The organism is Desertimonas flava (assembly GCF_003426815.1).
In the GTDB taxonomy this organism is placed as follows: Bacteria; Actinomycetota; Acidimicrobiia; order Acidimicrobiales; family Ilumatobacteraceae; genus Desertimonas; species Desertimonas flava.
In genome coordinates this window covers 1-57,671 of the sequence record NZ_QKYK01000031.1, presented here as the reverse complement: position 1 = coordinate 57,671, position 57,671 = coordinate 1, and the positions used below count along the sequence as shown (strand labels likewise).

Genomic DNA, 57,671 nt, shown 5'->3' with positions numbered 1-57,671 from the left:
GGAGTGAGCTATGAGCCGATCTCCGTGACTCGGGGCCTCGATCCAATGTGGATAGATGATTCCGATTTCATGGATGTGATGCGCCAGCGCTACTTCCTTCAGTCGATGTACGTCGACTCGATGGTAGGTAGCTTCCTCGACCGGCTCGAGGCGACCTCGATGCTCGACGACGCCTTGGTGGTCGTGCTCGCCGATCACGGTGTGTCTCTCGACCCTGCGACGGCTCTGCGGGGTCCGGAGGAGGGTGAGGACGAGACCCGCAGTGGAGTCCATCCGATCCCGATGTTCGTGAAGCTCCCCGGACAGCAGGATGGGGTCATCGACGAGCGGCAAGCGCAGAACATCGACGTGCTTCCGACGGTCGCCGACGTACTCGATCTGGACCTGCCATCGGATTGGGTCTTCGACGGACAATCGCTCCTCGAGGAAGATCGAGAAGGGCCTCGTCGATGGTTGAACGGCGAGACGACGTCCGACCCGGACCCGATTGCCTTCGGCATCCGCCTACGGTCAGGCCTACGCGAACTACCGGGCAGGGCCGACTTCATCGGCGTCGGCCCATACGGCGACCTGATCGGACGCTCACTTGACGAGTTCGAAGTCAGCACAGAGACGAAAGGCACCTTGCGCTTGGACCTCCCGTCAGCGTACGACGACATCGATCCGAGCGTGCTCCTGCCGGCGCTCCTGACGGGGTCAACTGAGGATCTGACAGACGACGACTGGCTTGCTATCACTATCGATGGCACGATTGCTGGTGTCGGCCCCGTGTACCGTGGCGAGACCCTGGACGTGCTCCTCGATCCCCAAACCCTGACGGCCGGCCACCACGACGTCCGAGCTTTCGCCGTCGACAGCCAAGGATCGTTGCTGATCGAGGTGTCGCTGCTCCGCTGACGCACAGAGGCGCAAGTCGCTCAGCGCAATCCCTGACGAATAGAGCACACGTCACACTCAATATGGCCAAGGTCACCGGCTTGGCCTCAACCGGTGGTCGCGACATCACAGCCTTGGAGGTGTTGTGATGGGAGCTATTGGGCGTCCGAGGATTCCTCGGTCGAGGGTTGCTGTGGCGTTGTCGGCGGTCGCTCGTGGGGTCCCGCGGCCGGAGGCGGCAGCGATGGCGGGGATCTCGAGAAACACGTTGCAGCGTCGTATCAACGAGGAAGCTGTTGTCGTGTTGAGACAACGCACAGCACGTCCGAACGCGCTCACGCTCGCTGAGCGTGAGGAGATTCGCGTTGGCATCGAGCGTCACGAGACCGACGCGCAGATGGCCCGCCGACTCGGCCGACATCGCGGAACAATCGGCCGCGAGATCGCGGCTGGTGGTGGCCGTGAGCACTACCGGGCCTATGTCGCTCAGGACCAGGCCGACGCACGGGCTGAGCGGCCCAAGCCGTCGTGGATCGAGGATCGGCCGTGGCTGTGGGACGAAGTCGTCACCTTGCTGCGCACGAAGAAGTGGTCGCCCGAACAGATCGCCAAACGGCTCCGCAAGGAGCATCCCGATGAGCCACAGTGGTGGGTGTCGCACGAATCGATCTACCGGGCGATCTTCGTTCAGGCCAAAGGCGAACTGCGTAAGGAACTCGCTGCGTGCCTGCGCACAGGCCGTGAACGCCGTCGGCCCCGCGGCCGGATCGAGAGCAGATCGAAGATCGTCGGGATGGTCAACATCTCTGAGCGTCCCGCCGAGGCCGACGACCGGGCAGTGCCCGGACACTGGGAAGGCGACCTCATCATCGGCGCCAACGGTGCCAGCGCTGTGGCCACCCTGGCCGAACGCACCACCCGCATGGGTCTGCTGATCAAGCTCGACAGCAAGCACGCCGACCACGTCGCCGCCCGCATCGCCGAACACATCCGTCAACTGCCCGCCCAACTCTCCCGATCGTTGACCTGGGACCAAGGCACCGAGATGGCCGCGCATGCCAAGTTCACGATCGACACCGGCGTCCAGGTGTACTTCGCCGACCCCCACAGCCCGTGGCAGCGCGGCACGAACGAGAACTTCAACGGCCTCGCCCGCCAGTTCCTTCCCAAGAGCAGCGACCTGTCGGTCTACAGCCAAGCCGACCTCGACGAGATCGCAGCGCTGCTCAACGGCCGCCCACGCAAGACCCTCGCGTGGGATACTCCAGCAGAACGGTTCAACCACTTTGTCGCGACCGCCGCTTGAATCCGCCCGGGCTATATGACCTCAATACCCGGCCGAAACGCTCACGAACGCGCCCCGACTGTATGTCGGCCGTGGGCGATACCGCTCCCCAGACGACTGAGCACGTCATCCAGAGCCGGGTCGGCGTACGCGCGGAACAGTTCGGTGAGATCGACGGTTCGGTCACCGAGCTCCGGCAGTAAGCGGGCGGCATCGGTGACATCGCGAGCGAAGCCCACGCTCGGGACATTCACAAGCCAGGTCTCGTAGAACGAGCGAATCTTGTGATAGTCGACGGGAAGCAGGATGGCCTTCTTTCCGAGCAGCAGAGCAACCAATCCGCCGTGCAACCGATCACTGATGACGAACTCCACGGGGGCGAGCGCACTCACGAGCTCGGGAATCGTCGACTCGAGTGTCAAATCGGCCAAGCGCGACGGAGATGCGCCGGGCACCGTCGTCGGATCGATGGTGAGGCCGATCGACTCAGCGTCCTGACGCACAATCAGGAACGTGCCCTGACCGTCCGGATACTTCGGCATCGCAGCGTCCAGCGCGAACGCGGCATCGGGAACAAGCACAGATCGGGCGCCCCATCTCGATAGCTCCTGCCACGACGTGGCATCGCGACTCCAGACTGTCACTTGAGGGTGAGCCAATGCCGCCTCGGGAGCGAAGAACGTATTCGGAAACACTAGACAATGACTGTCAGCAGACAACATCGATATGACGGCAGCACGGATCTGCGAATTATTTATATATCGTCCGATGTTGCCCCCGCCTGGAAAGCAGATCAACCCACTAAACCCGCCGACAGCCTCGTGAATGTAGCCTACATCCCCCGCTAGAGCGGCGGCTTCGATACTCCCGTCCGAGATCCAATATTGCAGCCCGCGCTCCTCGAGATACCAGACACATCCATGACTCAGAACAAGGTCACCCGTATTTCCTCCGCGCGGCCGGACGAAGTACGCGTCGACGTCCCGAGGCGGCAGCAGTCCACGGCTCCAGAGCGTTCGCTCCGGGTCCGGCGGAAACAGTGTCGAAGTAGGCGCTGTCATGTGTGCTCTCTCGTAGTGAGCGCACCGGTGTTGCGACCTGACCTGGTTTCCTCGAGTGCGTCGAGCCGCGACAGGACCGCCGCCTCGCTCATTCTGCTCGTCTCCAGCGATTGGGTGATGGCGACCAGTCGTTCGAGGATCTCGCCCACGCGGTACTCGAGAATGGCCAGCCGTTGACGATCTGCATCGTTCACCTGGGCTTGCTCCTCCGATAGAGAACTCTCAACCTCTGCCTCGGCACGTAGGACACGCGCCATTCTCACCAGGCGCGCCAGTTCTGGTGCCCTTCCGTGTACCACGAGAGTGTTCGCCAACGGAGACCCGGCTCGCACCAGCAGAAGCTCGGGACGACCGGCGGGGAGGTCGACGCCGACGAACGTCGGGCTGAAGGAGTCGCGGGTCTGTGCTCCGAGCGACGCGGTCGAGTCAACGATCACCACCGAGCGGTTCGAGAGGCGCGGTGCCCACGAGGACCACCAAGCGCCAACGTCGTCGAGCGGCGCCCCTGCACCGAGCCTCAATATTTCCACCGAGCCGTCGGCGAACTCGTCCGCCGTATCCTCAACCCCGCCGGAAACGAATTCGAGATTGGTCACGTAGCGCGAAATGTCAGATCGATCGACCGTTTCTCCGGTCGTGCTCGAGCCCTCGATCGAGAAAACACGGCAAGGGATAGCACAACGCTCAGCGGTCAACGCGGCTGCAACCGCGAGCGTCTGATCGCCACCGGCGATATCGACGACGACCCGGGGCTGCAATGCAACGACAAGCGCTCGCATGACCTCGCTGCCAGGCCGAGGTTCTCCCAGTACTCCATCGCCTGAGTCATCCAGCACCGCTTCCACCAATGCCGCCCAGGACCCGTCGTCGAGGCCGCTAAAGCCGGACTGCCGCTCGCCGATATCGTCAGGGTCGAGGTTAGGCAACGGAAGCTCCGCCACATCGGACGGAAAGCCGACGACCTGGTTGCCCGCCGGGTCGAGAAGTAGTGTCGGCATCGCCTCGTCATCTGGCTCGGTGCGAAAGATCTGGAAGAACGAGTCGTCTAACGATTCGACGTACGGGGTCTGCACGTAGTCGAAAGCGAACGCAAGTTCCTCCCGCTGACCGCTTGTCGGAGGCGACGTCATTGGATAGTCGAGGCCCGCTAGTTCGAAATCGAATCCGCCCATGCCTTGCGCTTCCAGACCGAGGTACAGGTTCGCCCAGTGCCGGCCTTGGTTGCGGCGAAACATCGACGCGTTCTCGATCATCAGCCGCCCGCCGAGATGGATCTTCACCGCGAAGCGGTAGCGACTCTGCACCGGGATGTGGATCAGTCCCAGGGTCGCGAGATCCTCCTGCTGCATCTGGATGCCCGGCGCCACGACGTCGTGGTAGCCCTGCTGGATCATCGCCGTCGGGCTGCGCTCCAGGAGTCGCCTGGAAGCAACGATCTTCTTGACCTCGGATCGTGTGGGGCGCGTCCAGAACCGTCCTGCGAAGATGTCGCCGCCATCCAGGCTCATGGGCACGGCGTTGCGCCAGGTGGTCGAGAGCAGATCGGTCTCGCTCGACACTGCCGCGAGGCGTTCATCGAGGGCGGCACGATGGGGAAACGGCAGAAACTCGTCACAGTCGAGGAAGAAGAACCACTCCGCTTCGGTCGACTCCGCCAGATGGCGCCAGAAGTGGTTCGCGAGCTCTGCCTGTGGGTATCGAGCCGACTGCAGCCTATAGATCTCCCACCCTCGCCGAGCGCGCGAACGCACCAGCTCGCCTGAGCCATCGGTCGACGAATGGTCGATGATCACGCAGTGATCAAAGAACTCCTGGAGCTGGTCGAGATACGGACCGAGGATTGGCTTCTCGTTCCGCAGCATGGTCACTGCGGCGAGTTCCATCACCCAATCTCGACCTGCGACGGTCGGTGGCTGAGCAGTCGCTTCAGCTGAGCCGACAGCTGCTCCACGCGGGCACGCTCCTCTCTGAGCTCCTTGCTGAGGTTCTCGCAACGACGGTCCACTTCCCGCCGGACGACTTCGTCGAATGACGTCAGGCGTCGCCGGGCACGGACGTACCGATCGTAGACGTCGAGGTACAACTCTTCGTAACGGCCCTGCGCCGCCTCCGCGAGAGGATGCGGCGGGTCGCCATCATCGGGAGCATCGGACGGCTCCGCTCCGAGGACAACTCGCGCTGTGGCCCGGAGGTTTGCGTCGCCCCACATCTGATCAGGCTCGAGATGAGCCCCCTCGGCCCACTCGTTCCATGCGTTGATGAAGACCACGCCCCCCCGCTCCGGGGCACGTTCGTACACAGCTCGCAGCCAGCGTTCGTAGCGATCCGGAGAACTCCCGAGCATGACGAGGGCACCCTGTGAGCGCCGTCGTGGTGTGTTGTCCCAGCTTGGCATCACGCATTCGTGTCTCGTCCAGGGCGGCTGGACGTGGTCGATGAATCTGTTGACCACGTCTTCGTAGTTCATGTAGAGGTGGTTCGGCTGCCATCCCGGCGGTGTGGGGGCGAACGGCACCCATTCGCTGACCCCGTGGGGCAGGAACTGGGCAGCGGCGTCGAACCCGTAGGTCTGCGGCGGATCGAAGTTCCCGTGCGTGTCGAATTTGACGAGATAAGGGTCGGCGACTCCGCGCGCCCTGGCGGCATTCCGCAGCTGCTCGACGAAGTCTGACATCTCCTCGAGGACCTGAGGTCGGTAGACGGCGAACAAGGGCCGCCCGTCGACGTGGATGTAGCGCGGGTCAGCAAATGTCTCTGCCAGCCATTCCACATGGGCAGCGCGTTCTTCCGCGTCGTAGCGCTGCTCCATGAGTATTGACTTCTGCCCTGCATCCCACGCTCGGGTCCAGTTCTCGTTCGCCCAGCAAAGACAGAACGGAAGATCCGGTCGGCCGCTGACTCGAATCTCATCGACGGTCCGGTCGATGAGACGGTGACCGCCAAACCAGTAGTGGTAATACATGAAACCATCGATGCCATGACGCCGAGCGAGGGCAGCTTGCCGCTCGCGGACCTCTGGTACTCGCAGGTCGTAGAAGCCGAGGGCGCCGGGCAGATGCGGTTGGTAGTGCGTCGGTCCTAGTGGCTGCGCTGAGGCAACCTTGGTCCACTCGGTGAACCCCTCCCCCCACCACGCGTCATTCTCGGGCACCGGGTGCATCTGGGGCAGGAAGAAGGCGATGACCTGGATCGGTCGCTCCGTGCTCATACTACTTGCTCGCTTTCGCAGCTATCGGGAGCCCCGCAGCACTCCATAGAGAGCACGGAAAGGTCGCACTATTCGCATCGTTCGAGAATTTAGCAACGCTGCGACATGGATTTCCTGGCGCCGCGCCTGCTCTGACCACGCAGCCACCGACTCCTCTGCTGCCGCGAGCTGCTGGCGGAGCATCGCGTTCTCTCCGATCAGCGCCGGAAGTTGTTCGGACGACTCGTGACGGATCGACTCGATCTCTGCCGACGTCTCGTGACGGATCGACTCGATCTCCGCCTGGGCTCGCAAGCAGTCGCTGTGATAGCGGCGAGCACGTTCCTCGGCGGCGAGAACTCGTCGGGCAAGTCGCGCTACCTCGACGTTTCCGTCATGAGGAACCGCTCGGCAGACGAACTGGTAGGTCTCCGCATCGCGATTCTGAAGCACCGCCTCAACGACTTCATCGGACACCTCCGACCGGTCGAGCGCCAGTTCTGTTGCGAAGACCGGGTACGTCACCCTCTCAAGATCAACCATGACGAAGCCTGCGTCGTCGATCATCTTCTCGAGTGACGTTCGCGTGAAGAAGTGAATGTGGGTCGCGTCGAGCAGGCCCCAGTTGCGGTAGGTGAACTGGCCCTTCAGCAACGACAACGTCACATCGGCGTGAGCAATATTAGGGACAGAGACCACTATGTAGCCACCGGGCGCGAGAACCTCGCGGCAAGCCCGAAGTGTTCCAAGCGGATCACGCAGGTGTTCGAGCACGTCGCCAGCGAGAACCACGTCGAACCGTCGCTCGCCAGCGACCTTCGAGATCGTCGCTGGATCGTCGAGATCGCCGACCACGCACTCGGCGACATCGTCCAGCGCCGCTGCCGCCGCTGGGTCGACCTCGATACCGACAACCTGACAGCCTCGATCGACGAGTGCCCGCGTCACGTGGCCAGCGGCGGGGCCGAGCTCGAGAACAAACTTGTTGTGTTCGACGAACCGCAGCGCGCGACCGTGAGCGTCATCACCTTGCTCGTCGACAGCTGACCAATAGCGGTTGTCGTCTCCACGCACCCGCGAGAGCGTAGCGTTGGAGCCGCCACGTCCCGTTGCAACCGCTCGCACATCAAGATTGCGTTGGATTGCCATCACGTAGGGGCAAGACTGTGGACCGCATGTCCACAGCTGCCGTCACGGTCGACCACGTGTCGAAGAGTTTCCGGCTCTACCACGAGCGCAACCAATACCTAAAGGCTGCCGTGCTGCGCGGGCGGCGCGCCCGCTACGAGGAGTTCTGGGCGCTGAAGGACGTGTCGTTCGAGGTCCCGACCGGCGCCACGTTCGGCATCATCGGCTCCAACGGGTCGGGCAAGAGCACGATGCTCAAGTGCCTCGCCGGCATTCTCTTCCCCGAGCGCGGCTCGGTCAAGGTCAACGGCCGCCTGTCGGCGCTGCTCGAACTGGGTGCCGGGTTCCACCCCGAACTGACGGGCCGCGAGAACGTCTTCCTCAACGGCGCGATCCTCGGCCTTAGCCGCAAGGAGATCCAGCGACGGCTCGACCAGATCGTCGAGTTCGCCGGCCTGGTCGATTTCATCGACACCCCGGTGAAGAACTACTCGTCGGGCATGACGGTCCGTCTCGGCTTCGCCATCGCTGCCAACGTCGACCCCGAAGTGCTGCTGATCGACGAGGTGCTGGCTGTCGGCGACGCGTCCTTCCAGCGCAAGTGCGCCGAGAAGATCGAGGAGTTCCGCTCGAGCGGTCGCACGATCGTCCTCGTCAGCCACGCCACCGGACAGGTCGAGCAACTCTGCGAGCACGCTCTGTGGCTCGAGCGGGGCGATGTTCGCATGCAGGGCCCGTCGATCGAGGTGGTCGCCGCCTACAACGGAGCGAGCTTCGAAGCGCAGCCATCCGACGATCCGGCGGAGCTTGGCCAACGGTGGGGCACGCAGGAGGCCCAAGTGACCTCCGTCGAACTGCTCGACGCCGCAGGCGCCCCGACGAAGCTCTTCGACACGCTCGGGCCGATGCACGTGCGCGTCAACGTCGTGGCTCACCAGCCGATCCGAGATCCCATCGTCGGTCTCCGCATCGACACGTTGCAGGGCGTCCCCCTCTGGGCGACGAACACCCGCCACCAGCGACACACGATCAGCGTGCTCGACGGGTCAGGAGCAATCGACGTCCGGATCCCGTCGCTCGCCCTGATGGAAGGCACCTACTGCCTCACCGTGGCGCTCACCGACCACAGCGAGTCCCACGAGTACGACCACTGGGATCGGCGCATCCGATTCGACGTACGCCAGACCGACATCTACGACAGCGGCGTGGTGTACATGCCGGCGTCGGTCACCTCCGACATCGCCAAGAAGAGCGTGGCCTCGGCGTAGCCGGGCCCGCTCGCTCAGAGTTCTTCGGCGAAGCGGCGCGAGAGTCGGCTGAAGACGGCCCAGCCGATCGCCAACGACACCGCGGCGATGGCGGCGAGTGTCAGCGTCGACCACAGGCCCGGGGCCCGGCCATCGTACATCGTGCGGCGGAACCCTTCGATGAACCGGGCAAAGGGATTGAGGCGGAGGATCTCGCGAGCCGTTTCACTGAGCCGGTCGTCGAGAAGGGAGTCGGGATACACGATCGGCGTGGCGTAGAACCAGATCTGCGTCACGATGGTCCAGAGGTAGGCGGTGTCCCGGAAGTACACGTTCACCGAGGCGAGGAGCAGTGCGATCCCCGCTGCGAAGGCGCCGAGGAGCAGCATCATCAGGATCGTGAACGGCAGCATCGGCAGCAATGGGCTGCCGAAGATCAGCAGCACCACGGCGAGCAGTGCCATCTCGATACCGAACTGCACCAGGCCATGGAGCACTTGGGCGAACACGAGCGATTCCCGGGGGAACGCCACCTTGCGAACGAGCGCGGCATTCCCGATCAACGATCCCATCCCGCCGCCGGTGACCATCAAGAAGAAGTTCCACGGCAGCAGTCCACACAGCACGTACAGCGCGAAGTTCTGGACATCGCTGGGGTTTCCGACCGGCGCCTGTGCACCGAAGAGCGTGCCGAACACATACCCGTAGATGGCAACGGTGGCGAGCGGATTGATCAGCGACCACGACCACCCGAGAAGGGACCGTCGGTACTTGGTGCGCAGCTCGCGGAGCGTGAGGTTCCAGAGCAGCTCGCGAGACGCGACGACTTGTGTGAGGGACATCGCCCGACTCGACCTCAGCTAGGCCCGAAGCCGGAGTCGGCAGGGTCACGACGGGCGACGGCAAACATGCGGTCATGAGGATAGGGGCGCCGGTGGGACACACGGCGGCATGGGTGGAACGACCGTCCCGCGTTCGTCACACGCGCCGCCTCGCAGTCTGGTCGGTCGGCTGGTGTCGGTGAGCGGTATTTCGGACTCTCATCCCCACGTCGCCGCGATGGCTGCCTGAATTGACGGATCAGGTGCCGTCGACGGAGATGGGAGGCGGAGTGCTGGCAGGGGCCACCGTCGTCGTGGCAACGGCGATGGACGACGCCGCCGTTGTGGCCGCGACACTCGTCGTCGTCGACGACGACGTCGACACCGTCGTGGTTGGGGACGAAAGCTCCGGGGGCGGGGACTCCTCGCCCGGGACGCTCGCTGTGGGTTCGTCGAAGCTCGGCTCCGGCGGGGTCGATTCCACTGGAGCTTCTGTTCTCCGCACCAAGCCGACGTCCAGTTGATCGTCGAAGCCCTCGATCCGGATCCGCACCGTGGTCTCAAGACTGTCGCTGCGGACGTCTGCCGGCGACGCGTCCGAGTCCACGGCGTCGTCACCCCCCGCATCACCGATCGTCACGTCGTACCCGGTGGGGATCACCACTTCGATCCAGAACTCACCATCGTCGACCAGCAGCTGGTAGGCGCCGCGCTCGTCGGTCACGGCACTCCCGACGATCGCCCCCTCCGAGTCGACCAGACGAATCATCACATTCCCCACGCCGGGCTCGTCAGCCCCCTGCCTGCCGTCGCCGTCGATGTCCGCCCACACGAGGTCACCGACCGTGGTCCGCGCTTCCGGCGCCGTCTCCTGCGCGACCGGGTCGCCTGGAGTGGACTCCGCTGTAACCGACAGCTGTGGCGTGGGCTCCTCCGGCTCGAGCGCCGCGGTGTGTGCGGCGGAGCCCGACACGGCTGGCACGGCTGGGGTCGTCACGCCCCACCCCGCGCTGTTCCTCGCCGCGAGCCTGAAGTGATACTGCTCGCCGGGGGTCAGGCCATCCACGACGACTGTCCGGTCGGTCGCGGTCCCGGCATACCCGCCGCGCCATGTGACCCCGCCATCGGACGACCACTGGTAGCCGTAGTCGACGATCGGAGCGCCACCCGTGTGCGCTGGAGCCGTCCAGGACAACCGAACCTGACCAGTGCCCGCCGAGGATGCCGAGAGCGAAGGAGCCGACGGCCTCGTGACCGCCGGAACGGCGGCAACGATGTTGCTGATGGTCCCCCATCCGACGCTGTTTCTACCGGCAAGTTTGAATCGGTACGTCTGCCCGGCGGTCAGCCCGCCGATGATCGCCGACCGTTCTGTCGCAGACCCCGCGTAGCCGCCGCGCCACGTTCGACCACCGTCGGACGACCATTGATAGCCGTAGTACTGGATCGCCGGCCCACCGGTGTGCGCCGGCGTCGTCCACGAGAGCTGGACCTGGTTGGGACCGACTGCTCTGACCGCGAGGGTGGGAGCTGATGGCGGCATGGGGCGCGGCGTCGCGGCGACCACCGGGCTGATCGCTCCCCAACCAGCGCTGTTGATCGCCGCCACACGGAACTGCTGCGATTGTCCGTCGGCGAGGCCGCTGATGACGACGGATCTGGCCGTGGGAGGACCGGCATACCCACCTCGCCAGGTCCTTCCTCCGTCGCTCGATCGCTGAAAGCCGTAGTAGAGGATCGGGGCACCGCCGGGGGCGGACGGCGCGGACCAGTTCAGCTGAACCTGGCCAGATCCAACGACGGTCGCGGAGACGCGCGGCGCCGACGGCGGCATCACACGAGGCACGACCGTGACGATGTCGCTGAGCTCCCCCCATCCAGCGCCGTTTCGGGCGGCAACCCTGAAGTGGTACGTGAGTCCGTTCGTCAGCCCACTGATCACGGCGTCTCGCGCCGTCGACCCGCCGGCATGCCCGCCGCGCCACGTTCGGCCACCGTCGCTCGATCGCTGAAAGCCGTAGTCGCCGATCGGCGTGAACCCCGGAAACGAGGGCACCGTCCAGGACAGCCGGATCTGGCCGCTGCTGATCGGAGTCGCCGTGACGTTGAGTGGCGTGGATGGTCGACTGATCTCGTCGAAGTGGGCCGCGGCCTGGTCGACGATGTACTGAGCGAACGCCCACGCTCCGGCGCCTGAGAGGTGGACGCCGTCGGCAAGGACCCAGTCACTCCGGTTGGCGCTGTAGGTCGCCCAGTCCGCGATGCGTAAGCGACCGCCGTACTGGGTTTCCTTGGCGAGGAGGATGCGGTTGTTGTCACGAAACGTCGAGCGATTCGACGAATAGGTCGGCCCGACGTACGTGACATCTGCCGTGCGCATCGTCAACCACACGACGGTCCGGATTCCTTGAGCGGCCGCCTCCGCCATCACCGCGTCGACGGCGCTCGAGAACGTCGAGCCGGAGTCGTCGTAGCCGGTGCCGATGAACACGATGTCGCCGAGCTGGCCGCGGAGCCGCTGCATCGCCTGCACGGTGTTGTCCGGGGCAAAGCCCTCTCGCCCCCGACACGATTGCCCGATCGTTCGGCGACATGACTCCGCGTCGTAGGTGTAGTTGAACCGCCGCAACGGAGACCACGTGCCGCCCCAGCGAACCGCCGCCATCACCGAGTCGCCGATCATTCCCACCCGCGGCGCCCCGGCGGCTCCACTGTACGTGACGGTCGCTGCCGCGACCGGCCTCGACTCGAACGCGACGATGTCGACCACGGTGAGCGCCATGATCGACGCAGTGAGTCCGACGAGCAGGCGTCGGACCGCGGAGCGCTGCCGCCCACATCGTGTGCGGCGACGGTCGGAGATCGCCGCGCATGCGACGGAGCGATCGGCAATCATCCCGTTGGACCGTAACAGGCACCGGATCAGTCCGGCTCGAGCGCGAGCTCTGGAACGCGCGGGCCAGGCGCTCAGCGTTGACACTCAGCTGTCGAGAGCCACCACGAGGGCGTCCTCGCGTCGTCACCCAACCGTGCCCCCCGGGGGCCGTTGAGCAGCTCGTCGCTGCCGCCGCTACGGTGCCGAGGCGTGTCGGTCCGGAAGCTTCTCCTCATTCCGCTCGCTGTTCTTGCCGCGTCGGTCGTCGTGCCAACGGCCGCCTCGGCGGATTCGGTCCACGCGCCTGGACCCGACGAGAATGCCGACCGAGCAACGCCACAAAGTGCGCCGCCCGACTCACGCCCCGCCCGAACGCCAACATCTCAGGTGACAGCGGCCGACGCGAGCATCACCGTATTGGCGGCACAGGCTGTGCCGTACCGACCGTTCATCGACGACTTCAAGTACGACGAACTCGTGCTCGAGGGCCGAGCGGCAGATGTCTGTGCCGGACGACTCCTGACCGGGTCGGGCTGGGCGTTCAATGAGATCGTCAGCCGCTTTGGCGGCACTGCCGGGACGATGTACTACTGCCGCGAACGCTGGGACACAGCCAACAATCCGAACTGCAACGGCCAGATCATCGATCCGGCAACGAACCCCAACTTCACGACCGACTGCTGGAGCAATCATGCGCGGGGTCGAGCTATCGACATCATGGTCGGCAGCTCAGGTGGCAGCTACAACTTCACGAGAGGGCGGAACATCGTCAACTGGCTGCTCGCGCCGGATGCGAACGGCAGCGTGAACGCCAATGCCCGGCGGCTCGGGATCCAGCAGATCCTCTTTTCCGACCGTTGCTGGAACAGCGACGGAGACCGTGGCATCGCGAGCTGGTCAGCAATGCGCGAATGTGGAATCGGACACTTCGATCATGTCCACCTGGACCTCACGATCAACGGCGCCAACGGCAACGTGTCCTATTGGGGCGCGCAGCCCGAGGTCAACGGCAAGCTCGACACACAGGTCTTCTGGGACCAGAACAGCGCCTGGCGCCAAGCGATCTCGTGGTTCAACCTTCGCTCGTACAGCGAGGAGGGCCTTGCCGTGCCGGCCCAGTACGACCGAATTGTCGTCGGCGATCTCGACCGCGACGGACTTCAGGACGAGAGCTTCCTTTGGGACACCGAGAGTGGACAGTGGGCACTTCAAAACTGGACGAACGGCGACTCGTTGACCGCCCGTATCGGACAGTGGTCGAATGTGTACGACGAGATCGTTGTCGGCGACTTCGACGCCGACGGCTTCGTGAACGACATGCTGTTCTGGGACCGGGGCACGACACAGTACTCCGTCTTGTCGTGGTCGAACTATTCACCGGCTCTTCGAGGAGCCGGATCGTTTCCGTCGGCCTGGGATGGGTTGTATCCAGCCGACCTCGATGGCAACGGCCAGTTCAATGACCTACTTCTCTTCGACATACAGACGGGAAAATGGGCCGCGTACAGCTGGGCCGGATTCAAAGCAAGTCAGCGCCGCGTTGACTTCCTACCACGGGGGGGCGAGCGCCTCGTGTTCGGCGACTGGAGCGCTGGTGGAGACTCGGATGAGATGCTCTACTGGGATGTCGATACCGGACAATGGGTGTTGTACGCGTGGGCTAGCTTTCGGCCAAGTTATCAGCGCCTCGGCTCATGGCCGGTATCCATCGACATCGCCGAGCCCGGCGACTACGACTCCGACGGGCGCGTGGACGACTTGTTCCTGTACGACATCGGAACCGGGAGTTGGTCGCTCCACTCGTTCCACCGCAACGTTCCAACTCAACGAGCATCCGGCAGATGGTCCAGCGGATACGACGTGATCTCGGTCGGCATGTTCATGGACTGACGATTTCATGGGATGAAGCTCCTGAGCGTCGGCCCCGGCTGACGGCATCAATCCCTGCGGCGAGCTCTCGCCGAGCGCCAATACTCAGCATCCCTGTGGGTCCGAGAATCGCACCACTTCGAACGCCGGTCGCCCGTTCTCCTCGTACCAGCGTTCGCCCTCGATCACCGTCGTACGCGACTGCCGTGCGATCTCGAGGTAGTCGAGAGAGGAAGGAAACGCGCTGACGACGAGGACCGCCCCAACACCGCACGCATGCCCGCGAACAGCGGCCGAGATGTCGCCGCGCGCATCATGGACGGTGGCGTGATCACCCCCGAGGAACTCGAGTGGCATCAGGTACCCCCAGTCCGGCGTGAGCACTGAGACTTCACTGCCGCCATCATCGAGCCTCACGCCGAGCGCGGTGATGGCGTCCGAGTAGAGGCCGACCCCACCGGTATCGCGAAGATCGCGGCGTAGATGAGTCTGCGCGACGACGCTCGACAACGCGATAGCACCTGCCGTGACCCCGACCGTCACAAGTGCACCACGCCCAGCCTTGCTCAACGCGCCGGATACGAGGTCGCCGGCTCTCATCGCTCGCTGGCGAACGACTCGACCGAGCACGGCGCACGAGGTTGCCAACGCGGCACCCCAGAATGGAACGACCACCGAAAAGTGGTGCCCCTGGAGCCGGTCACCAAATGCGATCGCCCCGAGCACGAACGACGCGATGAGCCCGATCATCGCGTACAGGAGGCGACGCGCGCCGTCTCGACGATCGAGCAGCGAAGCCGCGCAAGTGCCGACCACCAGAAGGCCAACCCCAACCATGAATCGAAGCGTGCCGGCCGTCGTCTCGGCGGAACGCACGGTCATCCGCGACACCCATCCGCCGTTGATCGACCACTTGAGTGAGCGGTACGTGGACATCACCCTGGCGACCAGGCCACCATCGTGCGCTCCTACCTGCAGCTCGTCGGACATGTTGCGCAGGTATTCGACCGCCTCGCCGACTCCCCCGAGTTCGATACCGATCAACGTCACCCCGGCAAAGAACGGCACGTACCCAACCACGCCGCCGAGACCAAACCACACGATGTCTCGGAGTCTGGCCATGCGTCCTCGGGCGTCATACGACCACCAGATGAGGAGAACGATCGCCGGGACGAACAGGAACATGATGAAGTAGGAGAAGCCGGCGAGGCCCACGAGCGCTCCAGCAACGACGATTCGCCGGACAGACGGCGGCGGGCGAACGTCCAGACGGAGCACGACCAGCGCGCCGACGATGAGACTCACGGGGAAGATGCAGCTGTACGCCTGCGTCCGCATCGCCAACACGAACCCAGGGTCAAGCGCGACGAGCAGTCCGGCAAGGCCCCCTGCTACAAGTCCTGCGCGACCTCGCACGCCGCTCGAGACGAACCGGACCAAGAGGGCGATGATCACGGCGCCAATCGAGAATTGCACGAACCGAAACGCGGCGAGATCTATTCCAAATATGAGAAAGAATGGAAGAGCATAGTACAACTGCGTACTGCCGTGATAGACGGACCCCGTGAAGACTGGAAATCTATCAAACAGTGCATTTCCCGGAAGGACCCACCGCGCAGAGCCACTTCCGTTCAGGATCCAATGAGCCAAGTACTCCGGATTGATCGCATCCATATACAAGCCAGGTACGCCCCAGTCCAGAACGAAACCAACGGCAAGAACGGCGATTGGTAGGCCGTACATCACGACCTTCCACCGGCGAGCCCGCGCCGCGCATCTCGGCGAGACGGATGCGAAGATGCCCTCGCGGGTCAGCACGACGGTACCGAGACCGCGGTCGAGGCGATGATGTCGCCTCCGGCGTCCACCAGGAAGAACTCGAGACCGGCGGTGGCCCATGGGCCCGTCATCGCTTGACCAACCGAGGCCGACGTCTCCGCGAACACCGTGCCATCGGCATCCCCCACACGAACGGTCACCGGCACACGAGCCGACGCGTCCAACCGCCACGCGACGACAACCTCCAACCCTTCGCGGTCACAGGCGTCAGCGGTGGGGCTGACCACCAATGACGGGGCACCACCACCAGCGAGATCGCTGCTCGACAAGGGCGACACGCGCACGTCGATCGATGGATTTCCGCCGCACGACGCGAGGACAGCGAGTCCGAGACCGGCGCACCACGGCCGTGCAGCGGAGCCGCGCAGCGGTCTCCACAACGACATCCGGTTCACGCTTCGCGAGCCGAGATGGGCAAGGACCATGGCTGCGGCCAGATGATTCCGTGCTCGTAGACCGGGGCGTCGTGGATCACGATGTCATCGAATCGACATGTTCGCAGATCGTCAACCCAGGTGTTGGAGTAGTTCATCGCCTCGGCGAGTCGCTCCGCGACTCCGTTCCGGTCACGCATACCGATTCCTGCCAGGGCCCGCGGCAGGTGCCGAGGAAGCGAGCCGCAAGTGCTGCATTCGATTATCAGACTGCCCGGTTGGGACGCGTCAATCATTGTCATGTTCGGCGCCGACAGCGTGAGGATCTCGGGCCCGGCTACGTTAACCGGAAGCTGCAGGGCTTGCGGTGACCGCGGCAGAGGAGTGCCCGTCAGTAGCATGGGCACGACCCCGGAGGACGCCTAGTGAGCACGCGCTACGACGCGGAGATCGATCCAACTCGATCCAACAATACCCACGCCAGCCTGGTTCGCCTGGCCGGAGAGAATGGTCGAGTGCTCGAGCTCGGGGCCTCCTCGGGGTACATGACGGCTGTGCTGAAGCGGCGGGGCAATGCCGTCACCGCCGTCGAGTGCGACGAGAACGCGGCCGCCGAGCTCAAGCAGATCGCCGACGTCACCATCGTCGGCGACCTCAACGATCCCGAGGTCCTCGCCGACGTCAAGGGGCCGTTCGATGTCGTGCTCGCCGGGGATGTCCTCGAGCATCTCAACGATCCAGCCCGCCTTCTCCTCGAGGCCGTCGCCAAGCTAGCTCCGGGCGGCGCCGTCGTGTTGTCCGTGCCCAACGTGGCCCACATCGACCTGCGGCTCGCGCTTCTGCAGGGTCGATTCGACTACCAGCCAACCGGATTGCTGGATGCCACGCACGTGCGCTTCTTCACCTATGAATCGCTGTTGACACTCCTCGCCGGCGCCGGGCTGCTCGTCACCGACATCGAACGAATCACCGTCAAAGCCTTCGAGAGCGAGATCACGGTCGATCGCGACGAGTTCACCCAGGAGGTGATCGACACCGCCATGGCAGTTCCCGAAGCCGAGACCTACCAGTTCGTGGTTCGGGCCGTGTGCGATATCGGGGACGCAGATGTCCGCCGAGACTCCGAACGAATCTTGTCGACCGCCCGCAATCGCGCAACCGCTGCGCAGGCCGTCCGGGCGTCGGGCCCGGTGGGCGAGCCCCTCTCCGAGCAACTCTCAACCGCGCGCCGCTACCTCACCGTGGCGGAGAGGGACCGAGACGCCGCACGAGAGGCGCTCGAGCGGGCGAATGAAGATGCGGACGCCATTCGGGCGGACGCAATCGCACTCCGGCAACGCGCGACCGACGCCGAACATGAGCTGGCCGTCACGCGCCAGGAGCTCGTCGCGGCGTGCATCGGTGAGGCCCGGGCACGCGCCGAGCTACAGCGCATCGCCGAGTCCGCACCATCGGACCAGGCGTTACTCGCCGAGATCCTCGAATCTCGAGCGTTTCGCGCTGTGAGTAGGTACCGGCGTGTCGTCAATACCGTGCTTCCGCCTGGTTCTCGCCGCCGGGCGATTCTCAGGCCAGTGGCCAGGGTGGTCCGGCCGTAGCGAAACGAGCGGCCGCTCAGGCCGTTTCGAACCAGATACTGCCGCCAGGGTTCCGCCCCCACAAAGGCAGAGCACCGGTCACGGCCTCGCGATGATGCCCGGCGAGGTACGAGTTGAACCAATTGATCCGCACATGATCGTTCTGGATGAAGAACGCATGGAGGAGGTAGTTCTCGTTCCACGCGCGACCGTCCAACACCCACTCCTTCGGGTACTCGAACGGGAAGAAGATGTCATGCACGTGAACGTGAACCCCCGACCCGAGAGCCGGCAGGATTTCGAGAACGAGCTGATTGACGTCGCTCCCGACCCGGCTCACGTGCGTCGAGTCGATGAAGAGAATGTCACCGGGCCCGAGTTGATCGAAGAGCGTCGGGTCGGCGTCGCGCAACGGCCTGGCCACGATCTCGGCCCGCGTCGAATCGCCCGCTTGAAGCAGCGCGTCGAGCCGGTCCGGATACGGCTCGATGAAGGTCATGCGGGTGTTGCCGCCGAGGAACTGCTCATCGACATCGAGGGCCAGAGCAGACGACCAACCCGAGCCGACCTCGAGAATCCGGCTAGGCGTCAGTGTCCGAAGCATGGAGTAGTAGGCGATGCCGTCGCCGTAGCTGAAGAACGGATTGTCGAATTGGTATCGAAGTCCGTCGGCAGAGCCGGTCTCCGGGTAGGGCAAATCCGAGTAGAGCGCCGCGAAGCGCTCGAGCAGGCCGAGTTGCCGCTCGGGAGCTAGGTCGATACCGGGGAGGCGGCGGTCCGGGCCAAACAACGCAGCGTCCCGTCCGACAAGGTCGTCAAGGTCGGGGATCGGCGAGTAGAAGTGGCCCGCCGGGAACGCCATCCTCACGTTGCCGGTCGGTGCCCCGCCGACACGTTTGACCACATCCTCGAGCTCGATGGCTCGTGCCTTCACTTGCTCGAGCTCGAGCGCGAGCTGGTTGCGCTGGGATCGTAGACGGCCGATTGGCGGGACCAAGGCCACGGCATTGCGGCCTGCGGCGGCCAAACGCTGTTGCATGGAGTTCATTCTGCCCCGCCGCGTATCGTCTCACGCGAGAGTGCCGGCTCGAAACGTCGCGGCCGCCGCGGCTCGACCGCCAGCGTCTCTTCGAGCACGCGGCGAGCCGCCTTGGACGAGAACTTGCGCTCGAGCGTCGCTTGACCCCGTCCCGCCATGGCCATCCATACGTCATCGTCGGTGAGCAATGTGACCACGTGCTCGGCGATCTCGGTCGCGGTGTCCCCACACAGGACGTCGACCCCGTACTCGAAGCCCATCGCCTCGAACGCGACGGATGTGCCGACAACCGGCACCGCGTGTTCGATTGCCTCGGCCACCTTTCCCTTCACGCCCGCCCCGTAGCGCAGCGGAGCGAGCACCACCCGTGCGTTCCGGTACCACGGCGCCAAGTCCGGGGCCCACCCCACGGGATCGACCCCTGGACCGGCCAGCGCCTCCAACTCCTCGGGCAGGTAGGACCCGAGGAGGTGCAGGGTGGCCTCGGGCAGCCGGCTCCGCACCAGCGGCATGATCTCGGTCGCTGCCCATCGAGCGGCGTCGACATTCGGCGGATGCAGGTAGCCACCCACGAAGATCACGTCGCGCCGCCCTTCCATGACCGGCGCGTCGACGATCGGCGAATGAATGTTGGACACGACCCTGACATCAGCCGTGGGCATCACGTCGGCCAGCCAAGTGCGTTCCGTTTCCGACACGACGAACGTCACATCGGCGGCCTCGATCGCCGCCCGTTCCCTCACCCACATCAACTGCGCCTGATCAAGAAGCTCCGCGCTGCGTTCGACATCCGCCTGCCGACTCATCCGGAGAGCGTGAAGGTCGACCGTGTCGTACACCAACGTCGCTTGCGGTGCGTACCGACCCACCGACTCGAGGTAGTTCCACGCCATCGGTGGGCGGCACAGGATCACCGCCTTGAGCCCCGCGCCCGCCTGCTCGAGGAACTGCTGTTGTTCGTGCCGACTTTCCAGCACGGTCACACCCATCTGCTCGAGCTGGGTGCGATAGGGCTCGATCGCCACGAACTCTCCGACGGCGAGATACACCGCGTGACCGAGATCGAGAAGCTCTTCGAGGATCGCCCACATGCGACGAGAGCCCGAGTCCCGGTCGGGTGTCGGCACGACTGGCTCAACGACCAAGATCATGCCGGCCGGCGCTCGATTGCTTCCATCCCAGACGTCGACGCTCGAACGGTGCAGCCGATGGGTGCCGAGGACGTCGCGCCACTTGTTGGCAAAGACGACGCGATTCACCTTCTGGAAGCGCTTCAGACCACCCTCTCCCTCGGCTCCGTTCGATGCACCCTCGAGATGGGTGACGACTGACAGCGGCTGGAGCACGACCCGGTAGCCCGCGTCTCGCACAGCGAAACAGAGATCGGTGTCTTCGTAGTACGCCGGGGAGTACCTGGAATCGAACCCGCCGAGGTCCTCGAACAACGGGCGGCGGACGGCAAGTGCCGCTCCGGAGCAATAGTCGACGTCCCGGCGGGCGCGAGTGGGACCGAAGCCCATCGGCTCACCGCGACCGAAGTTCCAACCGGATCCATCGGCGAAGATGATCCCGCCTGATTCTTGCACGGTCCCGTCGGGGCCGACGAGGAGCGATCCGACCGCTCCGACCGTTGGATCATCCAACACGTCGACGATCCGGTCCAGCCAGCCCTCGTGAACCTCGGTGTCGTTGTTCAGGAAGAACAAGACGTCGCCTCGGGCCACGGCCGCACCGGTGTTGCAGGCCCCGACGAACCCAAGATTGGTCGGCGTCCTCACGGACCGCACGTCGGTGAGTTCGGCCAGTCGAAGGGGAGTCTCGTCACGCGACTGATCGTCGACGACGATCACCTCCCGCGGCGTGACGTCACCTGCAGCAGAGATCGATCGGAGGCACCGCTCCGTCAGGTGCCACTTGCCGTGAACAGGAATCACCACCGACACGAGGGGGCGCTCCACAACCGCTGTTCGGAGGTTGTCGGATGTCACTGCTGAAAGCACCTCTCTGGGATCGTCGTCGGAGTGGCCGGAGCCCTGACGCAACGATGCCCGCCCCGGGAGCCCGGCGGTGAAACAGTGACGCCGAGTTCTCGCGGATCGCTAGCGTAGTCGCGTGCCTGCAGGACGTCGCCGCATCCTGCCCCGCCTCCTCTCAGCTCTGCCTCATCGTCGCGTATGACTCTTCGTTGCTACACCAGCTTCACCGTCGCCTATCTGGCCAAGGCCCGGGTTCTGGCCGAGTCGGTGCGACGTCATCATCCGGAGTGGGAGATGAACGCACTTCTGTGCGAACCGGTCCCTGATTGGTTCCGTCTCGAGGACGAACCGTTCGACGCCGTCGTGAGTCTCGAGGATCTCGACATCCCGGCCCTCGCGGGTTGGGTCTTCATGCATGATGTCGTCGAAACCTGTACCGGAGCGAAGGGGGCCGCTCTCGCACATCTGCTCGCCCGTCCGGACACCGACGCGGTCGTCTACCTCGACCCGGATGTGGAGGTGTTCAGCCGGCTCGATGCAGTCACGGATGCCCTCGACGCGGGCTCGATCGTCCTCACACCGCATCAGCTGCGCCCGGAGAGCAACGATGTCGGAGTGTTCGAGAACGAGGTGACGGCGCTCGTGCACGGCGTCTACAACCTCGGCTTCCTCGCCGTCGCAGCCGACCAGCAGGGGCTCGACTTCGCTGCATGGTGGCGTGATCGTCTGGTCGACTACTGCTTCGACGATCGCATGTCTGGCCTCTTCACCGACCAGCGCTGGTGCGATCTGATCCCGGCGCTGTTCGACCGTCATGTCATCCTGCGCAGCTCGTCATACAACGTCGCGCCGTGGAACGTCGGACAACGCTCGGTGTCGAGAGCCGACGATTCCTTCGTCGTCAACGACCTTCCGCTGGCCTTCTTTCACTTCTCGGGAGTGGACGGTGAAGCGGGACGGGCGATGCTGGAACGTCACGGCGCGGACTCGGCCGTGTACGAGCTCTGGGAGCAGTATTCGACGGCCCTGCTCAAAGCCGGACAAGACGAGATCGGCGGATGGGCGTGGCCCTATGACCGGTTCTCCGACGGCACACCGATCACGGCCCAAATGCGGTCCTGCTACCGGCACATGCCCGAGGTGCGGGCCGCCTTCGCCGACCCCTTCGCGGTCGACGAGTCGGCGCCGACATTTCTCCAATGGTGGCGCTCGGCGGATCGATCCTCATGAGAGGCCTCACCGGAGCTCTCGTCACAAGCTCGTCGAGCGAGCGGGCTGAGACGCTCGCCGACCTCGCGGCCGCGGCGGGCGCAGCCGGCCTGTCACTGCAGGTGGTGTCCATTCCGGAGCTCGAGACCGATCGATGGTCGCAGCCCGAGCTGTTCATCGACGTCGTGATCGCAGCGGACTCCACCGCCCTCTTGGCCGTGCGGGCTGACATCGCCTACCACAACCCCGGCTGCGCATTCGTCCTCGTGGTCGGGGACGAACGTCGCGATCCGACGCCGACGACCTGTCGGGCGATGCGGGAGGCCGACCTGGTCGTGGTGCTCGGCTCGATGGGCAGCGCGTGCTTCGACGAGCCGCTCCGCGCCCCGATCGTCGCTGCCGCGGAGCCACGTCTTCTCGACTGGAATCAGGTCGTGTTGCGGGCGAGCTCGCGCCGCCGCGCAGCAACCCGGCTCCTCAGTCGCCAGCCGTACGGGGAGCAGATCGGGCGTCTCGATGTCCCGACCGCGCACACCGAGCCGAAGGAAGCATGATGGGAAGCCCTCAATCCGCCAGCGACGCCGATCTCGCCGACGCCAACCTCCGAATGGCCGCGATCACAGCGCGCCGCGAAGCAGCCACCCTGCGGAATGCGCTGGCCACCGAGCGGCGTCGCACACGCGACCTTGGAGCGGCGCTGGCTGACACCGCGTCGGAGCGCGACGACGCTGTTCGACAGCTGCACGAGAGCCAACGGCTGCTCGACGAGCTGCGCTGCGAACTCGACGCGACCCTCCGACGACGCAGTGTGCGGGCGGCATCGGCCATCGCCAGACTTCTCCGGCCGCCACGCGCCAACCACAAGTAGCCTCCTCCGGCGTCATGTCGAGAGTCCTCATCACCGGTGGTGCCGGCTTCATCGGATGCCGGCTGAGCGGTGCCCTGTTGAGCATCGGCGATGACGTCGCCGTGCTCGACAACCTGCATCCACAGGTGCATCCGTCGCGCACTGTTCCGGACGATCTGCCGGCCGACGTTCGGTTCGTTCCGGGGGACGTGACGGCCGTCGGCTCGTGGGCGGCCGTGCTCGCCGCTGTCCGGCCGGACGTGATCGTACACCTCGCCGCCGAGACCGGGACCGGCCAGTCGCTCACCGAGCCGACGAGGCACGCCGGTGTCAACGTGGTCGGGACCGCCGCAATGCTCGAAGCACTCGAACACTCCCACCATCGTCCGGCCCACCTCGTCCTCGCGTCGAGCCGGGCCGTGTACGGAGACGGCGCGTGGGCCACCGAGGCCGGGGAGGTCTTCTATCCCGGCCAGCGCCATGCGGCGCAACTCGAGGCCGGGCAGTGGGACCATCGTGCCCCCGACGGCGGACTGGCGCACGCGGTGCCGTCCGTCGCCGGGCGCACGGTGCCCGATCCGACCAACGTGTATGCGGCCACCAAGCTGGCCCAAGAACACCTGCTGAACTCGTGGGCCCAAGCGAGGGGCGTCCACGTCTCGATTCTTCGCCTTCAGAACGTGTACGGCCCCGGGCAATCGGTCACGAATTCGTACACGGGAGTGCTCACGTTCTTCGCGCGGACCGCGCTGACAGGAGGCGTGATCGACGTGTACGAGGATGGCCAGATCGTTCGTGACTTCGTCTTCGTGGACGATGTCGTGGCTGCCGCGGTCGCGGCCGTACAGCTGCCGGCGAACCGGCTCGTCGACATCGGGTCTGGTGATCCCACGACGATCCTTGCTGTCGCCGAACTGGTCGCCACCGCGTGTGGCGCGCCGACCCCGCGAGTGAGCGGCCGGTTCCGCCACGGCGATGTCCGAGCGGCGTCGTGCACGATCGACGCCGCCACGGCCGAACTCAGCTACGTCCCGAAGACGTCGCTGGCCGACGGCATCGCCGCTGTGCTGGAGTGGATGCCCACCTCCTCCGACTTCAGGGCGGCGGGCGGATGAGCGTCGACAGAGCGTCGACCCCCCTCGACGCGCCGAGCACGACCACCACCGCGATCGTGGTCGTGAGCGGACCGGTCGACCACTACGTACCGACACTGCAGGCGCTGCGTGCTGCGTTGCCGAGCGTCCGCCTGCTTCTCGTCGCCGCCGGCGACCCGGTGACCTCCACGATCGCGAACCGATTCGCCGCCGAGATCAGCCAGGCGCCCACGCTCGCCGCCGCCGTCGACGCGCTGCGAGGTGACGGCGGAACGTTCGCCAACCATGTCTTCGTGGTGACGGCTCCGGTCCTGGTGCCTCATGGTGTGCTCGACCGGGCGCTCGAGGCTGTGCAACGCGATCTCAGGATCGCCACCGTCTCCTTCCTGTCCAACAACGCCGGACTCCTGAGCATCCCGGAGCCGAACACCCCGACGTTCCATCTCCTCGCCAGTCACGACCAGCATTCGGTGACCCGCCGGCTCCGTGGCATCGCCCCGGCCGGCGGCGTCGTGTCGATCCCGATCCCCGCTGGGTCGGCACACCTCCTGTCGCGGCACGCGCTGTCCGTGTGCAACGGCTTCCGGCACGACAGCCCCTACTCCCCCAACGGCCTGGTCAGTGAGTTCGCGCTGCGGGCCCAGCGCCGCGGATTCGTCTGCGCCGGCGATGCCGGGACGTTCGTGCTCGCCACCGCCGACCTCGGCGCGACGGCCGTCGACCCGATCGACGACCCGGCAGAGGGGATGGCGTTGCGCGGTGAGCATCCGTTCGTCGACGTGGCGATCGATTGGGCCGTGACCGCACCCGAAGGCCCCGCCGCGCTCGAAGTCCGGGCGGCCGTCGCGAAGGTCACCGGCCTGCGCGTCACCATCGACGGGCGGTGCCTCGGCGACCGGGAGATGGGCACCCAAGTCCAGACCCTCGCCTTGGCTCGGGAGCTCGCCGCACGAGACGACGTGCAACTCGTCACCATCGCCACCAACGGGCCGGTGCCCGGGTACGCGTTCGACGTGTTCAACCGCCCCAAGGTGCGTCATGCGCTCATCGAAGGGGCCGATGTCAGCGGTCTGCCGCAGGCCGACGTGCTCCACCGCCCGTATCAGCCCGACACGTTGCTGCCGATCGACGACTGGCGGCGCCACGCTCGGCGGGTGCTCGTCACACTCCAGGATCTCATCGCCTACGAGGTCGGCGCCTACGCCTCGAGTGCTCAGGCCTGGCTCGACTACCGCGAGGCCCTCCGACTCGGCGCCTCACGGGCCGACGGCGTGATCGTCATCTCGAACGACACGAGAGCCCAGGTCGCTTTCGAGCGCCTCGATGTCGCCCCGGACCGGCTCTTCGTGGTTCCGAACGGCACCGACCACTTGACCGGCGGCGAGGCGGAGTCCGTTCCCGACGAGCTGCTGCGACGCGGCTTCGGCGCCGGTCGCTTCGTCTTCGTGCTGGGAGCGAACTACGCCCACAAGAACCGCGACCTGGCGATCGCCGCGTGGGATGTGGTGAGACGACGGCACCGGGACGTCAGCCTCGTGCTGTGTGGCGCCTCCGTACCGCACGGATCGTCGCGGCTCGCCGAGGCCACGGTGGAGACATCCGACCCGTCGTCGCTCTACGTGCTCCCCGACGTCACCAGTGCCGAACGGAACTGGCTGCTCCGGCACGCCGAGGTCGTGATCTATCCGACGTCTGCGGAAGGATTCGGCCTCGTGCCGTTCGAGGCCGCCCGCTTCGGCACGCCGACGGTGAACGTCGGGTTCGGGCCACTCCGAGAGGTCAACCCCACCGTCGATCAGCCCGGCACGTGGGGCGCCGAGGAGTTCGCGGCGACGATCATCCGCCTCGTCGCCGACCCGGAGGCCGCCGCCAATCGGGTCGCGGAGACCCTCGCCGCGGGGGCCTCCTACACGTGGGCCGGAACAGCAGACGGACTCGTCGCTGCGTACAGGGATATCCTCTCGCGAGCACCTGTCCGCTGACAGTGCGCACGGTTCGCACGGAGCTTCCCACACCATGACCGACCACATCACCGACCGGCTCACGGACGAAGACGTCCCCACCGTCGGAGCGTCCGTCGAGCACGGCGCAGACACCAATCTCGATCGGCTCAACCTCGAACAGGCTCTGCGTGACTTCGAGGTTGCCAACCGTCGGGTCGTCGATCTCGCCCACCGCGTGTCGAGCCTGAACCGCGAGCTCCTCGACACTCGGGCCGAGCTCGCCCAAGCCACGATCGAGCTCGGCGAGGCCCGGCGTTACGTCGACCGCATCCGCGGGTCCCGCCTCTTCCCGCTCGTGCGGGCGATGGCGCAGGCGGCGAGGACACTACGGCGGTGACGTCACCGACCGAACGCGCCCGAGTCCTGTTCTGCATCACGGTCTACAACGGCCGTGACTTCGTTCCCGACGCGATCCGATCCGCAGTGCGCATCGACGTCAGCCGCCACGACGTCGACGTCCTCGTCCTCGACGACCACAGCCCAGAACCGGGGTGGAGCGAGGATCTCGAGGAGCTCTGCACATCGCTCGGCGTGCGGTACTACTGCTCCCCTCGCAACCTCGGCATCCCACGCAACGTCAACCTCGGCCTGCTCGCCGCGTGTGACGAGGGCTACACCCACGTCGTGATCGCCAACAGTGACATCATCGTGCCCGCCAACATCGTCAACGCACTCGTCGACGGGTGCCGGTCCGACCCCCGCGTCGCGTCCGTGACCGCATGGTCGAACAACGCGTCGATGTACTCCATCCCCAACGGCGATCCTGTGGGCCACCTCGGAGCTCAGCAGCGAGTCGACTGGCTCTCTTCCACCCTCGCCGCCGCCAACGGTGACACCGTGGTCGACGTCCCCGCGGGGATCTCGTTCTGCATGATGATTCCGACGTGGGCCGTGCAGGCCGTCGGGTTGATGGATCCGGTGTTCGGTCGCGGGTACTGCGAGGAGACCGACTGGAGCCGCCGCAGCCTCGCGTCGGGCTATCGCTGCACCCTCGCCACCGGGGTCTTCGTCTACCACGCCGGCAGAGGCTCGAACGAGAGCGCCGGACTCCTCCGGCCCGGCGCGACCTCGGTCGACGAGCACGAGCTCATCGTCGACATGCGCTACCCCGACTTCCGCGGCGAGGTCGGTCGATACGGTGCCAGCGGCGAGCTCGAGCGGCTCTTCGATGCGGCAACGGTCACCATCGCCAAGGCCGCGACACGCGAGTTCGGGTACGACATCGAGGTCGGGTACCTCGGTGACGCCCGAACCGGGGAACACAAGCCCGTGGTCCGCATCGCGCCAGGCGAGCTGAGCACGGTGACGGTCGACTATCTGGGATTCACGGCGAGGCTGCCTCTGACGGGCAGCCTCAGCGAAGGCGACCTCGCCGAGCGCATCATCGACTTCGCGGGAGGGATGCCGGGGAGGGTCAATCTGCTCGACCGGGGCCCGCGCACTCAGCACCTGCTCGACGCGCTGGGGGCGTCCAACGCGATCCGTCCCGTTTATCCGCAACGGGTGTGATTCGGTGACGCATCCCGTGGCAGTCGAGACGCCCGAGCACCTCATCGTGGTGCTCCCCGTCTACAACGAGGCGGACTCGATCGCCGCGGTGCTCGCCGAGATCGCCGAAGCGGCGCAACGCCTCGCCATCACGGGCGTCCGCACGTCCTGCATCCTCGTCGACGACGAGTCGCCAGATGGCACGGGTGCCATCGCGGTCGACGCTGCCCAGCGGTATCGCCTCCCCCTGACCACGGTCGTCGGTCAGCGCGCCGGGCTCGGAGATGCGATGCTGCGGGGCCTGGCCGCTGCGCTCCAAGAAGTGCCGACGGCCGTCGTGACCCTGGATGGCGACGGGCAGCACAACCCGGCCGACATTCCCACGCTCTATCGAGCCTTCGTCGCACGCTCCGCGGACATCGCGATCGGCAGCCGATGGACCCGGGGCGGCAGTGCTCCTGGAACAACCCCCGGGCGGGCCGTCGGGTCGATCATCGGCAACTGGGCGTTCCGCCTCGTCACCGGAACGCGAGGCGTGAAGGACGCCACCACCTCCTTTCGGATCTACTCGCCAGCCGCGCTCCGTGTCATCCTCGCCTCGGACTCGCAGCGCTTCAGCGGCTACAGCTTCTTCAGCACCACGATCGCGCTCGCCGAGGCCCACGGGCTCGTGATCACCGAGGTACCAATCGAGTTCCGGCCCCGCTACAGCGGCCAGTCCAAGCTGAACCGTCGGGAGGTGTGGCGCTACTTCTCCACGCTGGGACAGCTCCGAACAGAACGCCGGAAACTCCTCCCCACCCACGACGACCCAGGCCCGTACAGGGCTGCCGACGAGCTGAAACAGCTCTCCGAGGCGACGGCGTGGAACACGTTCGTCGTCGAGAAGTCCGTCGAGGGCATCGAGACTCGTTCGGTCCGGTCGATACTCGAAGTCGGCGCCGGTCGCGGCGGTATCACGGCGCGGCTTCGCGAGCGATTCCCTGACGCCGTCGTCACGGCGATCGAACCCGACGCGGCCAACCATTCCGCGTTGCACGAGGCGTTCGCTGACGATGATCACGTCATCACAGTTCACGGAACCCTCGCCGACTGGTCGGGGGCTCCGGCCGATCTCATTGTGTACTACAACGTCCTCGAGCACATCGACCACGACACCGCCGAGCTCAAGTCGGCTCGAGAGGCCCTGCGCCCGAATGGCTGGTTGAGCATCTTCGTGCCGGCCAACGAGGCGATCTACGGTCCCATCGATGCCAAGTCGGGCCACTATCGCCGCTACACAGCGGCTCACCTGTGTGCGACGGTCACCGACGCCGGACTCGAGGTTCAGCACATCAGCTACGCCGACCGGCTCGGTGTGGTGCCGTACTGGATCAACTATCGGTTGCTCAACAAGTCGACCATCGCCGAGTCGTCGGCGACGCTGTTCGACCGGGTCTACGTGCCGCTGATGCGCTCGACCGAACGGCTGCTCGGTCGGCTCTCCTTCGGCAAGAATCTCGTCGCCGTTGCCCGGCGGCCGGAGAGCTGATCACGCGGGAAGTTGGCTCTGTAACTGCTGGCGACCAGCGGATTCTCCGTCAGTCCAGTGGAAGCAGCTCGTGGTGCCACGAGATGCCACTTCGCACGACTCGTGCTGGGACACCGACGCAGAGCGAGTTTCCGGGAAGGGTGCTCGTGACCACCGCACCGGCTCCGACGACGGTGCCGACGCCGATCGTCGTCCCCTTGAGCAGCAGGGAGCGCTGACCGACCCACACGCGATCGTCGATCTCGACGTCAGCCGGCGGATTCAAACGTCGCCCCGAGGACACCTCGACGATGGAGTGCATGTCACTCACGGAGATGTCCACGTCCCCACCGAAGAGACAGCCGTTCCCGATCGAGATGGAGCCCGGCTCGTGAGCGAGCAGCCGGCAATGTCCGCTGAAGCCTGAGTCTCGGCCCACGCGTATGCGCACCCTGTCGCCACAGTGGATGAAGAGGTTGTGCAGCGTGCAGTTCTCGGCGATATCGATCGAGCAGTCCGAACCGACGTCGATCCAGAACCCCGGACTCGTCGCACAGTCGGCAGCGAGTCGCACGCTCGAACCGGCACCTCTCAGATTGATGGTGCCTGCGGATCCAAGCGGTGCCATGACCTCGTTCGCCGCGCAGTCACCAATGATCTCCAATGACGAGCCCTCCCGTTTGTATCCAAATGCTACGGACAGTCCTACGTGGTGACCGAATCTGCCGGCTCCGGCCGTCCGAGGACGAGGCGACTCAGACACACCTCTCCGGTCCCGGCGAATCGCAGCCACAAGGCATCAGGCACGTCGTGGATGAGCGGGATCACCACCACCTCGTCGGCATCACTGAACTGGATCCACTCGAAGGGTGAGGCGTGTCCAGTAGCCGCCGGCGCCGACGTTGGCCCACCGACGACACCGACCGCTCCCGCTGCCGATCCCGGTGTCCACTCGGCACGTACGAAGAGTTCCGCCGCTCGTGCTGTGACTGTCCCCAGCGGGATGTCGACATACGAGCCCGAGACGTCGACGCATGTATCTGGCAGATCGAGCTCCTGAAGCGCTTGGAACCGAGCGCGAACCACCGATCCGTCGGCCTGCACCATGTGGCTGGGCGCGAGGCGGTACATCGCCCGTTCGTCGTACAGCCCGATCACCTTCGACACGAGGCTGTACGGGTAGAGCTGGGGGATCTGTATGCAGCAGGGCACTTGGGTGTCGTACACCCCGCTGAAACCGGGCGAACCGGCTGCGGGAGCTGTCGCCGCGAACCGTTCGAAGTACCGACCGCTCGCCCAACCCGTGGAGACCCGGAACTCCGATCGAACCTCGCGCGCCGCTTGGACGGACACCGCGACGAACGCGACGCCGGCAACCACGGCGATCGCACTGAGGTGTCGACGTGCGAGGCGAATCGTGCGTGGCACGCCACTGGTCGCGAGAAACAGCACCAGCGGCACGAGCCAGACGACATCGGCGAAGTAGCGCAACTCCCGACCGTAGGCCGGACCCGCCTTACCCACCCTGCCGACCGCGACGAGCGCGACGTGAGGGAGAACCACGGCGGCTCCAACCGCCCACGCCCGCCAGGTTCGCCGGCGCCTCGACGCCGCTGCGCCGGCGAGCAGGACGACAGCGACGACTCCCGCGACGACGGTCCACATGCGCACCGGCGTGGCGTCGGCCGAGGTGATCCGCAGACCCACGAGGGCTGGGAAGAGTCCTTCGAAGAGCGCGTACCACCCGAAGCGGACGACGGGTCCGATGCCGGAGCGTTCCGGGAGTTCATCCGAGTAGGTGTGGCTGAAGTAGTAGCCCCAGTACACGAGAAGGACCGCGAGACACGCACCACCAACCGTCGCTGCTCGTCGCCAGAAGACCCGACCAGCGACCCCTGGAGCCATCTCCTCCCGGTAGAGAATCGCCATCGCGGCCAGGGCGAAGCCCACCGTCAAGGTCTGCTCCAGAAACGTCATGCCGGCTCCAAGGGCCGCTGCCGCAAGCAGGCACCACCACCATCGGGCGGTCCGCACGTACATCAGTACAGAGAGCAGGACGACGAGCGAGAGGATGTTGACGGGCCACGAGTTCAAGGCTGCGGCGAACCACACCACCGAGCGAATGTGCAGCAGGCTGAAGCTGAACGCCAGCACTGCCACACAGCGAACGGCCGCAGACGCCCGAAGAAGCCGACCGAGGCAGTCGATGAGCAGCGCGCACATCACCAGGGAACCGCATTGGAAGACAATCGCCGGCCACCAGCGCCCACCGAACGCGTCGTCGTACGCCGCGATCGCCAGCCGGTAGCCGGGGAGGAAGTGCCCGAACAGGCTGCGTTGCAGATAGGTCCACCCGAACGACATCTCGCGGCTCAGGTTGACGTTGACGAAGTCATCGGATTGGAAATAGCTGGGGCGCAGTGACCAGCCGAGCAGAGTTGCGGACACCGCGACCCCCACGAGGGCGAGGAGCATCCACCACGTGTCGCCCGACACCGATCGGAGGCGCTCTCTCAGCGGGTGCGTCTCACCCGCCGGCGTCATGCCGGCCGCTGGTGCGTGCGCGGCCACGAGCGCCCTCGCAGTGCCCATCCGCGGCCTATCGCCTGAGCTGGGCGCTCGACCAATGCCCAGCTGAGCGCTGCGGCGCTGAGCGACAAGAGGAGGACGATCCCGATCTTGACGGCCGCAGGCGAGACGTCGGGCGGAGCGATCAACGGCCCGCGGCCGTAGACGGCGAGGATGATCGGGAAGTGCCACAGATACAACCCGTAGCTCCGGACTCCGAGCCACACGAAGGGGCGGTCGACGGCGGTGACCGGCTGCGTGACGCTGCTCGAGCACGCCAGCAATGCAGGCACAAACAGCAAGCCCAGCAGGAACTCGAACCCGGTGAACCAGACCCAGTGTGTGTAGTTGGTCGCCCGCTCGATGAACACCAGCGCCAGCAAGCTCGGGACGAGCAGCATGAAGATCAGAATCGATCGTGGCAGCGCGGTCACAACCCTCGTCGGCAAGCGCAGGTCGTGTTGCGTGACCAGCCACTTCAGCCCGATACCGACGGCGAACAGGGGAAGGATGCCGACGAACTGGCGGGCGAGAAACAGGCGCGCCATGTGGTCCGGGAATCCTTCTGCGAAGTAGAAGTCCTGGAGACCCGAACCTGCCCTGGCCACGAACAGGCGGTAGCCCAATCCGATTCCGATCATCGCGACCACGGCCCAGCCACGGGTGATCCTCGTTGCCAAGGAAAGAAGGGGCATCACGAGGTAGAGGATCATCTCGATCGTCAGTGTCCACAGGACGCCGTTGACGTTCAGATTGCTCGCTGTCTCCGGAAAGAGGTGCTGGGTGAACGTGGCGTTGGCCAACACCTGCTTGGCGCCCTGCGAGGAGAACAGCAGCTGGTGCTCGGCGAAGAACAGGAAGAGGAGCGCGACGTTGAGGTAATACGCAGGGGCGATGCGGAAGACGCGCCTCGTGTAGAAGCTCCGCAGTCGCCCGGGCTGCCGTTCGCCCCAGAAATGGTCGGCCAACAGGAACCCCGAGAGAACGAAGAACAGCGAGACCCCCCACGTCCCGAACCCCTCGACGAGCCAGTAGCCGCGAAATCGCGGGGTCGTGCCCAACGACCACGAATGGTGGAAGACGACGGTCAGGGCAGCGATGCCGCGCAGCACCTCGATGCCGAACAACCAGTTCCGTTGCCTCGCTGGAGCAGCACCGGTGATGATCGATGCGGCGTGCCTCTCGGCCGGAGCCGCGGAGAGCGGCGCGGCAGGCGCGCTCACTAGAGGACGACGACCTTCGTTCCGACCGGTGCCCAGTTCCACACCCAGAGCGCATCGGCGGTCGTCTGGCGCACGCATCCGCCCGACAACGGCAGACCGAGCTGCTCCGCCGACTGAAGGGGCACACCATTGCGATTGGGAATCTCGTGGAAGCCGATGCGACCACCCTGAGGCCCGTAGGCGAATCGCACCATGTAGCGCCACCGAATGCTCGGATTGTTGGCCGAGTACGTGTACATCGAGCGCGAGTACACGTAATAGGTACCGGCGTATGGCTCGTACATGCGGCCCGAGACGCGGTGGGTCTTCACGACGTTGCCGTTCTCGTCCACCGCCCAGATGCGCTGCTGCGCCCTCGAGTAGACGATTCGACGCCCGCTTCCGGAGTTGAACGGCAGCGGCGAGGCAGCCGCCGGGTTGTACAGACCGAGCGACCGGAGCGTGGTGATGTCGGCCGTTCCCGTTGCGGGAAGGCCCACCGCCTTCTGATAGGCGATGAGTGCGTAGTAGGAGTCCCAGTCGAAGTAGTCGTCGACGGCGCCGTTGAAGAGCCCGAGCTGACGTAGCCGGCCCTCGACACAGGCTGATCCGTCCTTCGACCCGGGGCTGACCTCGACCACGAGGCCGCAGGTGGCGGACGGCGGGTGCTTCCAGACGCCGAGGTACCACAGGGTCCACGAGTCGCCCACCGAGTCGGAGCGGATGCCGATGTTGTACTGGTACTGGCCGATGATGAATGCCGAGGTCCAATCGAACGTGCCGTCGGCGGTCGCCCCGGTGAACCCGAGCTGCCGCAGCCGGGTCTCCACGCACACCGAGCCAGCGGTGGCGTCGAGCCGGATGGGGACGCTCGTCGAGCACGTCGGCGCCGGCGGCGCCTTCCAGACCCCGAGGCGCGAGAGCGTTTGCGGACCGGCGAGGGAGTCGGCCGGCAGCCCGACGTTGAACTGGTACTGGCCGATCATGAAGGCGCTGGTCCAGTCGAAGTTGTCGTCGGCGTTCGAGACGAGACCGAGCTGGCGCAGCCGGGTTTCGAGGCACCTGGCGCCGAGCCAGGATCCGAGCCGGACCTGCACGCTCAGCGTGCAGGTCGGCGCCGCCGGCGTGCGCCAGATACCCAGCCGGGAGAGGATGGCCTGGTCGGCGACGCTCGTCGCAGGAATGCCGAAGTTCCGCTGCAGCTGGCCGATGACGAATGCTGACGTCCAGTCGAACGTGTCGTCGACGGAGCTGATCAAGCCGTACTGGCGCAGACGAGATTCCACACACCTCGAACCGAGCCACGAATTCATCCGAACCGGCACGCTCAGCGCACACGTCGCCGCAGCGGGCGATCGCCAGATGCCGAGCGAGACGAGGGTCGCCTGATCGGCGACTCCCGTGACGGGCAATGCCTGCTCGGTCTGGAACTCCCGCAATGCCGCCACCGACGTTGCGTCGAAATCGTTGTCCACTGGCCCTGGGGTCAGGCCCCACTGGATCAGACGTGACTCAACGCAGGACGACCCGAGATACGACCCAGCGCGCACCGGGTAGCCGATGAAGCAGGAGGGAGGGGGTGGCGCAACGAGCGCGGCGGTCATCATCATGTCGTCGAGCGACTCGGCGGGCAGGCTCTCCGATGTGGACGGCTCCGGCGTCGACTCCTCAGGCTCGGACTCGGCTGGCTCCGACTCGGCTGGCTCCGACTCGGCTGGCTCGGACTCGCTGGGTTCGGAAGGAGGCGCGGTCGGGTCGGCCGTGTCGGGCGGGACCGTGGGTGGGTTCGTATCCACGGGCGGCTCAGTCGAGCCGACGGGGTCGGATGTCGGTGGCGGAGTCGACGGTGGTTCGGTCGGCGCGGGATCCGTCGTGTCGGCAGTCGCAGGGGGAATGTCGTCGGGCGGCGTCGACGCTGCAGCGATGCCCGGGGCGAACGTGGACAGCACGACAGCCATCGCAGCGGCAACCATGGCGACTCGCGCAGGAAGTTGTCTCGTCAGGCCTCGCATCGGGCGGGAGCCTAGTCGGCGAGGCAAGGCGGAGACCTTCCACCCCTCGGTCGAGGTCGTGGCAACGGGCAACCGAAACGCCTGGGTAACCTCCGACCCCCATGGCAACGCCCACCGACCCGCACGGTGCCGATGCCGACGGCATCGACATCGCCTCCGCCAGCTTCCGACTCGACGAACTCCGTCGCCGGTCCGAAGAACGCACCGCAGAACTCCGTGAGATTGCGGCGGCGCTACCGGCTGTCGTCGGTCGGCGGGCGATGCTGCGGTCACTCGTCGGGGACACGCTCGCCAATCCAAACAAGGCCGAGATCGCCCGGCGCGGGCTCGGGCGGGCCCGTCGCGTCCCACGCCAGGCGCTCAACGCAGTCATCGCCCGCCTTCGTCGTCGTCCCGTCGGGCCGTGACCCGTCCGGGCCGACCCAAGGCCGTCGAGGTGTTCGTCGGCGGAACAGGGAACGCGTTCATGCGCGACATCGCCGACTGGCTCGCCGAGGCAGCGACGATCTGTGGTCGCGATGCCACGGTCGTGACCGACCGGCTCCCGCACGACCCGGGCACCATCAACCTCGTCGTGGCGCCTCACGAGTTCTTCGCTCTCAACGATGCGGATGACGCGGTGTTGAACGCTGCAGCGGCGGTCAGCATCCCGGTGATGACGGAACAGCCCGGGACACCCTGGTTCCAGATCGGCCTGTCGTATTGCCGCCCATCGGCGCTCACCATCGACATCAATCCGCACGGGGTCTCCGCCATCGAACACGAACGACTACCGGTCCGGCGCCTATCACTCGGCGCCGTGCCCTCGATGATCGCTCCGTCGACAGCGCGTGACATCGATGTTCTCTTCCTCGGCGGTGACACCCCGCGCCGTCGCCGGGTACTCGCGTCGCTCGGCCCGGTGCTTGCCGACCGCATTGCCGAACTGCGGCTGTTCGACTTCGCGACACCGGTGGGGGCTGACACCCCGGGGCTGGTGTTCGGGCACGACAAGTTCGAACTGCTGGCGCGCTCGCGGATCCTCGTCAACGTCCACCGCGACGGTGCGTCACCGGGCTACTTCGAGTGGGCGCGAATGGTCGAGGCCATGGCCAACGGATGTGCCGTGGTCACCGAACCATGCAGCGGCTTCGAGCCGCTGCATCCCGACCGACACTTCATCTCGACACACGACATCGCCGGAGCGATCGAGGACCTACTCACCGATGCCCAACGGATCACGGAGATCGGCGCGGCAGCACATCGGGCGGTGACCGAGGAACACCCTCTGGCGTCGTCTCTCGGACCGCTGCTCGAGGACCTGGACAGCATCGACGTCGCCGCGCCCGACCGCCGACGCCGACGCACGATCCGCCGCAACCGCATTCGTCGGGCCCACACGACCAACGTGCTGCCCGTGTTCCGGCCAGCGACGGAGATGCGACTCCGCGTCTACCGGGCGATGCTGGCTGAACAGCAGATGCGCCGCGACATCGACGCCGCTCAGTGCGAACTCCGCCACGGGGAACCGGGCCATGTCATCGAGATCGCGACACCGGCCCATGAGATCTCGGTCGCCGCCGGCGAGATCCCCGAGGTCAGCGTCATCGTCACTCTGTTCAACTACGCCGGCGTCGTCACCGAGACACTGGAGTCCATCGTCCGATCCGTCGAGATCAGTCCCGAGATCGTGGTCATCGACGACCACTCGAGCGACGATGGTCGACAGGTCGTCGTCGACTTCATGGAGCGACACCCCGACGTGCCGATCCTCCTCCTCGGCCGGGAGGACAACCACGGGCTGGCAGCGGCGCGGAATCTCGGGATCGAACGCTCCCGCGCCGACAAGATCATGGTGATGGACGCCGATAACACGGTGTATCCGCGGTGTCTCCGTCGACTCGCGGACACGCTCGACCGCGACCCCGATGCAGCATTCGCCTACGCCACGCTGGAAGCGTTCGGCGTGGACCCCGGTCTACGCAGTCAGCTCGCCTGGCACGTCCCGTGGCTCTGCGCCGCCAACTACATCGACGCCCAGGCGATGGTCCGACGATCGACGTATGTCAGGCACGGCACCTACCGAGACAACGATGAATGGGTGTACGGCCTGGAGGATTGGGATCTCTGGCTGCGACTCGCTGCGTTCGGCGAGCGCGGCGCGCACATTCCGCAAATGCTGGGGCGCTACCGCACTCAAGCCTCCTCGATGATCTCCGTGACCAACCTCGCGGCGGACATGCTCCGCGAGCACATCGAGCAGCGGTACCCGTCACTGCCCTGGCGTTGACTCCGCGGCGGACTCGTCGACGGCCCTGAAGCGGTCGAGCCAGCCGAGGAGCACGGCCACGGCACGGGGATCGTGACGCAGCCGATGACCGGCGCCGGCGAGCAACCTGAGCTCGGCGGACCCATGCGCGGCGGCCAGCTGCCGGGCGTCGGACGTCGGCACGCTCTCGTCGTCGTCGCCGTGCATCACGAGGAGCGGCCGGGGGGCGAATCGGCGGGCTGCGTCGGTGGGACGGAATCGACGGAACGCCCGGCTCCAGTCCTCGAACGACGGAGGAAATCCGGGGGTCGTGATGGCGCCGATCTCCTTGGCGTGTTCGAGGAATCGCCGCGGATGGTCGGCCCAGTCGTCGAAGTCGGCCCTCGGCCCGAGCAGGGCTGCGGCGCGGACGCGCCGGTCGTCGGCGGCGACGCAGATCGCGATCGACCCGCCCGTGTTGGTACCGATCAGGGTGACCTGGCTGGGGTTGGTCTCGGCGACGATGTAGTCGATGGCCGCCCGGAGATCGTCGATCCAGCCCTGGAGCGAGAAGTCGCCGTTGCTGGTGCCGGTTCCCCGGAAGTTGAACATCATCGCCGCGTAGCCGAGGTCGTGCGCGATGCGGTCGACGAGTTGCGGATACGTCATCGCCGACCGCCGGGCGTCGAGGGGTCCCATCGGGAACCCGTGGCACAGCACGGCCGCCGGTCGCCGTTCGTTGTCGGTGCCGGCGGGCACGGCGAGGTGGCAGGCCAGCGAGACGGTTCCCGAGCGGAACGTGCCTTTCACGGTCGGGTCACGACGGCCGGCCCACGGTGCCGCCGGTCAGGCGCGGGGCTTGCGGTGGAGGCGGCGCTTGCCGGGGCGGGCGAGCGTGTAGCCGCGGTTGCGGGCCTCGGCCAGCGTGTCGGGGCCGAACGCGAGCCCGACACCCAGGTCGACGAACTCGTTGACGGTGGCCTCGTCCTGCCACTCGTCGATGTCGTAGACGAGCTGGGTGCGCTTGTCACCGACGTACCGCGAATGCTCGAACCGCAGGGGCCGCTCCATGGCGCCAAAGGTATCAGCGCCATCGCCCCGCACCCCGGTACGACCGGTTGGTCTCGGTCCTGCGACACTTGCGCATGGCCAACAGTGGCGCGGGCGGGTCAACAGCCCTCGAGTTCTACTTAGATCCGATGTGCCCGTACGCCTATCAGACCTCGGTGTGGATCCGGGACGTGCGCACCCGGCACGACCTGGACATCACGTGGCGCTTCTTCTCGTTGGAGGAGGTCAACCGGCCCGAGGGCAAGCGGCACCCGTGGGAACGGCCGCTCGCCTACGGGTGGACGCCGATGCGAGTGGCGGCCTGGCTGAGGCGACGCGACATGGATCTGTGCGACCGCTGGTACGAGGCGTGCGGACGTGCGCTGCACGAGGAAGGGCGCCGGTTCTACGACCCGGTGGTCGCCGCCGAACTGCTCGGCGAGATCGGCGCTCCCGACAGCGCGTGGGACGACGCCCTGGCCGATCTCACGACCCACGACGACGTGCTCGCCGACCATCGTCACGCCGCCGACTCACTCGGCGGATTCGGCGTGCCGATCCTCGTGTTTCCCAACGGTCGGGCGCTGTTCGGTCCCGTCGTCGTCCCGGCGCCGCTCGGCGACGACGCCGACCGGCTCTGGGACGTGTGCCAGGCCTACGCCTCCATCGACGGGCTCTACGAGATCAAGACACCGAAGACGGCCGGTGACCTGGCCCGCATCGGCACCGCCTTCGAGCCCTACCTCAGGTCGCGCGAGTGGACGACGATCCAGACCCCGGCCCCATGACGGCTCGGTAGCCGGACGATCGACCGATCGCGCGACACTGCAGCCATGTCTGGGGACGACATCGCGACGCCCGTTCCGATCGACACGATCGCCAAGCTGACGTCGGTGTGGGCGTCGCTCACCGAGGTCGGTGGGGTGCTCACGGAGGACGACTGGAAGCGCCCGACCGACCTTCCGGGATGGACGGTGCAAGACGTGCTGTCGCACCTGATCGGCACGGAGCGGATGCTGCAGGGACTCGACGCCGCGCCGGCTCGTGACGGTGGCGGCGAAGCGCACGTGCGGAACCCGATCGGCGACTTCAACGAGAACGAGGTGGCAGCCCGCCGCGACCTGCCGGGTGCCGCTGTGCTCGCCGAGTGGAACGGCCTCGTCAAGCTGCGCACCGAGACGCTCGCAGCGGGTGACGCCGCCTATTTCGCCACGCCCATGGCCACGCCGACGGGGCCGGGCACGCTGGCGGACTTCCTGCACATCCGCGTGCTCGACAACTGGATCCACGAGCAGGACATCCGTCGCGCCGTGGGGCACCCCGGCGGGCTCGACACCGACGCCGCCGCCCACACGATCGATCGGCTCATCCGCACGATCCCGATCGTCGTCGGCAAGCGAGCGGGTTGCCCCGACGGACAGGCCGTGCGGATCCGCATCACCGGCGGCGTCGAGCGTGAGGTCACATGTGAGGTGCAGGACGGCCGGGCCCGCTTCGTCGACGAGCCGACGGCGGCGCCGGTGGCGACGGTGACGTTCTCCACCGAGGCGTTCGCCGTGCTGGCGTGCGGACGTGCGGCGGACATCGCTTCGGACCCAGTCGGTACCGGTGCGGTGTCGATCGACGGCGACGAGAGCCTCGGACGCCGCGTCGTCGACAACTTCAACATGATGATCTGAACCGGGACGGCGTACTGGTACGACGCCCTGACGCGCGGCTCTACGCCTGCCCGACTCCGGCCTTGTATCGTCGCTTCCGCTCGCGGCGGCGTCCTTCCCCCGCCGACACGTCGCGTCTGCCGACATCGGGGCCTGTGACCGCCGGTCCCGATGTCGGCGGCGCACCGGAGCGGTGTGCCCCGGGCCGGGTCGGTGATCGTTTCGGCCACCCCGTGGCCGTAGCGTGGCCGGTGATGAACGGCACCACCTGGGTCTTCGTCGCGCTCGCCGCGGTCATCGTGTTCGCCATCGCCGCCGCCGTCATCGGCCGCGAGGCCCACCGGCTCGACGCCGTCGCCCCGCGCTCGGTGTACATCGTGGACGAGGCGGTGGAGTTCGTCGCCGAGTACCTCCCGGTCGAGACGCAGGCCAGACTCACGCCCGCCGACCTGGAGCAGCTGCTCACGTTCCACATGCGCTGGCTGCACGCCAAGGGCCTGCAGCCGTCGAACGTGATCGATCGCCGCCAGGACATCGCCGTCCCCGTCGTCCTGTCGGAGGACACGCTCGCCGGATACCTCCTCGCCGAGGCCGACCGCAACGGCATCGAGATCCTCGACGATGTCGACGTGGTGAACGTCGCCGACGCCCACCTCGCCTACTTCGCGGCGATCGGCGCCGTCGGCCCGGTCGCCGACGACCCCGACGTCTGACGGCTCTCGCGTCGCTTCTGGGCGCGGTCCGTGCCAAAACGCGATCCGGGCGCGGATCGCGTCGCTCACCGACACGATCCGCGCCCAGAAGCCGAACGCAGCTGCGCTCAGATGCCGTGCTGGATGCGCATCTTCGCTGCGCTCAGATGCCGTGCTGGATGGGCATCTTCGCTGCGCTCAGATGCCGATGCGCTGGGCGAGCAACTCGCGGTGGTACGTCGGATCGCCGAACAGCAGCTCGGAGCTCTTGGCCCGCTTGAAGTAGAGGTGCGCCGGGTGCTCCCACGTGAAGCCGATGCCGCCGTGGATCTGGATGTTCTCGGCTGTGGCGTGGAAGTACGCCTCCGAGCAGTACGCCTTGGCGAGCGAGGCGACCGACGGCAGCTCGTCGTTGAGCTCGGCGGCGCACCAGAGCCCGTAGTAGGCGGCCGACTTGGCCGACTCGACCTCGAGCAGCATGTCGGCGCACTTGTGCTTGATGGCCTGGAACGAACCGATCGGACGGCCGAACTGCACGCGCACCTTGGCGTACTCGACGGCCATCTCGAGCACCTTCTGGGCGCCGCCGACCTGCTCGGCGGCAAGGCCGACGGCGACGAGGTCGAGCACCTGCTTGAGGACGTCCCAGCCGCCGCCATCGGTGCCGATGAGCTTGGCGGGGGTGTCGGCGAACGTGAGCTTGGCCTGCTTGCGCGTCTGATCCATCGTGGACAGCGCCGTGCGGGTGAGGCCGGCGGCGTCACCGTCGACGGCGAACAGGCTCACACCGGCCGCCGTCTTGGCGGCGACGATGATCAGGTTGGCGGTGTGCCCGTCGAGGACGAACATCTTCTCGCCGTTGATCTTCCAGCCGTCACCGTCGGGCGTGGCCGTGGCCTCGATGCCGCTGTCGTCCCACTTGCCGTTGGCCTCGGTGAAGGCGACGGTGGCGATCGTCTCGCCGCTGGCGACGCCGGGCAGGTACGACTTCTTGGCGTCGTCGTCACCGCTGTGGATCAGCGTGTTGGCGGCGAGCACGACGGTGGAGAAGTACGGAGCGGCGAGCAGCGCCCGACCCATCTCCTCGAGGACGATGCCGAGCTCGACGTAGGTGAAGCCCGAGCCGCCGTACTCCTCGGGGATGTGCAGCCCCTGGAGGCCCATCTGCTCGGCCATCTGCGACCAGACCGCGGCGTCGTACCCGGCCTCGGTCTCCATCTGCTCACGGACGGCGGTCTCGGGGCTCTTGGCCTCGAGGAACGACCGGACGGTCTTGCGCAGCTCTTCCTGCTCGTCGGTGAAAGCGAAGTTCATGGCGTCATGTTGGCCGCGCTCCCTCGCGACTGGCGATTCGTCGTGCGTACACTCGTGTACACATGACGGAGCACATCGGGTCACGGGAGCTGCGGGCCGACCTCGCCACCCACCTTCGCCGGGCGGCGGCCGGCCACCGGCTCGTCGTCACCGTCGGCGGGCGGGCCACCGCGGCCATCGGCCCGGTCGACACGCCCGTCGGCGACGACACCACACTCGACGCCCTCGTCGCCGCCGGCCTCCTCGTCCCGCCGCGGCGCTCGGGACCGGCGCGCACGACCGACCCTGTACCGATCTGGAGCGGCGTCCGCCTCGACCGCGCCCTTCGCGAGGTCCGCGGATGACGACGTTCTTCGACACGAGCGCGGTCGTCGCCTTGCACGTCGACGTGGCCGAGCGGCGGATCGCCGCGGCCGCGCTCGACGACGAGACGTGCGTCAGCGCCCTCGCGCTGACGGAGGCACTTGCCGTCATCGACAAGCTCACCGACGAGGCGATCCTCCGTACCGATCTCGAGGACGCCATCCGCCTCCAGTGGGACCGCTATCACGTCGTCCCCGTCGATCAGCGCGGCCTCGACACGGCGGCGTCCTTGCTCCGCGAGCAGCCGATCCGCCTCGCCGACGCGATCCAGCTCGCCGCGGCTGTCCGACTACCACGACCCGTCCACTACGTGACGTTCGACCCGATCCAGATCCCCGTCGCCCTCGGCCTCGGCTTCGACGTCGCCTCCACGTGACGCCCGAGTCCGGAGCAGGAGCCTCAGCCAGTCGCGACGTAGAGTCGACGCCCGGGCGGGGCGACTTGCAGTCACGTTGCAGCCATGCACGTGCACGCTGAGGTCTCAGGACAGATGGAGGAGTCATGACGCGAGCTTTGATCGGACGCTGGCTGATGGTGATCGGCCTATGTGCCCTGCCGGTCAGCGTGTCGACGCTCGGCGCGCCGCAACCGGCCGCTGCAGACACGACCACCCCTCAGTCGGTGACGGTCAACGTCAGCGAGTCGGCCGGTGGCTTCACGTCTGGCGCCACGCAGACCATCTTCTCCACCTCGCCGACGTTCACTCGCTTCAACAGCGCGCTCGGCACGCTCAACAGCACGACCGTCTCGTGGGACCTGACCGGCTCCGTGGTCGGCTCGGGCAACTACGGCGCAAATGCCGTGTTGTCGTACGCGGGACGACAGGACACGACGCCCTTCGACACGAGGGACGGCAGCGTCGCTCTGGCCTTCTCGGGTTCGGCGACGGTCGCCGGCGAGGCCGGCAGCGGGACCTACTCGCCCAGCGCGTTGACCGGCGTCGTGTCCGGCCAGTCGGGAACGTTCCCGTGGGGTGCGACGATCAGCCTGAGCGGCACCATCACCCTGACGTACGACTACACGATCGCCTCCGATCCGGTTCCGGTCTGGCAAGTGCCGGCACCGATCACCGTGGGCACCGATACCGGGCTGGCCACGGCCCGGGTGACCTACACCGCTACTGCCTCCGACAACGGATCCATCGTGTCGCAATCGTGCGCTCCGGCGTCGGGTTCTGCGTTCCCCGTCGGCACCACGACGGTCGCGTGCACCGCGACCGACGACGCGAGCGGCGTGGGGACGGCGACCTTCACGGTCACCGTCGTCGACGACGACCCGCCCGTTGTCACCGCCCCCGGCGACACGGCGGTGTCGGCGACCTCGGCCGCAGGCGCGACCGTGACGTTCGCGGCTGCGACGGCGACCGACGCCGTGACGTCACCCCTCACCGCCACGTGCGACCGCACGTCGGGCACGGTCTTCCCCATCGGCTCGACGATCGTCACCTGCAGCGCCACAGACGGCGCCGGCAACACCGGCAGCGACACGTTCCGGATCACCGTGCTGGACACGCCGCCGCGACTCTTCCTGCCCAACGACTCCACCATTGAGGCGACGGGCTCGTCGACGGAGATCACGTATACCGTCCTGCCCGCGTTCGATGCGGTGGACGGTGTCCTCACTCCAGCCTGTGCCCCGCTCTCGGGCACGTCTCACCCGCTCGGACCGGTCACGATCAACTGCTCGGTCACCGATTCCGCCGGCAACACGGCCTCAGACGCGTTCACGATCACGGTCACCGACTCGGCGCCGCCGACGATCGACGTGCCCGCCGACTTCGCCATCGAGGCGACTGGACCGCTCACGGCGATCGACTACGACGTCACCGCCGACGACGCCCTGGGCAGTCCGACCATCACGTGCAATCCCGTGGTCGGCTCGACACACGCCCTCGGTCTGGTCACCGTGACCTGCTCGGCAACGGACGGCTCGGGCAACTCCGTCGACGACTCGTTCGGCATCACGATCGTCGACACCACAGCCCCCGCTCTCGACGTCCCCACCGACATCTCGCTCGAAGCGACCGGCCCCTCGGGCGCCGTCGCCGACTGGGTGACCACCGCCACCGACCTCGTCGACGGTGCCGTGCCGGTGGTCTGCACGCCAGTCACCGGATCGACGTTCCCGATCGGATTCACTGACGTCTCGTGCACCGCCACGGACAGCCACGCGAACACGACGACGTCCAACTTCAGCGTCACGATCGAGGACACCACGGCCCCGGACCTCGCACTGCCTGATCTCCAGGCCACGGCCACCGGGCCGGACGGGGCCGCCGTCGACTTCGAGGCGATCGCCACCGACGTCGTCGACGGCGACGTCACGGCCATGTGCGATCCGCCGTCGGGCACCTCCTTCCCGGTGGGCTCCACGACGGTCAGCTGTTCGGCCACCGACGCGGCCGGCAACCGAGCGTCCGACGAGTTCACCGTCACCGTGGTCGACGAGGGCACGCCAGTGCTCACGCTGCCGGCCGATCGCACCGTCGAGGCCACGGGGCCGGGCGGCGCCGTGGTCGACTTCTCCGTCACGGCGACCGACGACGTCGACGGCGACCTCGAGGCGGCCTGCTCGCCGGCCTCGGGCACGACCTTCGCCATCGGCACCACCGACGTCACCTGTACGGCCACCGACAGCGCCGGCCACGTCGCCACCGGAGGTTTCAGCGTCACGGTCACCGACAGCACGGGTCCCGACATCAGCGTGCCGCAGTCGGTCAACGCGGTCGCCACCGGGCCAGACGGTGCGGTCGTCGAGTTCACGGTCACCGCCCACGACGCGATCGCCGGCGACGTTTCGGTCACATGCGTTCCCCCTTCGGGGAGTCTGTTCGCCATCGGTGCGACGACCGTCACCTGCACGGCATCGGACGCGTTCGCCGGCCCCGCCGGCCTCCGGAACACCCGCCGGGCACCCGCGCAGGTCGTCGGCGGCAATGAGACCACGGCGTCGTTCGTCGTCACGGTGACGGCCGCGCCACAACAGCTGCTGCCCGCCACGCGTTGACACGGGAGCCGTCCCGGCTCGGTCGGCCGATCCTCAGAACTGGGCGGAGCAATGGCGCCCGTGCCCGGTGGGACTCGAACCCACACTGTGCGGGTTGTGGATCCGCTCCGTGCGCTACGTGACGTTCGACCCGATCCAGATCCCCATCGCGCTGGGACTCGGTCTCGACGTCGTGTCGACTGAGCACCCCGCCGGCCCTCGACTCCGGTCGACTGCTACACCCCTTGGTCACACTGGGACCCATGTACTCCGACGCGATCGTCGCCCAGGCGCTGGCGCTTGAACGAACGGGGCGGTCGCCGGACTCGATCGCCAGCGAGCTGGGGATCAGCCGGACCACGGTCGTCGCCTGGCTGCGAGTCGGCTCCTCGCTGGTGGCAGAACGGGGGGCGTCGCGCCTCGGCCGACCGACGTACCGCGGCGAGTGCATCGACCCGGCTTCGCTCGACCCGAGCGCCTACGCATACCTGCTCGGCCAGTACCTCGGCGACGGTTGCATCAGTGCGGTGAAGCGGAGCTTCCGGCTGCGCATCACATGCTGCGACGACTACCCGGGCGTGATGGACGAGTGCGAGCTGGCGATCGTGACCGTGCGACCCGAGGCGCAGGTGCGCCGCCTGCCGCGTACCGGGTGCACGGAGCTCAGCGACAGCTGGCACCACTGGCCATGTTTGCTGCCCCACGGAAGAGGCGGCGTGAAGCACACGCGCCTGATCGAGCTCACCGAGTGGCAACGTCACCTCGCCCTCGAGGCGGCGCCGGGACAGTTCGTCCGCGGCCTCATCCACAGCGACGGTTGGCGCGGAACGAATCGCGTGCGCGGGGCGAACGGGAAGACGTACGAGTATCCCCGCTACCTGTTCTCCAATCGCTCCGCGGACATCAGGCAGTTGTTCGTCGACGGGTGCGAGCGAATCAGCGTCGGCACTCGCCGGATGAACGCCTGGACGGTGTCGGTGGCCAAGCGTGCCGACGTTGCGATCCTCGATCAGGTGGTGGGCCCAAAGTGCTGAGCGAGAAGTCTCCGTTGGTGCCCCGGGTGGGACTCGAACCCACACTGTGCGGGTTTTGAATCCGCTTCCTCTGCCAATTGGGATACCGGGGCTGGGCGTCCGATGGTACCGGTCGGTGGTGGCCGATCGCTCCCCGATGGCTCAGGTGGGGCCGGGAAAGCGCTGGCGGATCCAGTCGGCGAACATCGGGTCGGTGAGCACGAGCTTGCCGTCACGCCGGTCGAGATGGCCCTCACCGACCAGCGCGTGGATCGCCGTGCGGGCAGTGCCGGCGGCAAGGCCGAGCACCTCGGCGGTAGCGCCGTACGCCTTGCCGTCGGTGGCGATCGCCCGCAGCACCCGCTGTGAGCCGAGCGGCAGGGCCTGGAACAACGCCTCACTGCCGACGGCCACGCCGGCGCGCACCGACTGGAGGGCGAGCTCCCACCCGGCGTCGTCGGCGGTGGCGCCGGGTTCGGTGCAGCGCCACAGCGCGTCGGCGAGCTCCATCGCACGGTAGGGGTGTCCTTGCGCCATCGCCACGATGCGCTGGTCGATCTCACCGACGTCGCGGCCGGTGCGGTCGAACCCGTCGACGACGATGCTGGCGACGGCGCTGTCGGCCATCGGGCCGATTTCCAGCAGCTCGGCCTGGCCGAAGAAGGGCTCGGCGCGGTCGGTGAACAGCGCCCGCATCATCGACGGCTCGGAGCCGGCGAACACGATGCTGAGGTCGCGGTAGTGGTGCTGGAGGCCGGTGCGCAGCAGGGCGGCGGCGCCATCGACGCGGGTGACGCCGGAGAACTCGTCGAGGACGAGCAACAGGTCGTGACGCTCGGCGGCCTTGACGAGCAGCTGCAGCAGCGGCCGGGCGACGAGGATGGCGTCGGGCCGGCTGAGGCGGTTGCGGGTGAACTCCACGGTGACCGCGCCGAGCTTGAGCGACATGCTCTCGGCCATCGAGGCGATCGCCCGGCGCAGCTTGCCCCGGGTCTGGGCGAGTCCTTCGTCGAGCCGGCCGGCGAGGTCGGCCATCGACGACAGGCCGTAGAGGTCGATCCATACCGTCTCTGGGCCGACGCCGGCGAGGTCGGCCGCCACCTTGCGCAGCACGCTCGTCTTGCCGTAACGGCGAGGGCCGAGCAGGGCCGTCACGCGGCGGGCGAGCAGCCGTTCGGAGAGGTCGCGGACGAGCTCCTCGCGGCCGGTCACCTCGTCGGGACGGAGGGGCCCGCCGATCGGGAACGGGCTGAGCTCGACCATCGCCACACCATACTCGGTTTTTGCGAGTATCTCATGCACGGTGCGACCGAGCATCGAGAGCGGCACTGGCAGAGAGGTTTGCGATCCCGACCGGTCGGTGCGTCTACCCTTCCGGCAATGCTCGCTTTCACGTTCCCAGGCCAGGGATCGCAACGCCCCGGGATGGGCCGGCCCTGGCAGGAGCACGAGAGCTGGGAGCTCGTCGAAGAGGCCAGCGAGATCGCCAAGGAGATCGACGGCCGCGATGTCGCCCGCTTGTTGCTGGATGCCGACGCCGACGAGTTGAGGGACACCCGCAACGCCCAGCTCACCACGTTCGTCTCCAGCCTCATGGTGCTCGACGCCGCAGAGCGCCTCGGCATCGAGCCGAGCTTCTGCGCCGGCCACAGCCTCGGTGAGTACACCGCCCTCACGGCCACCGGCGCCCTCGGTTTCGAGGACGGCGTCCGCCTCGTCGCCGCCCGCGCCGACGCCATGCACGACGCCGGCATCGAACACCCCGGCACGATGGCCGCGGTGCTCGGCCTCGACGACGACCAGGTCGACGTCGCCTGCCGCCGCGCCGACGCCGACGTGTGGGTCGCCAACTACAACGCCCCGGGGCAGGTGGTCATCGCCGGTTCGCACGACGGCGTCGCCGCCGCCGGGGTGCACGCCAAGGACCTCGGGGCCAAGAAGGTGATGCCGCTGCAAGTGTCTGGCGCGTTCCACACGCCGTTCATGATCAGCGCCCGCGATCGCCTCCGCAGTGCCATCGCCGCAGCTGCGCCCCGCGACGCCGAGGTCCCCGTCATCTCCAACGTCGACGCCCTCCCCCACCGCGACGGCTCCGAGTGGGCCAGCCTCCTGTCGGCGCAGCTGTCGTCACCGGTGCGCTGGAAGCAGTCGCTGCTCGAGCTGGTCGACCTCGGTGTCACCCAGTTCATCGAACTCGGCCCGGGCGGCGTGCTCACCGGGATGGCCAAGCGCACGGCCACCGGCGCCCGCACGATCTCGGTCGCCACGCCCGAGGATCTCGACAAGCTGATCGAGTTCCTGCGCATCGACATCCCCACCCCGCCGGCACGCGTCGAGGGCGAGCACCTCTTCGCCAGCGAGCGGCTCGTCGTCAGCCCGTCAGCCGGCGTGTTCGCCAGAGCCGCGGGCATCGACGACGGGGCGTCCATCGAGGTCGGCACCGTGCTCGGGCACGTCGGCGACCAGGAGGTGGTGTCGCCCTTCGCCGGCGTGCTGCAGAGCTACATCGCCGTCGACACCGAGCGTCTCACCGTCCGCCAGCCCGTGGCTTGGCTCCGGACCGCGTAGGCGCCGTGGGACATTCGCATTGCCGACCGCCCCGTTCGACATAGTCTCAGCCCCATGCCTTCGGTACCAGGATCGACGCGGGGCGCGGTGATCACCGGTTGGGGCACCGCTCTACCGGAACGGGTGCTCACCAACGACGACCTCCGCGACACAGGGTTGGACACGAGCGACGAGTGGATCGTCGAGCGCACTGGTATCCGCGAGCGCCACATCATCGGCTTCCGCGGCGCCCCTGACGTCGACGGGAGCACGGCGTCCCTCTCGATCGCGGCCGGGCGCCAGGCGATCGAGATGGCCGGACTCGAGCCACACCAGATCGACGCGATCGTGCTGTCCACCACCACGCCCGATCGCGCCGTGCCCGCCACGTCGGCCACCGTCCAGCAGGGCCTCGGCCTGCGGTGCGGCGCGTTCGACATCAACGCCGCCTGCTCGGGCTTCACCTACGCGATGGTCGTCGCCCACGGCCTGATCGCCATGGGGTCCGAGCGCATCCTCGTCATCGGGACCGACACGCTGTCCCGGATCACCGACTGGCAGGACCGCAACACGGCGGTGCTGTTCGGTGACGGGTCGGGGGCGGTGGTCCTCGAGGCGGTCGAAGGTCGTGGCCAGCTGCGGGGCTGGGACCTCGACGCCGACGGCAGCGCCGAGGAGTACCTCTACTGCGAGACCGGCGACGTGATGAAGATGGAGGGCAAGGAGGTCTTCCGCCGCGCCGTGCGCATCATGGTCGACTCGGCGGAGAAGTCGATGAAGGCCGCTGGTGTCACGGCCGACGACATCAAGCTCGTCGTGCCCCACCAGGCGAACGCCCGGATCATCAAGGCGGCGTGCGACCGGCTCGGCATCGACATGGATCGCGCCGCGGTCGTCCTCGACCGCACCGGCAACACGTCGTCGGCGTCGATTCCCCTCGCGCTCGCCGACGCCCTCGACGCCGGCCGCGTCAGTGAAGGCGACCTCGTGCTCCTCGTCGGCTTCGGCGCGGGGATGACCGCGGCGAGCACCATCATCGAGTGGGGCGGGTCGTCGTGAGCGCAGCGAGCGACTGCCGTCCGCGCGAGCGCCAGCGAGCCGGCGCGGCGATGGGGAGCGAGCGCAGCGAGCGGACGCGCAGCCCCCGGGTGACGTCGTGAGCGCAGCGAGCGACTGCCGTCCGCGCGAGCGCCAGCGAGCCGGCGCGGCGATGGGGAGCGAGCGCAGCGAGCGGGGGCGCAGCCCCCGGGTGACGGCGTGACCGACGAGCAGCCGACCGGGCCGGTGGCCCTGGTCACCGGCGGGTCACGCGGCATCGGTCTGGCGATCGCCCGGCGGCTCCAGGCCGCCGGCTACCGCGTGGCGATCACGTACCGCAGCTCCGATCCGCCCGAAGGACTGTTCGCAGTCAAGTGCGACGTCACGTCGAACGACGACGTCGAGCGGGCGTTCACCGAGGTCACCGAGCACTTCGGCGACACCGTCGGCGTGCTGGTGTCGAACGCCGGCCAGACCCGCGACGGCCTCCTGCTGCGGATGAGCGAGTCGGACTTCACCGACGTCATCGACGCCAACCTCACCGCGGCCTTCCGCGTGGCCAAGCGGGCGTCGAAGGACATGCTGCGGGCCCGCGCCGGACGCATCGTCTTCGTGTCGTCCGTCGTCGGCCTGCTCGGCTCGGCGGGCCAGGCGAACTACGCGGCGTCGAAGGCCGGCCTGGTCGGGTTCGCCCGATCGCTCGCCAGGGAGCTCGGGTCCCGGTCGATCACCGTCAACGTCGTCGCTCCCGGCCCGATCGAGACCGACATGACCGCCGTCCTCGGCGAGAAGCGCCTCGCCGAGCTCACCGCTGCCGTCCCACTCGGTCGCATGGGCTCCCCCGACGAGATCGCGGCGACCGTCGAGTTCCTCGTCTCGCCTGCCGCGGCCTACATCACGGGGGCCGTGATCCCCGTCGACGGCGGCCTCGGAATGGGCCACTGAACCATCCGATCGCCGAGGCCGCGCGACGAGGAACGTTCCCCAACCGACCCCTGTGCCTTATGCTCTGCGGAATCGCCGCCAGCATTCCTGGCCACCGGTCCTCGATCTTCTCCCGTCTACCCCATCGCCATCCACAAGGAGCTCACCGTGAGTGACGAACTGTTCGCCCGATTCCAGAAGTGCGCCGTCGAGGTGCTGTCCGTGCCCGAGGAGAAGGTTGTGCCCGAGGCACGATTCGGCGACGACCTGGACGCCGACAGCCTCGATCTCGTGGAGCTCGTGATGGCGCTCGAAGAGGAGTTCGGCGTCGAGGTTCCCGAGGACGAGCTCGAAGGCGTCGAGACGGTGGGTCAGGCGTTCGACCTGATCGCCGGCAAGCTCAGCTGATGGACGGCCGCGGCCGTCGCGTCGCCGTCACCGGACTCGGCGTCGTGGCGCCGTGCGGTATCGGCAAGGACGCATTCTGGTCCGGGCTGCTCGGCCCGGGCATCACCACGCCCGAAGGTGAACCGCCCACCCGTGCGGTGCGCATCGCCGACTGGGACCCGAGCCCCTGGTACGCCAGCCCGAAGGAAGCCCGGCGGGCCGACCGGGTGGAGCAGTTCGCCACCGCCGCGGCCGCCGAGGCGTTCGCCCACGCGGGCGACGTCGGCGTCGACCCGGCGCGCTTCGGCACGATCTTCGCCACCGGCATCGGTGGCCTCGAGACGCTCGAGGAGCAGATCGGGCTACGCCTCGCCAAGGGCGACCGGCGTGTCTCGCCGTTCCTCGTGCCGATGATGATGGCCAACGCCAGCGGCGCGGCGATCTCGATGCGATACGGCCTGCAAGGTCCGAACGAGACGATCTGCACGGCGTGCGCGGCAGGCACCCACGCCATCGGGTACGCCGCCCGGCTCATCGCGTGGGGTCGGTGCGACGCAGTCGTCACCGGTGGCAGCGAGGCCGCGGCGACCGCTACCTCGCTGGCCGGTTTCACCAACATGACGGCCACCTCCAGCAGCGGCTCGTCGCGCCCGTTCGACGTGGGCCGAGACGGATTCGTGATGGGCGAGGGCGCCGCCGTGCTGATCCTCGAGGAGTGGGAGCACGCCGTCTCGCGTGGGGCGACGATCCTGGGTGAGGTGCTCGGGGCCGGCAGCAACGCCGACGCCCACCACATCACGGCACCTTCGCCCGGCGGAGCCGGCGCCGTCACGTGCATGCGGCTCGCCCTCGACGATGCCGGGCTCGACGCCTCCGACATCCGTCACGTCAACGCCCACGGCACCTCGACCCCGTTGAACGACGCGGCCGAGGCCGAAGCCGTGCTCAAGGTGTTCGGCGAGGCGGCCCCGCCAGTCACGTCGATCAAGGGCGTCACCGGACACGCGCTCGGCGCCGCCGGAGCGCTGGAGGCGGCGGCCACGCTGTTGTCGTTCCAGCACAAGCTGCTGCCGCCGACGGCGAACACCACCAGCGTCGACCTCGGTATCGACGTCGTGATGGGCGACGCGCGCCCCTGGGAGCCGGGTCCCACGATCTCGAACAACTTCGGGTTCGGCGGCCACAACGGCTCGGTGATCCTCGCCCCCGCCTGATCCTCGCGTGCACCTGACGGTTGGTGCCGGGCCCCAACCGTCAGGTCGACGCCAGCGCCCTCAGCAGGCGGCGCCGGCCGGGTCGACCAGACCGGAGATCAGATAGGCGGCGGCCGCAGCAGCCAGCGCGCCGGCCACCACCCAGCGGGCGTTGCCGTTGAGACGCTGGGCGACGTGCTTGGACCGCATCGTCGCGAAGCCGACGGCCACGAGGGTGACGAGCAGGGCACCGACGATGAACGGGCCGGCGTCGAATCCGTCGCAGTCGACGACGCCGTTGATCGACGTCTTCGTCGACCACGTGAACCGGAAGGCCCACCCGAGCGCGGCGACGACGACAGCCGTCTTCCACGCTGTCGGGATCCGGCGCACGAGATCGCGCCAGCCGTTGGCGTCGACGTGGTTCGGTGCGATGGGGGTGGTGCTGGTCATGTCATGGCTCCTGATGGCGAAAGGACACCGTTAGGACGCACCGACCAGCGGTTTGGTTGCGGTCGCGATCGAGACGTTCAGGCGTCGACGACGACGAAGAGCAACTCGCACGAGCACGCGACGTCGCCATCGGCTCCGCCGAGCAGTGCCCGGCCGGTTCCCTTGCCGGCCCGAGCCGACATGCGGCCGAGCTCGACCTCCAGCCAGAGCGTGTCGCCAGGACCGACCTGGCGGCGGAACCGGGCGCCGTCGAGGCCGCCGAAGAGCGGCAGCTTGCCGGTGAAGCGTTCGTCGGTGAGCACGGCGATCGCGCCCACCTGGGCGATCGCTTCGCACATCAGCACGCCGGGCAACGTCGGTCGTCCGGGGAAATGCCCGGGAAAGAACCACTCGTCACCTGAGAGCGTCCACGTGCCGGCGGCGCGTACCCCCGGCTCCAGCAGCCGCAGCTCGTCGACGAACAGGAACGGCGCGCGGTGGGCGATGACGTCAGCGGGAGCGGGAAGCCCCGAAGGCGTGTCGCTCGCTGCGCTCACGACGCCATCCGGGGGCTGCGCCCCCGCTCGCTTCGCTCGCGCCCCATCGCCGCGCCGGCTCGCTGGCGCTCGCTCGGGCGGCAGTCGCTCGCTGCGCTCACGACGCCAACCGGGGGCTGCGCCCCCGCTCGCTTCGCTCGCGCCCCATCGCCGCGCCCGCTCGCGGGCGCTCGCTCGGGCGGCAGTCGCTCGCTGCGCTCACGACGCCAACCGGGGGCTGCGCCCCCGCTCGCTTCGCTCGCGCCCCATCGCCGCGCCGGCTCGCTGGCGCTCGCTCGGGCGGCAGTCGCTCGCTGCGCTCACGACGCCAACGCGGCCAGAAGCTTCTTCGGCGTGTCAGCCGGGCTGATCTTGTACCAGACCTCGGCGAGCTTGCCCTTCTCGTCGATGAGGAACGCCGAGCGGATGATGCCCATGTACGTCCGGCCGTAGTTCTTCTTCTCCCCCCACACTCCGTACGCCTCGGCAACGGCGTGATCGGCATCGGACAGGAGCGGGAAACCGAGCGAGTACTTCTCATCGAACTTCAGCTGCTTCGCCGGCAGGTCGGGGCTGATGCCCAGCACCGCGGTGTCTCCGATCTCGCCGAGCACGTCCCGCAGGGCGCACGACTGCGTGGTGCATCCGGGCGTGTCGGCCTTCGGGTAGAAGTACACGAGAACCTTGCGGCCCTTGAAGCTGGAGAGCTTGACCTTGTTCTCGTGCTGGTCGAGAAGGTTGATCGCGGGCGCCTTGTCACCGGGGGAAAGAGTCACGACGCCGATCGTAGGCGTTGGTCGCAGCTGTCGGATCAGACCGGCGACATCGCCGTCGCTTCGGTCGTTGTCGCCCGCCGCGACCGCGCATCACCGATCGTGCTCGCCAGCATCGCCACGGCCGCGACGATCGCGCCGATCGCGACGAGCACGCCGGCGGCGACCCGCCAGCCGTCACCGACCGGGAGCACCTGGAGGATCACCGGCGGCGCACCGTCGTCCCGGGGACGCCTGATCCGGGTCGGGTCGACGTCGACGGGCAGGTTGAGGATGGCCCACCAACCGAGCGCGACGGCGAGTGCGAGCGGCGCGACGTACGGCACCAGGCGGTCGAGGCCGACGACGGCGAGGGCGGCCAGCACGCCGAGCACCGGGAAGAGGTAGCGCGGGTAGGCGTTGCCGCCCCCGCTGACGTGCTGGGCGACCGTCGCTGCGATCACGACCACGGCGATCGTGCAGAGGCCGAGGGCTGCACGGAACGTCGTGCGTTCCTCCGGGTCGTCGCCGGTCGCCCCGCCGCCCGGCCGCCCGGTCGCCGCGGCCCCGACGACTCCCGCCGTCATCAGGATCGCCGAGATCGTCAGGCCCGGTGGGACCCGCCGGCCGAGTGTCGCCGGCGTGGTGAGGCGCTGATAGAGGTTCGCCCACATGTGGCCCCGGGTCATCATCGACAGCACGCTCCCCTTGCGGGTGCGCCGGAATCGGCGCAGCAGGTAGTCGGAGGCACCGATGTCGCCGTACAGGTGGATGTTGCGGAGGTAGAACCAGCCGAAGGCGAGTGCCATCGGGATCGCCGCGCCGAGCCAGACCGTCAGCGCCGACACGGCCCGCTCACGTACGGGCGAAGGGCCCCGAGCGAGCTGCCACGCCCCGACGCAACCGACCACGGCGATGGCGAGGAGCATCGTGGCGGCGCGGGTTCCCGAGGCGACCACGGACGTCGCGGCCAGCAACACGACGTCGCGTCGAGCCGCGCCGCGTGTGAGGCAGCGGACGCCGGCCCAGATGACCGAGGTACCGACGGCGAAGGCCATGCCGTCGTTCAGACCCTGTGAGAACACGCCGTGGCCCTGCGGGACCGCGGCGACGACGGCCGCGGCGAGCAGCCCGACGCGCCGGCTCCCGCCGGCGAGCTCGCCGGCGAGGGCGAACGTCAGCACCACGCCGACCGCCGCCATCGCAACGTTGGCGAGGCGCATGTAGAGCAGCCCACCGTCGGCGCGGTCGGTGGCGTCGGACAGCCAGATCAGCGGGGCCGTGACCACGTAGTTCAGTGGCGGATGATTGGCCACCCAGACGCCGAGATAGCGCTCGTCCCGGGCCGTCGAGCGCTCGGCCGCCCACTGCACCGCCGAGTCGGGGATGTCCGGCGCACGATCGATCTCGGGGAGCCGGAAGTCGGCGATCTCGTGGGCGTAGCCGAGATGGGCCGTCTCGTCGGGCGGGGCGAACGGCGGCTGCTGGAAGGCGTGGATCGACGCCATGCCGATGAAGGCCACGACGACGGCGACGAGGCCGATGAGCTCGATGGCTCCTCGCCAGCGGGCGCGCGCGGTGCGCAGCCCGTGCATCAGACGCCCACCGAGTGTTCGCGCGACGGGTCGCGTTCAGGGCAGTGGCGGCGCATGACGTCGCGACAGTAGGCGGCGCGGCGGTTGAACGTCAGGTGACGGTCGCCGGGACTGCCGGTGAACGAACGGCTAACATCCAGGCATGCTCAGCTATCTCGATGCCAGCACGGGGACGATGATCGCGGCTGCCTTCGCTGGCGGCGCCGCTGGTTTCGCAGTCTTCATCAAGATGTACTACCACCGGTTCGTCGGCCTGTTCTCGAAGAAGCACCGCGTCCAGGCCGAGGCGGCCCAGGCCGAGCTGCTCGGTGACGACGAGTCCTGACGCGGCCGCGTCGGCCGTCGCACAGCCCGATCCCGGATCCTTCCGGGACCCGCTGTCCCGAGTCTTCATCGAAGGCGATCACGTCTGGCGGGGCCTGTCCGGCGCCGCCGTCGAGGACGTGGAGGCGCTCTTCGCCTCGTCGTTCTTCCCGGCCGCGCTGCAGCGCGGCGACATCGTCGCGACCGAACGCGTGCAGCCCGGCGACGGCGTCCCCAGTCTCGGCACGGACTGGCCGGGGCTGCTGCGTCATGAACGCATCGGCGTGCTCTCGTATCCGTACGAGTGGGCGTTCGAGATGCTGCGCGATGCCGCCCGTCTCCAGCTGCGACTCACCCGCGAGGCGCTGTCCGAGCGGCTGATCACCAAGGACGCCTCGGCCTACAACGTGCAGTTCGTCGGTGCCAAGCCGGTGTTCATCGACGTCGGCTCGTTCGAGCGCATCCGCAGCGGCGAGCCGTGGCCCGGATATCGCCAGTTCTGCGAGCTCTTCCTCAACCCGCTGTACATCCAGGCGATCGCCAACGTGCCGTTCCAGCCCCTGCTGCGCGGCGACATCGACGGCGTGTCCCCGCCCCTCGCCAAGGCCATCATCGGCGGGCGGGGCCGGTTCCGGCGCGGCACGTTCACCCACGTCCGTCTGCACGCTCGAGTCGAACGCCGCTACGCCGACGCCGACAAGGAGCGCGACATTCGTGGCGAGCTGAAGCGGGCCGGACTCGGCCCCAAGCTCATCGACGCCCAGCTGCGCAACCTCGAGAAGGCCATCGAATCGCTGTCGTGGAAGCAGCAGCAGTCCACCTGGTCCGATTACAGCGACCGCAGCCACTACACCGACCGCGACCTGGAGGCCAAGGAACAGTTCGTCGCCGCGGCCACCACGACCGACGCGTCGGGCGGCCTGGTGCTCGATCTCGGTGCCAACGACGGCCGGTTCTCCCGCATCGCCGTCGGCGCCGGCGCCCGCAGCGTGGTGGCCGTCGACTCCGACCATCTGGTCATCGACCGCCTGTACCGGGACCTGCGCAACGAGGGCAGCACGGCGATCCTGCCGCTCGTCCTCGATCTGGCCAACCCCTCCCCGTCCATCGGCTGGCGGTCCCAGGAACGCCCGTCGTTCGTCGAGCGGGTCCGGCCGGATCTCACGCTGTGCCTGGCGGTGGTGCATCACCTGGCGCTCACCAACAACGTGCCGCTCGACGACATCGTGCAGTTCCTCGCCGACTTCGACGGCAAGCTCGTGGTGGAGTTCCCGCACCCGGACGACGTGATGGCGAAGCGACTACTCGCCCGCAAGCGTGAGGGCCTGTTCGATTCGTACACGGTGGCCACCTGGGAAGCTGCGCTCGAGCAGCGCTTCACCGTGCAACGGCGCGAGGACCTCCCGAGCGGCACCCGCACGCTCTACCACTGCACCCCCCGCTGACCGAGTAACAGATGGTGCCAGCCTGGATTCCAGTGGTCACTGCAACACGTGGTTGTCGAGGATCATGGTAGGGGTCTTCCAGCCGTGGCGTTTGCGGGGTCGGCGGTTGAGCTTGGCGGCGATGGCGTCG

At 67.4% G+C, this 57,671-nt stretch carries 50 protein-coding genes and 1 tRNA gene (1 of these 51 running past the window's edge); 29 read left to right on the top strand and 22 right to left on the bottom strand.

Going from position 1 to position 57,671, the window contains the following annotated elements; translation table 11 throughout:
• Both DN771_RS24215 and DN771_RS24210 read left to right on the top strand, forming a co-directional pair.
• Positions 1-897 carry the end of a sulfatase-like hydrolase/transferase gene (locus tag DN771_RS24215; RefSeq protein ID WP_162942364.1) on the top strand. The gene continues 1,209 nt to the left of window position 1, outside the view, so 897 of the gene's 2,106 nt are visible here — the last part of the coding sequence; its start codon lies off the left edge, out of view; its stop codon occupies positions 895-897.
• Positions 898-1,024: 127 nt separating this feature from the next.
• Positions 1,025-2,182, top strand: a complete 1,158-nt coding sequence (locus tag DN771_RS24210) for an IS30 family transposase (RefSeq protein WP_117000150.1) — start codon at positions 1,025-1,027, stop codon at positions 2,180-2,182.
• A gap of 41 nt (positions 2,183-2,223) precedes the next feature.
• On the opposite strand, the gene DN771_RS24205 is transcribed toward DN771_RS24210, so the two are convergent.
• The 4 genes from DN771_RS24205 to DN771_RS24190 all read right to left on the bottom strand — a co-directional run bounded on the left by DN771_RS24205 (position 2,224) and on the right by DN771_RS24190 (position 7,483).
• Positions 2,224-2,883: a polysaccharide pyruvyl transferase family protein gene (locus DN771_RS24205; RefSeq protein ID WP_162942363.1), complete on the bottom strand. Its 660-nt coding sequence runs from the start codon at positions 2,881-2,883 to the stop codon at positions 2,224-2,226.
• Between the two features lie 335 nt (positions 2,884-3,218).
• The gene (locus DN771_RS24200; RefSeq protein ID WP_162942362.1) at positions 3,219-5,105 is read right to left on the bottom strand and encodes a glycosyltransferase family 2 protein; all 1,887 of its coding nucleotides are present in this window, start codon (positions 5,103-5,105) and stop codon (positions 3,219-3,221) included.
• Positions 5,105-6,430: a glycoside hydrolase family 99-like domain-containing protein gene (locus DN771_RS24195; protein ID WP_117000147.1), complete on the bottom strand. Its 1,326-nt coding sequence runs from the start codon at positions 6,428-6,430 to the stop codon at positions 5,105-5,107. Before DN771_RS24195 ends, DN771_RS24200 begins: the two co-directional genes overlap by 1 nt.
• A gap of 21 nt (positions 6,431-6,451) precedes the next feature.
• The gene (locus DN771_RS24190; protein ID WP_162942361.1) at positions 6,452-7,483 is read right to left on the bottom strand and encodes a class I SAM-dependent methyltransferase; all 1,032 of its coding nucleotides are present in this window, start codon (positions 7,481-7,483) and stop codon (positions 6,452-6,454) included.
• A gap of 101 nt (positions 7,484-7,584) precedes the next feature.
• Between DN771_RS24190 and DN771_RS24185 the strand changes: the two genes are divergently transcribed.
• Positions 7,585-8,805 (top strand): ABC transporter ATP-binding protein, encoded by a 1,221-nt coding sequence (locus DN771_RS24185; RefSeq protein ID WP_162942360.1) that lies wholly within the window; start codon positions 7,585-7,587, stop codon positions 8,803-8,805.
• Between the two features lie 14 nt (positions 8,806-8,819).
• On the opposite strand, the gene DN771_RS24180 is transcribed toward DN771_RS24185, so the two are convergent.
• Both DN771_RS24180 and DN771_RS24175 read right to left on the bottom strand, forming a co-directional pair.
• A complete protein-coding gene (locus DN771_RS24180; RefSeq protein WP_117000144.1) occupies positions 8,820-9,626 on the bottom strand; it encodes an ABC transporter permease in 807 nt (268 codons plus the stop codon).
• A gap of 238 nt (positions 9,627-9,864) precedes the next feature.
• Complete coding sequence (locus DN771_RS24175) at positions 9,865-12,501, bottom strand: fibronectin type III domain-containing protein (RefSeq protein WP_117000143.1); 2,637 nt, start codon at positions 12,499-12,501, stop codon at positions 9,865-9,867.
• A gap of 189 nt (positions 12,502-12,690) precedes the next feature.
• Here DN771_RS24175 and DN771_RS24170 point away from each other — a divergent pair, with 189 nt between their 5' ends.
• Positions 12,691-14,370, top strand: a complete 1,680-nt coding sequence (locus DN771_RS24170) for a VldE C-terminal domain-containing protein (protein ID WP_162942359.1) — start codon at positions 12,691-12,693, stop codon at positions 14,368-14,370.
• 84 nt (positions 14,371-14,454) lie between these two features.
• On the opposite strand, the gene DN771_RS24165 is transcribed toward DN771_RS24170, so the two are convergent.
• Entirely contained in the window at positions 14,455-16,167 is a 1,713-nt protein-coding gene (locus tag DN771_RS24165; protein ID WP_162942358.1) for a glycosyltransferase family 39 protein, read from the bottom strand.
• Between the two features lie 820 nt (positions 16,168-16,987).
• Here DN771_RS24165 and DN771_RS24150 point away from each other — a divergent pair.
• Positions 16,988-18,160: a methyltransferase domain-containing protein gene (locus tag DN771_RS24150; protein ID WP_117000138.1), complete on the top strand. Its 1,173-nt coding sequence runs from the start codon at positions 16,988-16,990 to the stop codon at positions 18,158-18,160.
• 16 nt (positions 18,161-18,176) lie between these two features.
• On the opposite strand, the gene DN771_RS24145 is transcribed toward DN771_RS24150, so the two are convergent.
• Together DN771_RS24145 and DN771_RS24140 are read right to left on the bottom strand one after the other, a co-directional pair.
• Complete coding sequence (locus DN771_RS24145; RefSeq protein WP_205528746.1) at positions 18,177-19,178, bottom strand: class I SAM-dependent methyltransferase; 1,002 nt, start codon at positions 19,176-19,178, stop codon at positions 18,177-18,179.
• Positions 19,179-19,183: 5 nt separating this feature from the next.
• Positions 19,184-21,166, bottom strand: coding sequence for a glycosyltransferase (locus tag DN771_RS24140; protein WP_162942356.1), 1,983 nt, complete (start codon positions 21,164-21,166; stop codon positions 19,184-19,186).
• Between the two features lie 186 nt (positions 21,167-21,352).
• Here DN771_RS24140 and DN771_RS24135 point away from each other — a divergent pair, with 186 nt between their 5' ends.
• From DN771_RS24135 to DN771_RS24100, 8 genes are read left to right on the top strand one after another with little or no spacing between them, the layout of a single operon-like run.
• Positions 21,353-22,384, top strand: a complete 1,032-nt coding sequence (locus DN771_RS24135; protein ID WP_117000136.1) for a hypothetical protein — start codon at positions 21,353-21,355, stop codon at positions 22,382-22,384.
• Positions 22,381-22,917 carry a hypothetical protein gene (locus DN771_RS24130; protein WP_162942355.1) on the top strand — a complete coding sequence of 179 codons (537 nt, stop codon included), beginning with the start codon at positions 22,381-22,383 and terminating at the stop codon, positions 22,915-22,917. Before DN771_RS24135 ends, DN771_RS24130 begins: the two co-directional genes overlap by 4 nt.
• Positions 22,917-23,231: a hypothetical protein gene (locus DN771_RS24125; protein ID WP_162942354.1), complete on the top strand. Its 315-nt coding sequence runs from the start codon at positions 22,917-22,919 to the stop codon at positions 23,229-23,231. Before DN771_RS24130 ends, DN771_RS24125 begins: the two co-directional genes overlap by 1 nt.
• 14 nt (positions 23,232-23,245) lie before the next feature.
• Positions 23,246-24,325: an NAD-dependent epimerase/dehydratase family protein gene (locus tag DN771_RS24120; RefSeq protein ID WP_117000133.1), complete on the top strand. Its 1,080-nt coding sequence runs from the start codon at positions 23,246-23,248 to the stop codon at positions 24,323-24,325.
• Positions 24,322-26,286: a glycosyltransferase gene (locus DN771_RS24115; RefSeq protein WP_162942353.1), complete on the top strand. Its 1,965-nt coding sequence runs from the start codon at positions 24,322-24,324 to the stop codon at positions 26,284-26,286. The genes DN771_RS24120 and DN771_RS24115 overlap by 4 nt, the downstream gene beginning before the upstream one ends.
• Before the next feature lie 34 nt (positions 26,287-26,320).
• Complete coding sequence (locus DN771_RS24110) at positions 26,321-26,644, top strand: hypothetical protein (protein ID WP_117000131.1); 324 nt, start codon at positions 26,321-26,323, stop codon at positions 26,642-26,644.
• On the top strand, positions 26,641-27,816 hold the full coding sequence (locus DN771_RS24105) for a glycosyltransferase family 2 protein (RefSeq protein WP_117000130.1): 1,176 nt from the start codon (positions 26,641-26,643) through the stop codon (positions 27,814-27,816). The genes DN771_RS24110 and DN771_RS24105 overlap by 4 nt, the downstream gene beginning before the upstream one ends.
• A 4-nt stretch (positions 27,817-27,820) precedes the next feature.
• Complete coding sequence (locus DN771_RS24100) at positions 27,821-29,326, top strand: bifunctional glycosyltransferase/class I SAM-dependent methyltransferase (protein ID WP_117000129.1); 1,506 nt, start codon at positions 27,821-27,823, stop codon at positions 29,324-29,326.
• A 49-nt stretch (positions 29,327-29,375) separates the two neighbouring features.
• Here DN771_RS24100 and DN771_RS30175 read toward each other — a convergent pair whose 3' ends face one another.
• The 4 genes from DN771_RS30175 to DN771_RS24080 form a co-directional block, all read right to left on the bottom strand.
• Positions 29,376-29,879, bottom strand: coding sequence for an acyltransferase (locus DN771_RS30175; protein ID WP_191912177.1), 504 nt, complete (start codon positions 29,877-29,879; stop codon positions 29,376-29,378).
• Positions 29,880-30,010: 131 nt separating this feature from the next.
• Positions 30,011-31,897 carry a hypothetical protein gene (locus DN771_RS24090; protein WP_162942351.1) on the bottom strand — a complete coding sequence of 629 codons (1,887 nt, stop codon included), beginning with the start codon at positions 31,895-31,897 and terminating at the stop codon, positions 30,011-30,013.
• Positions 31,846-33,096: an acyltransferase family protein gene (locus tag DN771_RS24085; RefSeq protein WP_162942350.1), complete on the bottom strand. Its 1,251-nt coding sequence runs from the start codon at positions 33,094-33,096 to the stop codon at positions 31,846-31,848. Before DN771_RS24085 ends, DN771_RS24090 begins: the two co-directional genes overlap by 52 nt.
• Positions 33,096-34,679 carry a L,D-transpeptidase family protein gene (locus DN771_RS24080; RefSeq protein ID WP_227462464.1) on the bottom strand — a complete coding sequence of 528 codons (1,584 nt, stop codon included), beginning with the start codon at positions 34,677-34,679 and terminating at the stop codon, positions 33,096-33,098. The genes DN771_RS24085 and DN771_RS24080 overlap by 1 nt, the downstream gene beginning before the upstream one ends.
• Positions 34,680-35,188: 509 nt before the next feature.
• On the opposite strand from DN771_RS24080, the gene DN771_RS24075 reads away from it, so the two are divergent.
• Positions 35,189-35,494, top strand: a complete 306-nt coding sequence (locus DN771_RS24075) for a hypothetical protein (RefSeq protein WP_117000124.1) — start codon at positions 35,189-35,191, stop codon at positions 35,492-35,494.
• The gene (locus tag DN771_RS24070; protein ID WP_117000123.1) at positions 35,491-37,356 is read left to right on the top strand and encodes a glycosyltransferase; all 1,866 of its coding nucleotides are present in this window, start codon (positions 35,491-35,493) and stop codon (positions 37,354-37,356) included. Before DN771_RS24075 ends, DN771_RS24070 begins: the two co-directional genes overlap by 4 nt.
• Here DN771_RS24070 and DN771_RS24065 read toward each other — a convergent pair.
• Entirely contained in the window at positions 37,339-38,124 is a 786-nt protein-coding gene (locus tag DN771_RS24065; RefSeq protein WP_117000122.1) for an alpha/beta hydrolase, read from the bottom strand. The genes DN771_RS24070 and DN771_RS24065 overlap by 18 nt on opposite strands.
• A 36-nt stretch (positions 38,125-38,160) precedes the next feature.
• Entirely contained in the window at positions 38,161-38,385 is a 225-nt protein-coding gene (locus DN771_RS24060; RefSeq protein WP_117000121.1) for a hypothetical protein, read from the bottom strand.
• A gap of 74 nt (positions 38,386-38,459) precedes the next feature.
• Here DN771_RS24060 and DN771_RS24055 point away from each other — a divergent pair, with 74 nt between their 5' ends.
• The 3 genes from DN771_RS24055 (at position 38,460) to DN771_RS24045 (ending at position 40,735) form a co-directional block, all read left to right on the top strand.
• Positions 38,460-39,152 carry a mycothiol-dependent nitroreductase Rv2466c family protein gene (locus tag DN771_RS24055; RefSeq protein ID WP_117000120.1) on the top strand — a complete coding sequence of 231 codons (693 nt, stop codon included), beginning with the start codon at positions 38,460-38,462 and terminating at the stop codon, positions 39,150-39,152.
• A gap of 45 nt (positions 39,153-39,197) precedes the next feature.
• Positions 39,198-40,043, top strand: coding sequence for a maleylpyruvate isomerase family mycothiol-dependent enzyme (locus DN771_RS24050; protein ID WP_117000119.1), 846 nt, complete (start codon positions 39,198-39,200; stop codon positions 40,041-40,043).
• A gap of 233 nt (positions 40,044-40,276) precedes the next feature.
• On the top strand, positions 40,277-40,735 hold the full coding sequence (locus DN771_RS24045; RefSeq protein WP_117000118.1) for a hypothetical protein: 459 nt from the start codon (positions 40,277-40,279) through the stop codon (positions 40,733-40,735).
• 177 nt (positions 40,736-40,912) lie between these two features.
• Here DN771_RS24045 and DN771_RS24040 read toward each other — a convergent pair whose 3' ends face one another.
• Entirely contained in the window at positions 40,913-42,028 is a 1,116-nt protein-coding gene (locus tag DN771_RS24040) for an acyl-CoA dehydrogenase family protein (RefSeq protein ID WP_117000117.1), read from the bottom strand.
• Positions 42,029-42,090: 62 nt separating this feature from the next.
• Here DN771_RS24040 and DN771_RS29805 point away from each other — a divergent pair, with 62 nt between their 5' ends.
• The 4 genes from DN771_RS29805 to DN771_RS24025 all read left to right on the top strand — a co-directional run bounded on the left by DN771_RS29805 (position 42,091) and on the right by DN771_RS24025 (position 46,410).
• A complete protein-coding gene (locus DN771_RS29805; protein ID WP_162942348.1) occupies positions 42,091-42,372 on the top strand; it encodes a type II toxin-antitoxin system Phd/YefM family antitoxin in 282 nt (93 codons plus the stop codon).
• Complete coding sequence (locus tag DN771_RS29800; protein WP_162942347.1) at positions 42,369-42,767, top strand: type II toxin-antitoxin system VapC family toxin; 399 nt, start codon at positions 42,369-42,371, stop codon at positions 42,765-42,767. Before DN771_RS29805 ends, DN771_RS29800 begins: the two co-directional genes overlap by 4 nt.
• 125 nt (positions 42,768-42,892) lie before the next feature.
• Entirely contained in the window at positions 42,893-45,397 is a 2,505-nt protein-coding gene (locus DN771_RS24030) for an HYR domain-containing protein (RefSeq protein ID WP_117000115.1), read from the top strand.
• A gap of 242 nt (positions 45,398-45,639) precedes the next feature.
• The gene (locus DN771_RS24025) at positions 45,640-46,410 is read left to right on the top strand and encodes a transcriptional regulator (RefSeq protein ID WP_117000114.1); all 771 of its coding nucleotides are present in this window, start codon (positions 45,640-45,642) and stop codon (positions 46,408-46,410) included.
• Positions 46,411-46,425: 15 nt separating this feature from the next.
• Here the strand turns inward: DN771_RS24025 and DN771_RS24020 are convergent.
• A tRNA-Leu gene (locus DN771_RS24020) sits at positions 46,426-46,502 on the bottom strand.
• A gap of 49 nt (positions 46,503-46,551) precedes the next feature.
• On the bottom strand, positions 46,552-47,652 hold the full coding sequence (locus DN771_RS24015; protein ID WP_162942346.1) for an AAA family ATPase: 1,101 nt from the start codon (positions 47,650-47,652) through the stop codon (positions 46,552-46,554).
• A 117-nt stretch (positions 47,653-47,769) separates the two neighbouring features.
• Between DN771_RS24015 and fabD the strand changes: the two genes are divergently transcribed.
• From fabD to DN771_RS23990, 5 genes are all read left to right on the top strand, one after another.
• Positions 47,770-48,957, top strand: coding sequence for an ACP S-malonyltransferase (gene fabD / locus DN771_RS24010; protein ID WP_117000112.1), 1,188 nt, complete (start codon positions 47,770-47,772; stop codon positions 48,955-48,957).
• A gap of 54 nt (positions 48,958-49,011) precedes the next feature.
• Positions 49,012-49,995 (top strand): beta-ketoacyl-ACP synthase III, encoded by a 984-nt coding sequence (locus tag DN771_RS24005; RefSeq protein WP_117000111.1) that lies wholly within the window; start codon positions 49,012-49,014, stop codon positions 49,993-49,995.
• Between the two features lie 198 nt (positions 49,996-50,193).
• Positions 50,194-50,919: a beta-ketoacyl-ACP reductase gene (locus DN771_RS24000; RefSeq protein WP_193615408.1), complete on the top strand. Its 726-nt coding sequence runs from the start codon at positions 50,194-50,196 to the stop codon at positions 50,917-50,919.
• Between the two features lie 147 nt (positions 50,920-51,066).
• Complete coding sequence (acpP, locus tag DN771_RS23995) at positions 51,067-51,306, top strand: acyl carrier protein (RefSeq protein WP_117000110.1); 240 nt, start codon at positions 51,067-51,069, stop codon at positions 51,304-51,306.
• Positions 51,306-52,499, top strand: coding sequence for a beta-ketoacyl-[acyl-carrier-protein] synthase family protein (locus DN771_RS23990; RefSeq protein WP_117000109.1), 1,194 nt, complete (start codon positions 51,306-51,308; stop codon positions 52,497-52,499). Before acpP ends, DN771_RS23990 begins: the two co-directional genes overlap by 1 nt.
• Positions 52,500-52,559: 60 nt before the next feature.
• Here the strand turns inward: DN771_RS23990 and DN771_RS23985 are convergent, their stop codons facing one another.
• The 4 genes from DN771_RS23985 to DN771_RS23970 all read right to left on the bottom strand — a co-directional run bounded on the left by DN771_RS23985 (position 52,560) and on the right by DN771_RS23970 (position 55,793).
• Positions 52,560-52,931, bottom strand: coding sequence for a hypothetical protein (locus DN771_RS23985; protein WP_117000108.1), 372 nt, complete (start codon positions 52,929-52,931; stop codon positions 52,560-52,562).
• 77 nt (positions 52,932-53,008) lie between these two features.
• Positions 53,009-53,467 carry a 3-hydroxyacyl-ACP dehydratase FabZ gene (gene fabZ, locus DN771_RS23980; protein ID WP_117000107.1) on the bottom strand — a complete coding sequence of 153 codons (459 nt, stop codon included), beginning with the start codon at positions 53,465-53,467 and terminating at the stop codon, positions 53,009-53,011.
• Between the two features lie 299 nt (positions 53,468-53,766).
• Complete coding sequence (gene bcp / locus DN771_RS23975; protein ID WP_117000106.1) at positions 53,767-54,222, bottom strand: thioredoxin-dependent thiol peroxidase; 456 nt, start codon at positions 54,220-54,222, stop codon at positions 53,767-53,769.
• Positions 54,223-54,257: 35 nt separating this feature from the next.
• The gene (locus DN771_RS23970) at positions 54,258-55,793 is read right to left on the bottom strand and encodes a glycosyltransferase family protein (protein ID WP_117000105.1); all 1,536 of its coding nucleotides are present in this window, start codon (positions 55,791-55,793) and stop codon (positions 54,258-54,260) included.
• A 142-nt stretch (positions 55,794-55,935) separates the two neighbouring features.
• Here DN771_RS23970 and DN771_RS23965 point away from each other — a divergent pair, with 142 nt between their 5' ends.
• Positions 55,936-56,118: a hypothetical protein gene (locus DN771_RS23965; RefSeq protein ID WP_117000104.1), complete on the top strand. Its 183-nt coding sequence runs from the start codon at positions 55,936-55,938 to the stop codon at positions 56,116-56,118.
• Positions 56,102-57,541, top strand: a complete 1,440-nt coding sequence (locus DN771_RS23960; RefSeq protein ID WP_117000103.1) for a class I SAM-dependent methyltransferase — start codon at positions 56,102-56,104, stop codon at positions 57,539-57,541. Before DN771_RS23965 ends, DN771_RS23960 begins: the two co-directional genes overlap by 17 nt.
• Positions 57,542-57,671 lie beyond the last annotated feature (130 nt).

Coding starts and splice junctions, on each gene's coding strand:
- DN771_RS24075 (WP_117000124.1), top strand. CDS start 35,189: ATGGCAACGCCCACCGACCCGCACGGTGCCGATGCCGACGGCATCGAC.
- DN771_RS29805 (WP_162942348.1), top strand. CDS start 42,091: ATGACGGAGCACATCGGGTCACGGGAGCTGCGGGCCGACCTCGCCACC.
- DN771_RS24205 (WP_162942363.1), bottom strand. CDS start 2,883: ATGTTGTCTGCTGACAGTCATTGTCTAGTGTTTCCGAATACGTTCTTC.
- DN771_RS29800 (WP_162942347.1), top strand. CDS start 42,369: ATGACGACGTTCTTCGACACGAGCGCGGTCGTCGCCTTGCACGTCGAC.
- DN771_RS24050 (WP_117000119.1), top strand. CDS start 39,198: ATGTCTGGGGACGACATCGCGACGCCCGTTCCGATCGACACGATCGCC.
- DN771_RS24130 (WP_162942355.1), top strand. CDS start 22,381: ATGAGAGGCCTCACCGGAGCTCTCGTCACAAGCTCGTCGAGCGAGCGG.
- DN771_RS23985 (WP_117000108.1), bottom strand. CDS start 52,931: ATGACCAGCACCACCCCCATCGCACCGAACCACGTCGACGCCAACGGC.
- DN771_RS24195 (WP_117000147.1), bottom strand. CDS start 6,430: ATGAGCACGGAGCGACCGATCCAGGTCATCGCCTTCTTCCTGCCCCAG.
- DN771_RS24210 (WP_117000150.1), top strand. CDS start 1,025: ATGGGAGCTATTGGGCGTCCGAGGATTCCTCGGTCGAGGGTTGCTGTG.
- DN771_RS24125 (WP_162942354.1), top strand. CDS start 22,917: ATGGGAAGCCCTCAATCCGCCAGCGACGCCGATCTCGCCGACGCCAAC.
- DN771_RS24055 (WP_117000120.1), top strand. CDS start 38,460: ATGGCCAACAGTGGCGCGGGCGGGTCAACAGCCCTCGAGTTCTACTTA.
- DN771_RS24120 (WP_117000133.1), top strand. CDS start 23,246: ATGTCGAGAGTCCTCATCACCGGTGGTGCCGGCTTCATCGGATGCCGG.
- DN771_RS23970 (WP_117000105.1), bottom strand. CDS start 55,793: ATGCACGGGCTGCGCACCGCGCGCGCCCGCTGGCGAGGAGCCATCGAG.
- DN771_RS24185 (WP_162942360.1), top strand. CDS start 7,585: ATGTCCACAGCTGCCGTCACGGTCGACCACGTGTCGAAGAGTTTCCGG.
- DN771_RS24110 (WP_117000131.1), top strand. CDS start 26,321: ATGACCGACCACATCACCGACCGGCTCACGGACGAAGACGTCCCCACC.
- DN771_RS24015 (WP_162942346.1), bottom strand. CDS start 47,652: ATGGTCGAGCTCAGCCCGTTCCCGATCGGCGGGCCCCTCCGTCCCGAC.
- DN771_RS24005 (WP_117000111.1), top strand. CDS start 49,012: ATGCCTTCGGTACCAGGATCGACGCGGGGCGCGGTGATCACCGGTTGG.
- DN771_RS24200 (WP_162942362.1), bottom strand. CDS start 5,105: ATGGAACTCGCCGCAGTGACCATGCTGCGGAACGAGAAGCCAATCCTC.
- DN771_RS24115 (WP_162942353.1), top strand. CDS start 24,322: ATGAGCGTCGACAGAGCGTCGACCCCCCTCGACGCGCCGAGCACGACC.
- DN771_RS24060 (WP_117000121.1), bottom strand. CDS start 38,385: ATGGAGCGGCCCCTGCGGTTCGAGCATTCGCGGTACGTCGGTGACAAG.
- DN771_RS24045 (WP_117000118.1), top strand. CDS start 40,277: ATGAACGGCACCACCTGGGTCTTCGTCGCGCTCGCCGCGGTCATCGTG.
- DN771_RS24025 (WP_117000114.1), top strand. CDS start 45,640: ATGTACTCCGACGCGATCGTCGCCCAGGCGCTGGCGCTTGAACGAACG.
- fabD (WP_117000112.1), top strand. CDS start 47,770: ATGCTCGCTTTCACGTTCCCAGGCCAGGGATCGCAACGCCCCGGGATG.
- DN771_RS24135 (WP_117000136.1), top strand. CDS start 21,353: ATGACTCTTCGTTGCTACACCAGCTTCACCGTCGCCTATCTGGCCAAG.
- DN771_RS24180 (WP_117000144.1), bottom strand. CDS start 9,626: ATGTCCCTCACACAAGTCGTCGCGTCTCGCGAGCTGCTCTGGAACCTC.
- DN771_RS23965 (WP_117000104.1), top strand. CDS start 55,936: ATGCTCAGCTATCTCGATGCCAGCACGGGGACGATGATCGCGGCTGCC.
- DN771_RS23990 (WP_117000109.1), top strand. CDS start 51,306: ATGGACGGCCGCGGCCGTCGCGTCGCCGTCACCGGACTCGGCGTCGTG.
- DN771_RS24175 (WP_117000143.1), bottom strand. CDS start 12,501: ATGATTGCCGATCGCTCCGTCGCATGCGCGGCGATCTCCGACCGTCGC.
- DN771_RS24145 (WP_205528746.1), bottom strand. CDS start 19,178: ATGCAACAGCGTTTGGCCGCCGCAGGCCGCAATGCCGTGGCCTTGGTC.
- DN771_RS24080 (WP_227462464.1), bottom strand. CDS start 34,679: ATGACCGCCGCGCTCGTTGCGCCACCCCCTCCCTCCTGCTTCATCGGC.
- DN771_RS24090 (WP_162942351.1), bottom strand. CDS start 31,897: ATGGGCACTGCGAGGGCGCTCGTGGCCGCGCACGCACCAGCGGCCGGC.
- DN771_RS24030 (WP_117000115.1), top strand. CDS start 42,893: ATGACGCGAGCTTTGATCGGACGCTGGCTGATGGTGATCGGCCTATGT.
- DN771_RS24040 (WP_117000117.1), bottom strand. CDS start 42,028: ATGAACTTCGCTTTCACCGACGAGCAGGAAGAGCTGCGCAAGACCGTC.